A 57,671-nucleotide genomic window follows, 5' to 3' on the forward strand; every position below is an offset into this window, starting at 1 on the left:
ACGTGATCGTGGTACGCCTGCCCCGGCCGAGCGACGGCAGGTTCGTCGTGCACTACGAGGCGACGGTGATCCCGAGGCTCCGGCTCAGCAGGACACCCGCCACCTCAAGCGTTGATCATGAAGTTAGCGCGCCCGTGGGCGTCGAAAACCGTCGCTAACTTCATGATCAACGAGGCCTGCCGGGTGGGGTACTAGGGTTTGGGGGATGAGTGGGGTGGGGGAGTTGGGGCGGGCGGTCGAGCTGTTGGTCGGGCAGGTGGCGCATTGGATGGCGCCGAGGTGGGCGGCTGCGGCCACTGCGGGCAACGTGTCCCGGGCCGACCTGATGCATCGGCTGGTCCAGCAGGTCGCGAACCTGGCCGCGGATGCCGAGGGCGAGCCGCGACGCACCGTACCCCGGCTCGACAACGATCTTGCCCTGCCCGACCAGCTCCGGGTGGTCGCCGCCGACCTGCTCGCCGCCGACCCGCCGGAGCCGGTGCTGGCCGAAGCCACAGCCGAGGTCACCGCCACCCGCCGCGCTCTCTGACCGGTAGCCGAGGTCCTCGCCACCCACACCGGGCTCTGTGACGGGCAGCCGAGGCGCTGTGGTGTCGACCGGTCCCTGCCAGGCGGGAAGTCGACCGGTCCCTGCCAGGCGGGAAGTCGATCGATCTCTGCCAGGCGGGAAGCTGACGCGCCCCGCCCGGCAGCGAGCCGGACGGACCTAGCTGAGGCGTTCGAGGACCAGGGCCATGCCCTGCCCGCCACCGACGCACATGGTCTCCAGCCCGATGCTCTTGTCGTGCCACCGCAACGAGTTGATCAGCGTGCCGGTGATCCGGGCGCCGGTCATCCCGAACGGGTGTCCGACGGCGATCGCGCCGCCCATCACGTTGAGCTTCTCCAGCGGGATGTCCAACTCCCGGTAGGACGGGATCACCTGGGCGGCGAACGCCTCGTTGATCTCCACCAGGTCGACGTCGTCGATGCTCATCCCGGCCCGCTTCAGCGCCTGCCGGGACGCCTCGACCGGGCCCAGCCCCATGATCTCGGGCGATAGCCCGGTGACCCCGGTGGAGACGATCCGGGCCAGCGGGGTGATGCCGAGGTCACGGGCGCGCTGTTCGCTCATCACGACCACCGCCGCCGCGCCGTCGTTGAGCGGGCAGCAGTTGCCCGCGGTGATCCGGCCGTCGGGGCGGAACACCGGCTTGAGCCCGGCCACGCCGTCCAGCGTCACCCCGGCACGGGGACCGTCGTCGGCGCTCACCACCTCACCGGAGGGCAGGGTCACCGGGGTGATCTCCCGGGCCCAGAAGCCGGCCGCGATGGCCTGCTCGGCGAGGTTCTGGCTGCGTACGCCGAACTCGTCCATATCCGCGCGGGTGACGTCGTACACCTGGGCCAGATTTTCCGCGGTCTGACCCATCGTCAGGTAGATGTCCGGCAGTTCCCCGTCGAGCCGGGGGTCGGTCCAGCGCTCGGCCCCGGCCTGGGTACGCGCCGCCGACCGCGCCTGGGCCTCGGCGAACCGAGGGTTCTGCCAGCCGCCGCCGACCAGTGCCTGAGCTTCGGAGGGGAGTCCGTCGGAACTGCCACGGGCGAAACGCGAGACGCACTCGACCCCGGCGGAGACGAAGACGTCCCCCTCACCGGCGGCGATGGCGTGGAAGGCCATCCGGGTGGTCTGCAGCGACGAGGCGCAGTAGCGGGTCACCGTGGCGGCGGGCAGGGTGTCCAGGCCGAGCAGGGTGGCCACCACCCGGCCCATGTTGAAGCCCTGTTCACCGCCCGGCAGGCCACAGCCGAGGTAGAGGTCGTCGATCTGGGTGGGGTCGAGTTCGGGTACCTGGTCCAGCGCGGCCCGGACGATGGTGGCGGCGAGGTCGTCCGGCCGCAGGTCGCGCAGGGAGCCCTTGCCGGCTCGGCCGATCGGGGAGCGGGCGGTGGCGACGATGACGGCGGTGCGAGACGGATCGGTCGACATATCTCTAACTTAACCGGCCGGTAACTTATCGCGGAAGTGACCGAGGCTGTGATGATTCCGGCCCGAACCGGGACGGGTCAGTGCTGCCGGGTGACCGTTGCCGCCTCGGCCACGGCGGGCAGCAGGGCGTGGGCCCATACCCGGTACCCGTCCGCCGAGGGGTGGTAGCCGTCGTGGCACAGGGTGCCGGCGTCGGCCCGGAACACCGGACCCGTCTCGGCGGCCAGGTCGACCGCGACGCCGCCGGCCGCGAGCACCGCCCGCGCCTGGGCCCTGGCCGTACGTCGACCGAGCAGGCCGGTGACCTGGCGCAGCGGCTGTGCGATGGCGCGTACGGCACCGAGGTCGGGGCAGGTGCCGACGACGACCTCCACCCCCGCGTTGCGCAGTCGGCGTACGGCGGCACCCAGGTAGGCGGCCGTCTCGCCCGGTCGACGCAGGGCGGTCACGTCGTTGGCACCGATCAGGATCACCGCCACGTCCGGGCGCTCCCCGAGCAGTGCCCGCGCCACCTGGGTGGCCAGGTCCGTGGCCCGGGAGCCGGACACCCCGACGCTGGACAGGTGCACCAGCCGGTGGCCCTCGCCGGCCAGGTTTCCGCTGGTGGGGCCCGTACCGTCGGCCAACAGCCGGGCGAGCTGACCACCGACGGTGTCCTCGACCCGGTTCACCCCGACGCCGAGCGCCGACGAGTCGCCGAGCAGGACCAGTCGTAGTACGGGCGCGCCGGTCCGACCGACCACGGAACGCAGCGCCAGGCCCAGTTCCGGCTGGGCGTAGTGCCGGTTGCGGGCCAGTAACACCTCGCCGGCGAGCAGGGCCGCGCCGCCGACGGTGCCGGCGATCAGGGTCAGCGCGGCACTCCGGCCGATCTGGCCGGCGGTACCGCTCCGTTGGCGCCCGGTCCCGCTCGCTGTCATGCTCGTTCCTCCACTGTGGACGGCTCGGCTCCGGTTGGGGTCGCACCGGCCGAGCCTGCGACGGGTGCGGACGCGGCCGGCTCCTCGCCGCGCTGGTGGCCGAACCAGGCCCGACGCCGCCGCAACTGCGCCCAACGCCCCGCCGGTCCGCGTTCGCGTCCGCCGACCTCGGTCCCGCTGACCTCCGTACCGGCGTTGCGGGCCGCCTCGTGTGCGGCCGCCGGCAGCGAACGGACACCCTCGCCCTCGGCAAGAGCCGGCCGGCGCTCCTCGGCCGCGCCGAGCGCCACCAGGACCGTCGGCAGCAGCGCCGCCGCGGCGACCGCGTAGCCCTCGGCGGACGGGTGGAAGTGGTCCCAGGCGAACATCCGGGTCGGTTCGGCCGCGAATCGGGGACCGAGCAGGTCACCCAGGGACACGGTGGCGCCGCCGGCCTCGACCACGGCCACCGTCTGCGCCGCGGCGAGCTGCCGACTCCAGCGCCGGGCCAGCCACCTCAGCGGCGGCTTGATCGGCCGGATCGCGCCCAGGTCGGGGCAGGTGCCGACGACCACCTCGGCGCCCACGCCGCGCAGGTCGCGGACCGCGTCGACCAGATAACGTACGGCGATCGACAGTGGTGTACGCGCGGTCACGTCGTTTCCGCCGACCAGGATCACCGCCAGGTCCGGCTCCAGTTCGAGGGCCGCTTCGACCTGCGGTGCCAACCCGGCCGAACGGCTGCCGACCACGGCGAACCGGTGCAGTCGTACCGGCCGTCGCAGGCGGCGGGAGATACCGGTGGCGAGCAGGGCGCCGGGCGTCTCCCGGGGGCGGTGTACGCCGTACCCGGCCGCGGACGAATCGCCCAGGATGACCATGGTGAGGGGTTTGCCCGGGAACCTGGCCCCGTACACCCCGTCACCGCGCGGCGGCGGCGCCTGCGCGAGCGGGATGATCCGCCGGGCCTGCCGGGCCTGGCCGATCAGCACCGCCCAGGCGGCGGCCGTGCTCGCCGCCGTCACCCCGGCACCGAGGATCGTCAGCTTCGCGACCCGGCGCGCGGTGTGCCACGGCACCCGTTGCCGCGCCACCGAACCGGCCGTACTCATCAAGCGCCCCCCGCCTTCGCGGACATCCTGCGGCCTTCGAGGCTATCTCGGTGGGGCGTCCCGCGCTGTCGGCGTTTTGGCTCCTCCCGCGTCGGGATGCCGCCGGTGTCCCCTTTCTCGCGCTGCGGGGAACTTGCCCCCATGTGCATCATGGGCGGAAGGAGGGTGCGGACATGGCGAAGACACTGAAGCGGACCGCGGCGTTTGCGGCGCTGGCCCGGGCGTTGACATCCGGTACGCGGGGTGGCCCGTCGCTGGGAGCCCGGCTGGCGGCGCTGCCCCGGATGATCCGCGCGACGGCTCGCGGCGAGTACGACGGCGGCCTGCGGCTGGCCCTGATGGCGGCGGCGACCGCGTACGTGGTGTCGCCGATCGACCTGGCGCCCGAGCTGTTGCTGGCGGTTTTCGGGCTCGCCGACGACGCGCTCATGGTGACCTGGCTGGCCGGCAGCGTGCTCGCCGAGACCGAGCGTTTCCTGCTCTGGGAGGCGCGCCGGGACAGCGTGGTACCCGGCCACGTGGTGCCCTGAGTCCCCGGTCACGAGGTGCCCTGACGGCACGTAGGCTGATCTGCGCAGCCATCGGGGCTGACCTGGCACAGCCACGGACCACCACCCGGCCACGAGCCGGACGGGCCACGCGGAAAGGCACATCGAGGTGCGCTACTACGACAATGTCGTCGACCTGATCGGGCACACACCCCTGGTGCGGTTGAACCAGGTCACCGCCGGCATCACCGCGACGGTGCTCGCGAAGGTGGAGTACTTCAACCCCGGTGGCTCGGTGAAGGACCGGATCGCACTGCGGATGGTCGAGGAGGCGGAGCAGGCCGGTCTGCTCAAGCCTGGCGGCACCATCGTCGAGCCGACCAGCGGCAACACCGGGGTCGGGCTGGCCCTGGTCGCGCAGTTGCGGGGCTACAAGTGCGTGTTCGTCTGCCCGGACAAGGTCAGCGAGGACAAGCGCAACGTGCTGCGGGCGTACGGCGCCGAGGTGGTGGTCTGCCCGACCAGCGTGGCGCCCGAGGATCCGCGCTCCTACTACAACGTCTCCAACCGGCTCGCCCAGGAGATCCCGAACGCCTGGAAGCCCGACCAGTATTCCAACCCGGCGAACCCCCGGTCGCACTACGAGACGACCGGGCCGGAGCTGTGGGAGCAGACCGACGGGCGGATCACGCACTTCGTGGCCGGGGTCGGCACCGGCGGCACGATCTCCGGGATCGGCCGTTACCTCAAGGAGGTCTCCGGCGGCACGGTGAAGATCATCGGCGCTGACCCGGAGGGTTCGGTCTACTCCGGCGGCACCGGTCGGCCGTACCTGGTCGAGGGGGTGGGCGAGGACTTCTGGCCGACCACCTACGACCGTTCGGTCGCCGACGAGATCATCGAGGTGTCGGACAAGGCGTCGTTCGACCTCACCCGGCGGCTGGCCCGCGAGGAGGGCCTGCTGGTCGGCGGGTCGTGTGGGATGGCCGTGGTGGCGGCGCTGGAGGTGGCCCGCAAGGCCGGCCCGGACGACGTGGTGGTGGTGCTGCTGCCCGACGGCGGCCGTGGCTACCTGTCGAAGATCTTCAACGACGAGTGGATGGCCCGGTACGGCTTCCTGGAGACCGGCAACGCCGAGCCGACCGTCGCGGACGCGCTGTCCAGCAAGCCGGGCGGGGTGCCGGAGCTGATCCACGTGCATCCGACCGAGACGGTCCGGGACGCGATCGACTACATGCGCGAATACGCCGTCTCCCAGCTCCCGGTGCTCAAGGCCGAACCGCCGGTGGTCACCGGTGAGGTCGCCGGTTCGATCGCCGAGCGGGACCTGCTCGACGCGCTCTTCACCGGCCAGGCGCACCTGCACGACACGATCGAGCGGCACATGGGTCCGCCGCTGCCGATGATCGGCGGTGGGCAGCCGGTGAGCGAGGCGGTCGGCCTGCTGGAGAAGTCGGACGCCGCGCTCGTCCTGGTGGACGGCAAGCCTCGGGGCGTACTGACCCGACAGGACCTGCTCGCCCACCTCGGCGCCCGCTGAGAGCCGGCTGGCGGCCCCGCTGAGGGTCGGCTAGCGGGTCGGCTAGCGGCTCAGCTCCGCCGGGACGGCGATCACGTCGACGAACGCTCCCCGGCGGAGCAGGGTGACCGGCAGGCGGCTGCCGATCGCCGGCCCGAGCATCAGGCGCTGCAACCCCTGTCCGCTCTGCACCGGCCGGCCGCCGGCCGAGACGAGCACGTCACCGAGGTAGATCCCGGCACTGCCGGCGGGGCTGCCCGGCACCACCTCGACCACCCGCAGACCACGGCGTTGGCCGGTGCGTTCGGCCACCGCCGGAGGCAGCGGCACCGGCACCCCGGCGACGCCGAGCCAGGCACGGCGTACCCGACCGGTGGAGACCAGGTCGCCGATGATCTGGCGGGTGGTCGAGTTGATCGGTACGGCCAACCCGAGCCCGTAGCCGGCCACGGCGGTGTTCACCCCGATCACCCGGCCGGCCGAGTCGGCCAGCGCCCCGCCCGAGTTGCCGGGATTGAGGGCGGCATCGGTCTGGATCACGTCCTCGATCAGCCGGACCAGCCGGCCGTCGCGGGCGGGCAGGGAACGGCCCAGGCCGGAGACCACCCCGGCGGTCACCGATCCGGCCAGCCCCATCGGGTTGCCCACGGCCACCACGAGCTGGCCGATCCGGAGCTGGTCTGCGTCACCGAGTTCGGCCGGCGGGACGCTGGTCGACCGGACCCGGAGTACGGCCAGGTCGGAGAGGGGATCGGTGCCGACCACGTCGAACCGGGATTCGGCGCCGTCGGCGAAGGTGGCCGTACCGCCCTCTGCTCCGTCGACCACGTGGGCGCTGGTGAGTAGGAGGCCGTCGGCGGTGAAGGTGACCGCGGAGCCGGCCCCGTTGCCCCGCGCGGAGCGCACCGCCAGTGCGGCCACGCTCGGCAGGACCCGGGAGGCCACACCGCTGACCACCCGGGAGTACGCGTCCAGGGCATCGGCTTCGGTGGGAGGTGGCTGGATCTGTTCGCCGTCCATGTCGCGGACAACGCCCAGCGGTGCGCTTCGATGCCCGACCGGGCTCCGCTGACAGCGAACACCGAGCGCGGGCGGCGTACGGGCGGCCGGCGCCCGGTTAGGGCAGGTCCCGTACGTAGCGCAGTTGTGGCACGAGAGCCGAGCCGACGTGTTCGGTCCGCTCGACCCCGTCGGCGGTCCAACCGCCGCGCCGGTAGAACTCCTGGGCGTGCGTGTTGTCGGCCAGCACCCAGAGGGCGGCACGACGCCAGCCGCGCCCGTGCAGGGTGCCCAGGGCGTCGACCATCAACGCCCGGCCCAGGCCCCGGCCCTGCTGGTCCGGCTCCAGGTGGATGGCGCAGAGTTCGCCGTACCCGGTCGGGTCCAGTTCGTGCGGTCCGACGTAGCTGAAGCCGACCAGCCGGTCACCGGCGTCGACCACGGTCATCAGGTGGGTGTCCCGCTCCCACTTCCAGCGTTCGCTCCACCACTGGCCGAGCAGGTCGCCGGAGTCCGAGGCGAGCGCCTCGGCGGGCACGAAGTCCCGGTAGGCGGCCTGCCGGGAGCGCGCGTGCAGCCCACCGACCGCCATCAGGTCGTCGGCGGTGGCCGGGCGCAGGGTGACGGTCACCCGGCCGAGGATAGTCGGGGCACCCGTACCCGCCCGAGGTCCTCGGCCACCACCAGATCGCCGGTGAAGTGTTCACGTGCCTCGGCGGCGAACCGGGCCGGGTCGGGGTAGCGCTGGGAGAAGTGGGTCAGCACGAGTCGGCGTACGCCGGTCTCGGTGGCCACCCGCGCGGCCTGCGCTGCGGTCAGGTGCCCGGCCTCGGCGGCCAGCGCGGCGTCCTCGGTGAGGAAGGTCGACTCGATCACCAGCAGGTCGGCGCCGTCGGCGAGGTCGTACACGGCGTCGCAGAGCCCGGTGTCCATGACGAAGGCGAACCGCTGCCCCCGGCGCGGTTCGCTGACCGCGTCCAGGGGCACGCGACGCCCGCCGGCCTCGATCTCCCCGGCGCGGATCAGCTCGCCGATGGCCGGCCCGGAGATGCCGTACGCGGCCAGCCGTTCCGGCAGCATCCGGCGCCCGTCCGGCTCGACCAGCCGATAGCCGTACGCCTCGACCGGGTGGTCCAACCGGCGGGCGGTGATCGTCGCACCGCTGATCGGGATGGTCTGCCCGTCGGATTCGACGGGTTCCGGCCGGATGTCGGCGGTCTCGTGGAAGGCGCTGGCGTGCCGCAGCCGGTCGAAGTATTCGGTGCCGCCGGCCGGGAAGTGCACCGGTACCGGGTGCGGCACCCGGTCCAGGGAGAGGCGTTGGATCATCCCGGGCAGGCCGAGGCAGTGGTCGCCGTGGAAGTGGGTGATGCAGATCCGGGTCAGGTCGGTGGCCGACACCCCGGCCCGCAGCATCTGCCGCTGGCTGCCCTCGCCGGGGTCGAAGACGATCATCTCGGCGTCCCAGCGCAGCAGGTAACCGTTGTGGTTGCGCTGCCGGGTCGGTACCTGGCTGGCGGTGCCCAGGACGACCAGTTCACGGGTCACCGGGGCCTCCGGGGTCGAAAAGGTGCGCCGGATATGGAACGACCCCCGGGGCTTCCGCGCGGTGCGCGGGCCGGCTGGACAAAGCCGGCACCCCGGGGGTCGGGTGGCTGTCTCGTATTCGCCGCACCGCTGCCACACGGTCTCGACGATGTTGCACTGTCAAGGACAGCGGCTAGCGGACAGCCACCTCACGAGTCCCGTTGCTACACAAAGCTTGGACCACCTCCTCTCACGTGTACGGCCACGTTAACCACCTTCGGGCCGGTCCGCCAATGGTTTTAGATCACTGATCAGACGCTTGCGCGGGCCACGCTCGGACCGCCGACTCCCCACTCACTCGTCACCGGGGCCGCGGCCGAACCGTCGGACCTCCTGAGGCCAGCCGCATGCCTCCGCGATCTTGCCGGCCCACATTCGGGCCGTTTCCTCGTCGGCCACGTCCACCACGGTCAGCCCGCCCAGCCACTCCTTGGTTTCGACGTAGGGCCCGTCGGTGAATATCAATTTCCCGCTCGTGGCGTCGGCACTGAAGACGGGGCCGTCCTCCTCTAGGCCCCCGGCGAACACGTACGCCCCGGCTGCCTTGATCTCGTCCACGACCGCCTTCGCGAGTGGCCCGCGCCCGCGAAACCACTCCTCAGTGTGGTCACCCACCCACTGCTGGTTGAAGTAGATGAGGTACTCGGCCATGTCTGCTCCCTCGTCTCGGGCGGACCTTTGTCTGCCTTCATCCTCGCCACGAACGGCGCCGGGCGAATCCGACACCTCGGGCGAAAATTTCACGTCGATGTTGGCGGGGGAGCGGTGCGGGTCCGTCACGGCCGACCCCAACACCGAACAAGGCCACCGGGTCCAAACCCGGTGGCCTTGTCGGTTGACGCGATCGCGGTCAGTGAGCGTCGCTGGGCGTGCGGGCCACGCCGACCGGGCAGCTCATCCCGTTCGGGCCGTGGTTGCAGTAGCCGTTCGGGTTCTTGGTCGGCGCCAGGTACTGCTGGTGGTAGTCCTCGGCGTAGTAGTAGTCGCCCAACTCGCCGATCTCGGTGGTGATCTCGGGCAGGCCCGCCCTGGCCACCACCGGGGCGAACGCCTCGCGGGACGCCTGCGCCACCGCTAGCTGCTCGGGCGTGGTGCTGTAGATCGCCGAGCGGTACTGGGTGCCCACGTCGTTGCCCTGGCGCATGCCCTGGGTCGGGTCGTGGTTCTCCCAGAAGACCTTGAGCAGGTCCTCGTAGCTGATCTCGGTGGGGTCGTAGACCACCTGTACGGCCTCGGTGTGCCCGGTGAAGCCCGAGCAGACCTCCTCGTACGTGGGGTTCGGGGTCTGTCCGCCGGCGTAACCGACGGAGGTGGAGATCACACCCGGAAGCGTCCAGAACAGTCGCTCGGCGCCCCAGAAACAGCCCATGCCGAAGACGGCCGTCTGGCTGCCCTCGGGCCAGGGACCCTGCAACGGCGTCCCGAGTACGACGTGCCGGTCGGCCACCGAGATCGGGAAGTCACGTCCGGGCAGCACCTGGTCGGGGCTGGGCAGGCTGGCCTTCATTCGCCGTAGGAACACGGTAGGTCTCCTCTCATACCTCTGCCCTGTGTAACCACGCGCCCGTCAAGATCCTTACCCGGCTCGTCCCGTACCCGGGCTACCTGCGGGCGTACCCGGGGCTGCCCCGTGGGTGGGCGGCTCAGGTGGTCGGTGGTGGGTGGGGAGGCCGGTCAGGCGGGCGGGAGTGCGGCGGCGATCCGGGCGGCGTAGCCGGTCGCCGAGTCGGCGTCGTCGTAGGTGGTCCGGGGCCAGAAGAAGCCGCGCAGGCCGTCGCCCTTGGTCCGGGGGACCACGTGGGTGTGCAGGTGCGGGACGGACTGGGAGACCCGATTGTTCATGGCGACGAAGGTGCCGCCGGAGCCGAGTCCGGTCTCGACCGCGACGCCGATCCGCTGTACCAGACCGAAGTATCCAGAAAGCGAAGAAACAGGCAAATCGGCCAAAACCTCGTAATGTTCCCGAGGTACGACCAGTACATGGCCCCGGAAAACCGGTCTGGTGTCCAGAAACGCCACCCCGGCCGGCTCGTCGGCGACGGTGAAGGCCGGCACGGAACCCGCGACAATGCCACAGAACACGCAAGGCTTCACCCCGGCAGACTAACGTCACCCCAATGAATTACGGCTTCGAGACGCTCGCCATCCACGCCGGTCAGGAACCTGATCCACGTACCGGCGCGGTAGTACCACCCATATATGCGACCAGCACCTACGCCCAGGACGAGGTCGGGGCGCCGCGGCTCGGTTACGAGTACAGCCGGTCGGCCAACCCGACCCGTACGGCACTGCAGGAATGCCTCGCCGCGATCGAGGGCGGCCAGGTCGGGCTCGCCTTCGCCAGCGGCCTCGCGGCCGAGGACACCCTTCTGCGTACGGTCTGCCGCCCCGGCGACCACGTGGTGATCCCGGACGACGCGTACGGCGGCACGTACCGGCTCTTCGCCAAGGTGCTGCACCGCTGGGGGCTGAACTGGACCGCCGCGAAGCTCTCCGACCCGGACGCCGTACGGGCCGCGATCCGCCCCGGCCAGACCAAGGTCATCTGGGTGGAGACGCCGACCAACCCGCTGCTCAACATCGCCGACCTGCCGGCCCTGGCGGCGATCGCCCACGAGGCCCAGGCGCTGCTCGCGGTCGACAACACGTTCGCCTCGCCCTACCTGCAGCAGCCGCTGGCGCTCGGCGCCGACGTGGTGGTGCACTCCACCACCAAGTACCTCGGCGGCCACTCGGACGTGATCGGCGGGGCGCTGATCGCCGCCGACCGCGGCCTGGGCGAGGAGCTGACGTACCACCAGAACGCGATGGGTGGCGTACCCGGCCCCTTCGACGCGTGGCTCACCCTGCGCGGCATCAAGACCCTCGGCGTACGCATGGACCGGCACTGCGACAACGCCGAGCGGATCGTCGACTACCTCTCCGCGCACCGGGCCGTCGCCGAGGTCCGCTACCCCGGCCTGCCCGACCACCCCGGCCACGAGGTGGCGGCCAAGCAGATGCGTCGGTTCGGCGGCATGATCTCGTTCCGCGCGGCCGGCGGCGAGGCGCAGGCGGTCGACATCTGCAACCGGACGAAGCTTTTCGTGCTCGCCGAGTCCCTCGGCGGGGTGGAATCGCTGATCGAACACCCCGGCCGGATGACACACGCGAGTGCTGCCGGCTCGCCGCTTGAAGTTCCCGCCGATCTCGTGCGACTGTCTGTCGGCATCGAAACGGCTGACGACCTGCTCGCGGATTTGGAGCAGGCGCTCGGCTGACCTTTCGGGAGGGGTGGGGAGTGCAGGAGCTCATGCCGTCCTGGGTCGGCGCGACCGCGAAGCAGATCGCGCGAGCGGTCCGCCGTGGTGACGCGTCCGCCACCCAGGTGGTGGCGGACCACCTCGACCACATCGCCCGCAGCGACGCCGAGCTGGCCGCGTTCCGGGTGGTCCGGGGTGGCGAGGCGATCGTCGAGGCGGAAAAGGTCGACGAGCAGGACGACCTGGCCAACCTGCCGCTGGCCGGGGTGCCGATCGCGGTCAAGGAGAACACCGCGGTCGCCGGCCTGCCCACCTGGAACGGCTCCGCCGCGGCCCGTACCGCGGTCGCCGAGGACGACCACGAGGTGGTCCGGCGGCTGCGCGGTGCGGGCGCGGTGATCGTCGGCGTGACCCGGATGCCGGAACTGGGCCTCTGGGCGTTGACCGACGACGAGGGCTCGGTCACCCGTAACCCGTGGCAGCTCGACCGCACCCCGGGCGGCTCGTCCGGCGGTGCGGCGGCAGCGGTCGCCTCCGGCCTGGTGCCGATCGCGCACGGCAACGACGGGCTCGGCTCGTTGCGCATCCCCGCCGCCTGCTGCGGGCTGGTCGGGCTCAAGCCCGGCTCCGGTGTGGTGCCCTGCCAACTCGGCGCGGACGACTGGTTCGGGCTGACCGAACACGGCATCCTCGCCACCACCGTCGCCGACGCGGCCGTGGGCTTCTCCGTACTCGCCGGCCGGCGACCGGACAAACTGGTGCCGCCGCAGCGGCTGCGGGTGGCGGTCTCGCTGCGCTCGCCGGTGGCCGGCGTACGCGCCGACGCGCCCAACGCCGACGCGGTCGCCACCGGCGCAAGGCTGCTCGCCGCGGCCGGCCACGACACCGTCACCGTCGACCCGGTCTACCCGACCTCGCTCGGCCTGCGCGGCATCGCCACCTGGCTGGCCGCCGCCGCCCGCGACGTGGAGGGCGCCGGACTGGACCGGCGGACCCTGCAACCGCGCAGCCGGCGGCACACCGGGCTCGGGGCCTGGGCGTACCGGCGGGGTTACGTCCGGGAGTCCGACCGGGCCGGCTGGCGGGAGCGGTCGATCGGCTTCTTCACCGACAACTCGGTCGACCTGCTGCTCACCCCGGCGCTGGCGGCGACCCCGCCGCAGGCGGAAGGCTGGGCCGGCCGCTCCTGGCGGGCCAACATGGTGACCAACATCCGGTACGCCCCGTACGCCGCACCGTGGAACATGGCCGGCCTGCCGTCGCTGGTGGTCCCGGTCGGCCTGCGACCGGACGGGCTCCCGGTCGGCGTGCAACTCGTCGGCCCGCCCGGCTCGGAACTGCTGCTGCTCGGCGTCGCCGGCCAGTTCGAGATGGCCGCCCCGTGGCCCCGCCACGCCCCCACCTGGCCCCGAGTCCCGCATCCCACCGCCTAACCCCACCCGCCCAAGATCCGCGCTCAGGTAGAGAAAGAGTGCCCTGCCACCCGGGGGGGTGGGGGTGGGGGGATTGTGATGGCGGGCATCGTCGGGGCGCCCCGGAGGGTGGGTCCGGGGCGGGGTGCGACGATCTGGACATGACGGACCTGGTCGGCCTCGCCGACGTGCACGCCGCGCGGGAACTGCTCGCCGGCATCACCCGTACCACCCCGTTGGAGCCGTCCCGGCCGCTCAGCGCCGCGCTCGGCGGGACGGCCTGGCTCAAGTGCGAGCACCTTCAGCGGGCCGGGTCGTACAAGGTGCGCGGTGCGTACGTGCGGATCGCCCGGTTGTCGCAGGAGGAGCGGGCGCGCGGTGTGGTCGCGGCCAGCGCCGGCAACCACGCCCAGGGGGTGGCGCTCGCCGCCGGCCTGCTCGGCATCGACTCGACCGTCTTCATGCCCGTCGGCGCGCCGCTGCCCAAGGTGGCGGCGACCAAGGGGTACGGCGCCCAGATCGAACTGGTCGGCAACACCGTCGACGAGTCCCTGATCGCGGCCCGGGACTTCGCCGAACGCACCGGGGCGGTGTTCATCCACCCGTTCGACCACCCCGACGTGATCGCCGGCCAGGGCACCGTGGCGCTGGAGATCCTGGAACAGTGCCCGGACGTGAAGACGATCGTGGCCGGGGTGGGTGGCGGCGGACTGGTCTCCGGGATCGCGGTCGCGGTGAAGGCGCTTCGCCCCGACGTACGCGTGATCGGGGTGCAGGCGGCCGGCGCGGCGGCCTTCCCGCCCTCGTTGCTCGCCGGGCGGCCGGTCCGGCTGCCGGCGTTCGCGACCATCGCCGACGGCATCGCCGTGGGGCGCCCCGGCGATCTCACCTTCGCCCACGTGAGCAAGCTGGTCGACGAGGTGGTGACAGTCTCCGAGGAGGACATCTCCCGGGCCCTGCTGATGCTGCTGGAGCGGGGCAAGCAGGTGGTCGAGCCGGCCGGCGCGGCCGGGGTGGCGGCGCTGCTGGCCGGCGTGGTGAAGGTCGAGACACCGGTGGTCGCGGTGGTTTCCGGCGGCAACATCGACCCGCTGCTACTGCTGCGGGTGATCGAGCACGGGCTCGCCGCGGCCGGGCGTTACCTGCGCCTGACGGTGCGCTGCATCGACCGGCCGGGTCAGCTCGCGCTGCTGCTCAGCCAGATCGCCGAGCACCGGGGCAACGTGGTCGACGTGGTGCACCAGCGGCACAACCCGCACCTGCGGCTCGGTGAGGTAGAGGTCGCGCTCTCGGTGGAGACCAGGGGAGCGGAGCACTCCGACCGGTTGATCAGCGCGCTGCGGGCCAGTGGTTACCAGGTGGCCTTCGGCGAGGCGGCCGGCTAGGGACCGGCGGCCCCCGGGGCGGTGAGGTTCGACCGGGATCGGGGAGCCCGACCCCGGTCGAATCACGATCGGAAGATCGACCGGTCAGCCGGCGAACGGCTCGAAGCCGACCACGGTGACCTTGATGTCCGCACCGCTCGGCGCGGTGTATGTGACCGTCTGGCCCGCGCGGGTGCCGAGGATGGCCTTGCCGAGCGCGGATTCCGGGCTGTAGACCGTCAGGTCCGTGGTGGCCGCGATCTCCCGGGAGCCGAGCAGGAAGGTTTCCTTGTCCTCCTCGTCGTCGTCGAAGTGGATCGTGACGACGGTGCCCGGGGCGACCGAGTCGGCGGTCGGCGCCTCACCCACGGAGGCGGTACGCAGGAGTTCCTGGAGGTAGCGGATGCGCCCCTCCTGCTTGCCCTGCTCCTCGCGGGCGGCGTGGTATCCGCCGTTTTCCCGCAGATCGCCTTCTTCGCGCCGGGCGTTGATCTCCGCGGCGATCACCGGCCGGCCGGCGATCAACTCGTTGAGCTCGGCCTGCAGGCGGTCGTGCGCGTCCTGGGACAGCCAGGTGGCGGGCGCCTCGCGGTCGGTCGTGGACACAGACGATCTCCTTGGGTAAACGGACTGCTGCGGACAGGAACGAAGTACCAAGTTACCAGTGCGCTACACACCGGACGGGTGATGATTTATTGCCGAACTGAACTGAAGGGCCCCGATCGGCTCAGAGCCGGTGTCCAGGGGCCTCGCGGCGCGGCGGTTCGGGGCTGGTCCGGCCCCGGCTCAGTCGGCCGCCCGGCAGCGCAGTACCTCGCCGACCAGGGCCTTGGCGGTGGTGGCGAGCTGGTGCTCGACCACCGGCTGCCGCTCGCCGGGCGGGGCGTCGACCCGTACCTCTTCGCGGGCGACCTCGGCCCCGTCGCGGGAGCGGGCCCGTACGGCACAGATCGCCGAGCCACCCGCCGGCACGGTCACCCGGAAGACCAACCGCAACTGGCTGTCGGTAATGTCGGTGTAGGTGATCACCTGGGCGTCGTAGGTGGGGTCGCCGTACTGTCGGTAGAGCCGGGCGGAAGCCAGTCCGAGGACGGCCACCAGGGCCACCACCAGCAGTACGCGTAGCCACGGGCGGCGACGTCGGGGCGCGCGCCGGTGTCCGTACCGGCCAGCGGGGAAGACCGGCGCGTCGGAAGAACGAGTGGCGTTCGTCTCGGTCACCGGGCACATCTCCTGCGGGGCGTTGTCGGTGGCATCGGCCAGAATGGCAGAGTCCATCTTCGCAAACGGTTACCGAACGATACCGGCAGGTCAGCCGGTCGAGCCGCGGGGGCTCGGCGGCAGCACGGACGAGGAGCAATTCGTTGGCAGAGCAACTGCGTCTCATGGCCGTACACGCGCATCCCGACGACGAGTCGAGCAAGGGCGCGGCGACCATGGCGAAATACGTCGCCGAGGGCGTGAGCGTGCTCGTCGCGACCTGCACCGGCGGTGAGCGGGGCAGCGTCCTGAACCCCAAGCTGGACCGGCCGGACGTCTGGGCGAACATCGGCGAGATCCGCCGGGCGGAGATGGACGCGGCCCGGGGCATCCTCGGCGTCGAGCAGGCCTGGCTGGGCTTCGTCGACTCCGGGTTGCCCGAGGGGGACCCGCTGCCGCCGCTGCCGGAGGGGTGCTTCGCGCTGCAGGACGTCGCCGTCGCGACCGGTTCGCTGGTCCGCCTGATGCGGGAGTTCCGTCCGCACGTGGTGACCACCTACCCGGAGGACGGCGGTTACCCGCACCCCGACCACATCATGTGCCACAAGATCAGCGTGGCGGCGTTCGAGGCCGCCGGTGACCCCAGCCAGTTCCCCGAGCTGGGGCCGGCGTGGCAGCCGCTGAAGCTCTACTACGACATCGGCTTCTCCAAGGCGCGCTTCATGGCGCTGCACGAGGCGGTGCTGGCGGCCGGGCGGGAGTCGCCGTACGAGGAGTGGCTCAAGAACTGGGAGGACCGCCCGGACAAGGGGCCCCGGGTCACCACCCGGGTGGAATGCGCGGAGTTCTTCCCGGTACGCGACGACGCGCTGCGGGCGCACGCCACCCAGATCGACCCGGACGGTTTCTTCTTCCAGGTGCCGATGGAGATCCAGCAGCGGGCCTGGCCGACCGAAGACTTCGAGTTGGTCAAGTCGTTGGTGGAGAGTCCGGTGCCGGAATCCGACCTGTTCGCCGGAGTACGCGAGACCGCCCGTGCCCGCTGACCTCGCCGGGGCGTACTGTGGTGGCAGCTCGCCTATCGAAGGATCCCAGTCATGCTGACCGCTGTTGACGTGCTTGCCGCGAACAACTTCGGGGACACCCGAACCGGTGGCCTGGCCGGCCCGATGGGCCTGTTCCTGATCGTGGTGTTGGCCATCGCCACCGTTCTGTTGATCCGCAACATGAACGCGCGACTGCGCAGGCTGCCCGACCGGTTCCCCGACCAGCGCGGCGACGAACCGCTCGGCCGGGTCGATTCGTCCGTTCCGGGAGCCGTCGAACCGGACTTGGCAGAGGAATCTGATGGGAACGCTCCCAGGGCCTCCCACCTGCGCAGTAACGGTCACTCGACGACATGATCACGGCTAAACCGGCCAGGCGCCCCCTGTTGCGCCAAACCGGTTTGGCTTAGCCTTCCGCCGGGGACCAAAAGTCCCCGCACCGTGCGCGGGAGGGGGCGCCGATGAGAGTCAGACCCGACGCCCGAGGCGGTGCGCGGCCCGAGCAGGCGCCGCGTCGGTGGACGGCGGGCGGAGGCGGCCCGTGACATCCGGCCGGCCGGCCGCCGCACGGGTGGCGGCCCTGGTCGGCATCTCCGAAACTCCTCGGCGGATGCTCGTCCTCACCGCAGCCGTGCTCGCCGCCGCCCTCGCCGCCGCGGTGGTGGGTCTCGCCGTACCGGCGGACCTGCCGCCGGACGACCCGCTGAACTCCGTCACCCCGCTCGGCCGACTGGCGATCGTGGCCGGCGTCTTCGCGCTCGCACAGCTGGCCCGGCTCCGCTTCCGGGTCGCCTCCGGCACCGTCAACGTCACCTGGGGCGAGGCCGCGCTCGTCATCGGTCTCTACCTGGCGCCCGCCGGCTGGCTGCCGGTCAGCGCCCTGGTCGGGGCCGGACTCGGCTGGGGACTGCTGTCGATCTTCCCTGATCGGCGCTCGCCCGTCGAGGTCGTGCACATCGCCGCCTCCCTGACCGCCGCCGTCGCGCTGGCCACCGCCGTCACCACCGCCCTCGGCAAGCCGCTCGGTGCGCCGCTGACACCCGCGCTCACCGTCGCGCTCGTGCTCGGTTCGCTGACCTACCTGTTCGCCACCGGCTGGCTGGCTTCGCTCACCATGTCGCTGCGCCACCGGCTGCCGATGGGACCGCTGCTGCTGCGCGCGCTCCGCGGCAAGCTGCCGATGTTCGTCGGCAACGTGCTGGTCGGCCTGGCCGTCGTCACCATCCTCGAACACAGCCTCCGCTGGCTGCTGCTCCTGCCACCGCTGTGGTGGCTGTTGCAGCAGACGTACAGCCAGCGGCTGCGTACCGACGACGAGCGGCGTACCTGGCGGGCCTTTGCCGAGGCCACCGGCGCGCTGAACCAGCTCGACGAACGCGGCGTGGCGACCGCCGGGGTGCAGGGCGCACTCGCCGTGTTCGGCGCGGACCGGGTGGACCTCCACGTCGCCCGCAGCGGCGGCCGTTGGCGGCGCTACCGCGGCGGTGGCGGCGAGCCGGTCGCCGACCTGGACCTGGTGACACCACCGGAACCGGAGAGCGGCCCCCACCTGCTGTCCCGCACCCTGGAGGTGGGCGCCAAACCGGTCGGCGAACTCCGGGTACGGTTCCCCCGCTCGGTGCAGCCCGGCGAGCGCGACCGGGACGTGCTGTCCGCGTTCGCCGACGCCCTGGCCGCCGCGCTGCACGACGCCGCCACCCACCAGGAACTGCGGATCATGGCGGCCCAGTCGTCGTACGAGGCGGTGCACGACCCACTGACCAAACTGGTCAACCGTGCCGCGATGCTGAGCAAGGGCGACCTCGCGCTGCACCGGCTCGGACACGACCACCCGGTAGCGCTGCTCCTGCTCGACATCAACAACTTCAAAGAGGTCAACGACACCCTGGGACACGCCGCCGGGGACGAGTTGCTCCAGGTGACCGCCCGCCGGCTGCAGGAGCTGCGCCGCGACGGCGAGGTGCTCGGTCGGCTCGGTGGCGACGAGTTCGCCCTGCTCGTCACCTCGCTGCCGGCCACCCCACTGCCGACGCCCGCCGTACCGGCGCTGCAACTGCCGGTCGCCACCGAACTCAGCGTCTTCGGCGAATGGCCCGCCTCGCTGCCGTACCCGCTGCGCCGGGCCCGCGAGATCGTGGAGGAACTGGCCGCACCGACCGAGGTGGCCGGCGTACGGATGTCGGTCGAGGCGTCGGTCGGTGTGGTGGTGGCCGGGGCGGGCACCGCCGACATGACCGAACTGCTGCGCCGGGCGGACATCGCGATGTACCAGGCCAAGGCGGGCGGCGGCAGTGTCGCCAGCTACGACAGCAGCCAGGACGCGGCCAGCACCGACCAGCTCGCGCTCCTCGCCGAACTACGCGAGGCGCTCGCCGCCGACGACCAGCTCATGCTCGCCCTCCAGCCCGCGGTCGACCTCGCCACCGGCGCGCCGACCGGGGTGGAGGCGCTGATCCGCTGGCGGCACCCGCGTCGGGGCCGGCTCGGCCCGGTCGACTTCGTCCGGACCATCGAGGGCAGCGAACTGCTCGGCCCGTTCACCCGGTACGTGGTCGACAAGGCCCTCGCGGTGGCCGCCGACTGGGCCCGGCACGGACTCGACGTACCCATCTCGATCAACCTCTCCGCGCGCAGCCTGCTCGACCCCCGGCTCCCGTCGGAGGTGGCCGAGTCGCTGCGCCGGCACCAGGTTCCGGCGCACCGGCTGGTCCTGGAGATCACCGAGACGGTGGTGATGAGCGAGCTGGGCGTGATCGACGAGGTGCTCTCCGAACTGCGGGCGATGGGGATCCAGCTCGCCGTGGACGACTTCGGCACCGGCTTTTCCTCGCTCACCTTCCTGACCCGCATCCCGGTCGACGAGCTCAAGGTGGACCGGTCCTTCGTGATGGCGATGGCCGACTCGCCGGAGGCGGCGGCGATCGTCCGGTCCACCGTCGGGTTGGGCCGCGAACTGGGCCTGCGGGTGGTTGCCGAGGGTGTGGAGACCGCCGACCAGCGGGCCGCTCTGGCCGAGCTGGGCTGCACCGCGGCCCAGGGTTACCACTTCTTCCGGCCGATGGGCTCGGACAAGATCGTCACGGTGTTGCAGACCCAGCTCGACAACTCCCAACAGGCCCGGATCTTCCCCCTGCACGCCGACGGCGCGTCCTAGAGCCGGGGGACACCCGCCCGCCGCCGGCCGCCGCTGGATATGGTCGTCGGGTGAATCGACTGGCGAGCGCGACCAGCCCGTACCTGCTCCAGCACGCGGAGAACCCGGTCGACTGGTGGCCGTGGTCCGACGAGGCGTTCGCCGAGGCGAGGCGGCGCGACGTACCCGTGCTGATCTCGGTGGGGTACGCGGCCTGCCACTGGTGCCACGTGATGGCGCACGAGTCGTTCGAGGACCCAGCGGTCGGGAAGCTGCTCAACGACAACTTCGTGTCGATCAAAGTGGACCGGGAGGAACGGCCGGACGTAGACGCGGTCTACATGACCGCCACCCAGGCGATGACCGGGCAGGGCGGCTGGCCGATGACCGTACTCGCCGCGCCGGACGGCACGCCGTTCTTCTGCGGCACGTACTTCCCGAGGGTCAACTTCGTCCGGTTGCTGGAGTCGGTCACCACCGCGTGGCGGGACCAGCGCGAGGCGGTACTGCGGCAGGGCGCCGCGGTGGTCGAGGCGATCGGCGGCGCGCAGGCCGTCGGCGGTCCGACCGCCCCGCTCACCGCCGAACTGCTCGACGCCGCCGCGGAACAGCTCGGCCGGGAGTACGACTCCGTCAACGGCGGGTTCGGTGGCGCCCCGAAGTTCCCGCCGCACATGAACCTGCTGTTCCAGCTCCGGCACTACCAGCGCACCGGTTCCGAGCGCACCCTGGAGATCGTCCGGCACACCGCCGAGGCGATGGCCCGGGGCGGCATCTACGACCAGTTGGCCGGTGGTTTCGCCCGCTACTCGGTCGACGCGCACTGGACCGTGCCGCACTTCGAGAAGATGCTCTACGACAACGCCCTGCTGCTGCGGGTCTACACCCAGCTCTGGCGGCTCACCGGGGACCGGCTGGCCCAGCGGGTGGCGGGGGAGACCGCCGCGTTCCTGCTGAACGATCTCGGCACCCCCGCCGGCGGGCTGGCGTCCGCCCTGGACGCGGACACCGGGGGCGTCGAGGGCGCCACGTACGCCTGGACCCCGGCCCAGCTCGTCGAGGCGCTCGGCACCGACGACGGCCGCTTCGCCGCCGACCTGTTCACGGTCACCGAGGCGGGAACCTTCGAACACGGCACCAGCGTGCTGGAACTCGGCCGCGACGTCGACGACGTCGACCCCGAGGTGGCCGACCGCTGGCAGCGCGTACGCACCGAGCTGCGGGCCGTACGCGACCTGCGTCCCCAGCCGGCCCGGGACGACAAGGTGGTGGCCGCCTGGAACGGGCTGGCCGTCACCGCCCTGGTCGAGTACGCGACCCTGACCGGCGACCCGGTGACCGCCGCGGCGGCGGTGGACATCGCCGAGGTGCTGGCGGGGCGGCACATCGTCGACGGGCGGCTGCGCCGGGTGTCCCGGGACGGCAAGGTCGGTGAGCCGGCCGGGGTGCTGGAGGACTACGGCGCGGTGGCGGAGGCGTTCTGCGCGGTGCACCAGCTCACCGGCGAGGGCCGCTGGCTGACGCTGGCTGGGGAGCTGCTGGACGTGGCGCTCACCCGTTTCGCGACCGGGCAGGGCGGCTTCTACGACACCGCCGACGACGCGGAGCAGTTGATCGCCCGCCCGGCCGATCCGACCGACAACGCCACCCCTTCCGGCCTGTCGGCGGTGGTGGCGGGGCTGGTGGCGTACTCGGCGTTGACCGGTGAGCCGCGCTACCGGGAGGTGGCCGAGGCGGCGCTGGCCACGGTGGCACCGATCGTGGCCCGGCACGCCCGCTTCACCGGGTACGCCGCCACCAGTGGTGAGGCGCTGCTCTCCGGGCCGTACGAGGTGGCGGTCGTCACCGCCGACCCGGTCGGTGACCCGCTGGTGGCCGCCGCCCGTCGGCACGCACCGCCGGGGGCGGTGGTTGTCGCGGGGGCTCCGGACCAGGAGGGGGTGCCGCTGCTGGCGGACCGGCCGATGCTGGACGGCGGCTCCACCGCGTACGTCTGCCGGGGTTTTGTCTGCGATCGACCTGTTCGTACCGTCGAGGACCTTGTCGCCCAGCTTTCCCGGCGGTGACCGACGTGCGCCGCCGCACCTGGGCGCCGGGTGCGGCGGTCGCTGGCGGGACCGCCCGCTAGGCTTGCCGGCGTTATGGATTCCCGAACCGGTCTGCCCGTTGTCGGCATGGTGGGGGGCGGTCAGCTCGCCCGGATGACCCACCAGGCCGCGATCGCCCTCGGCCAGTCGCTGCGTGTGCTGGCGCTCACCCCGGAGGACGGTGCCGCGCTGGTCGCCGCCGACGTCCGGTACGGCGACCACACCGACCTCTCCGCGCTGCGGATCTTCGCCAAGGGCTGCGACGTGGTCACCTTCGACCACGAGCACGTGCCGAGCGAACACATCCGCGCGCTCGCCGCCGAGGACGTGAAGCTCTACCCGTCGGCCGACGCCCTGCTCTACGCGCAGGACAAGCACGCGATGCGGGAGCGGCTGAGCGCGCTCGGCGCGCCCGTACCGCGCTGGCGGCCGGTGACCGAGCCCGCCGACCTGACCGGGTTCGGTGACGAGGTCGGCTGGCCGGTGGTGCTGAAGGCGGCCCGGGGCGGCTACGACGGCCGTGGGGTCTGGGTGGTGGCGGACGCCACCGACGGGCCCGCCCTGGTGACGAAGCTGCTCGACGGCGGCACCCCGCTGATCATGGAAGAGCGGGTGGCGCTGCGTCGGGAGCTGGCCGTACAGGTGGCCCGGTCGCCGTTCGGGCAGGTCGCGGCGTACCCGGTGGTGGAGACCGTGCAGCGGGACGGTATCTGCGTCGAGGTGATCGCCCCGGCCCCGGACCTGCCGGAGCCGCTGGCCCTGGCCGCCCAGCAACTGGCCATCGACATCGCGACCACGCTCGACGTGGTCGGCCTGCTCGCGGTCGAACTCTTCGAGGTCGCCGGCCCGGACGGGGGTCCGGCGCTGGTGGTCAACGAGCTGGCCATGCGGCCGCACAACTCGGGGCACTGGACCATCGAGGGGGCCAGGACCTCGCAGTTCGAGCAGCACCTGCGGGCGGTGCTCGACTACCCGATGGGTGACACCGCGCTGACCGCACCGGTGGTGGTGATGGCCAACGTGCTCGGCGGGGTCGAGGGCGGCATCTCGATCGACGAGCGGCTGCACCACCTCTTCGCCACCGATCCCGGCGCCAAGGTGCACCTCTACGGCAAGCAGGTCCGTCCCGGCCGGAAGATCGGCCACGTCACGGTCCTCGGTGACGATCTCGAACAGGTACGCGCCCGCGCCGCGCGCGCCGCACAGTGGCTCCAGGAGGGGCGATGACGGCTGCGCGAGCAGCGACCCGGGTTGGCCTGATCATGGGCAGTGACTCGGACTGGCCCACCATGAAGGCCGCCGCCGAGGTCCTGGACGAGTTCGGGATCGGCTACGAGGTACGGATCGTCTCGGCGCACCGTACGCCGGTCAAGATGATCGAGTACGGCCAGCAGGCCGCCGGACGTGGCCTCAAGGTGATCATCGCGGGCGCGGGTGGCGCGGCCGCCCTGCCGGGCATGGTCGCCTCGGTGACCCCGCTGCCGGTGATCGGTGTGCCGGTGCCGCTCAAGCACCTGGACGGCGTCGACTCGCTCTACTCGATCGTGCAGATGCCAGCCGGTATCCCGGTCGCCACGGTCTCGATCGGCAACGCCCGCAACGCCGGGCTGCTCGCCGTACGCATCCTCGCCACCGGCGACGACGCGTTGCTGGCCAAGGTGAGTGCGTTCCAGGAGTCGCTGGAGGCACTGGTCGAGCAGAAGGAAAAGGCCCTCCAGGCCAGCCTCGCCGGCTGAGCGGGTCACCGCCAGCCGTACGCTCCTCTTCGCGTAGTCGCGACCTGGGCGGTTCGGTCAGCTCTCGCCCAGCACCTCGCGCAGCCGTACGACGAACGCGTCGGCCTCCTCGACGAAGCCGAGGTGGTCACCGGGGAAGATGGTCGGCTCGATGCCGAGCGCCGTGGCCAGCGCACGCGACGTACGGTCGCAGATCTGGTCGGTGGAGCCCTCGCCGATGCCGACCACGATCCCGACCCCCGACGAGCGCAGGGCGGCGAGATCGGGCCGCCAGTGGGTGGTCCCGCGCAACTCGTGCGCGAACCAGAAATACTCGTCGGCGGCCTGCTGCGGTTCGCGCTTGCCGCCGAAGACCGTCTCGAACATCTCCTCCGGCATGTCGATGTTCGCCTGGTCGAGGAACTTCGCCCAGGCCCCGCGGACGTCCCCGGCCAGGTGGGTGGCGATGATGTCCTCGGTCTGGGCGTGCAGTTGCTCGCGGTCCGGCAGCAGCTCGATCAGCGGCGCTTCGTGGGCGACCACGGTGCGCACCAACTCGGGGTACGCCTCGGCGAGGGCGAGCGCGGTCACGGCGCCGCCGCTGGAGCCGAGCACCGTGGCCGGGCCGGCGTTGAGGTGGGCGAGCAGCAGGGAGAGGTCGTCGGCGCGCAACTGCGGCGTCGACTCCTGCTCCGGGTCGTCCAGCACGCTGCGTTTGACCCCTCGCGGGTCGGTGGTGAGCACGGTGTGCTCGGCGGCCAGCAGGTCGGCCAGCGGCGCGAACGACGTGGCGTCCATCGGGGCGCCGACGAGCGCCACCAGTGGGCCCTCACCGCGTACCTCGTAGTAGAGCCGGGCGCCGGGGATTTCGAGGGTCCGGGCGGTGGTGGGAACGGTCGAGGTCGAGCTCATCGGGTCCTCCTGGTCACGGCGGCGTCCACATCTGAACGAACGACCTACCCGCCCGTCGGCAACGTGAACCAGGCGTAATTCAGGAGAGCACGGCAGCGGTAACCCGCCGAGCCTGGTCGGTCAACGCATGCCGCGCAGGGCACCCCGGAGGCGTTCCTGGGCCTGCGTACGCCGTTCGTTGCTCGCGCCGAGCACCAGCAGCACGATGCCGACCGGGATCAGCACCAGCCACGGCCCGAAGACCGTCAGCAGGTGCAGGGTGGCGACGACAGTCACCGCCGCACCGATGATCACCGGCGCCTGCTGCCGCCGCCACGAGCCGAAGATCAGTACCGCGACACCGCCGAGCAGCAACAGGATCTGGCGCAGGTCGCCGCCCTCGCTGCCCAGCACGATCACCAGTGTGGGCAGGAACGCGGCGACCAGGGCGGGCCCGTACGCGACCCAACTGCTCAGGTCGGGGCGCTGGCGCAACTCCAGGATGCCGACCAGCAGCGCGAGCGCCGCGAACGGCAGTGTGTACGCCTCCGGCAGGGCCACGTCGGCGACGCTCATCAGCAACCACCAGGCGCTGATCTCGCACGCCACCGCGGCCCAGAACAGGATCCGCCGGGCGATCACCCGCCGTCCCGGACGGGTGGCGGCCACCCCGAGTACGGCACCCCAGGCGGCGAGCAGGGCGGCGATGTGCCGGGGCGAGTCGAAGGCCAGTGCCCCGGCGATGAGCGCGGCTCCGTACCCGGTCCACTCGACCGTGGCGGCCTCGCGCAGCGACTCGGGTTGGCGCAGCCGGGGCAGGGTCGCGGCGAGCAGCAGCAGCGCCGCACCGACCGCGAGTACGCCGAACGCGGACCAGACCGGGTCCAGCCCGGCGACCAGCCCGACGGTGAAGACGAAGAGCTGGGCCATCACCGAGGCGAACAGCCAGCCGAGGATCCTGGCCGCCTGGGTCCGGCCGGCGAACGCGGCGATCGCACCGACGGCAACCGCGGCACCCAGCGTGAACAGGGTCAGTTCGCGGGTTGCCAGGGCACCGGCCAGCCCCGCACCGCCGGCCGCCAGCCCGATGGCGAAGACCAGGATCCGGGCGAGTCGCAGCGACCGGGCCCGTTCCACGTCCGGTGGCGGCGGGGTGAGCGCCAGCCCGAGCATCGCGATGGTGAAGACGGCGAGCGCGGCCATGGTGCTGTTCGGCCAGCCCAGCCCGATCGAGATCGGCGCGATCAGCACGGTGATCGCCGCTCCGGGCAGGACGACCGGGATGGCACGGGCGGGTCGGCCACCGGTGAAGCCGGTGGCGGCCAGTGCCGCCGCGACGGTCAGCAGCAGCGCGGCGAGTACGTGGGTGGGGTCGACCGCGCTGCCGGTCGGGTTCGCGATCGTCTCCGGCGCCCCGTCCCAGATCCCGTAGAGCACCTGGTACGGCTCCACCAGCGCGGCGACCAGCACCGGTCCCAGGGTCGCCACGGCAACCAGGGTCGGCAGTACGGCGGCGGCCATCGCCCCCACCGCCGGGCTGATCGCCCAGCGCCCGCGCGGTTGGTCCGGCATCCGGCGTACGGTGCCGCCGAGCATCACCGACCAGCGCCGGATCGGCCGGATCCCGGAACCGGGCGGCGGGGTCGCCGACCGGGCCAGTTCGGCGAGTACGCCGAGCAGCGCGGCCGCGGCGGCGTAGACGCCGGTGGGCAGGTCGGTCGGGATGGAGGCGCAGGCGGTGATGGTCGCCCCGCCGACCACACCGAGGGTCGCGTACGGCAGGTAGCGCGGCACCCACCGGCGGGCGAGGGTGAGCAGGGCGACGCCCAGGCTCGACGCGGCCAGGGCGCTGGTCAGCACGATCTCGGCCGGGGAGCCGAGGGCGGCGGCCAGGGCGGCGAACGCTCCGGGCAGGGCGAGCAGCGCGCCACCGGTCGCGGCGCCGCCGATCTGGCCGAGGTGCGGCGGCATGTCGTCGACGGGTTCGGCGCGTCGGTCGGGATGACGGTCGGTTTCGTCGTACCCGAGGTCGTCGTCGTCCGGGTCGTCGGGGTCCGTACGGGCGGTGTCGGGCGCGGTGGAGTAGTTGCCGACGACCCGGGCGAGCACCGCCACCACGAGCCCGACCAGGGCGATCACCCCGAGGGCGGCTGCCGTGGTCCAGGGCCGGACCAGGCTGGCTCCGACCGCGTGCAGGGCCACCACGGCGGCGACGGTGGCCCGGGTCAGACCGGCGCGGGGGTCGGCGGCAGCGGCGGCGGCCATCCCGTACGCGATCGCCACGGCCCCACCGACGACGATCGGGGACCACCAGGGCAGGCCGAGGGCGGCCGGGGTGCCGATGGTGGCGAGCCCGACGCAGACACCGGCGATGTCGTACTTCCACGGTCGGGGCAGCGCGGCGGCGGCCGCGGCCGCGAGCAGGACCAGCGCGATCGGGGCCTGCCAGGCGCTGCCGCCGGTGCTGCCCATCGGCCACGCGTCGAGGTCGGCGGCCCAGATCCGGCCCGGGGTCGCCAGCACCCGCAGCCCACCGCTGAGCGCGGTGTAGCCGGCGATGAGGGCGATCACGCCACCGCTGAGCGCGACGCCGAGGATCGGGCCGCGGCGCCAGTCCTCCGGCAGCGCGCGTACGCCGACCGCGACGACCAGGACGAGCCCGGCGGCGGCGGCCAGTTCGGCGCCGGGGGCGAGGATGCCGGCGATCCGGGCGAGTGCGCCGACCAGGCCGGCGGTCGCGGCGGCGGCGGCGAAGTCGGAGCCGTCGAGCAGCCGGTCGGCGCGCCGCCCGGAGTCGATCGACGGGGCGAGGAAGAGCAGTACCGCGGCGACCATGAGCAGCGCGCCGACCCACGCGTCGGCGACCGTGGCGCCGGGTGCGCCGAACGCGGCGGCGGTGACGGCGAGCGCGCCGAAGCCGGTGCCGAGGGTCAGCGGCAGGCTGATGTGACGTTGCGAGACCTGGGCGATGGCGGCGTACCCGAGGGTCGCGCAGACGGCCAGGTAGCTGGCCGCGAGCACCGGCTCGGTGGCGTCGCGCAGGGACATCGCGGTCGGCGTCGGGTCGACCGGTACGGTCGCGGCGACAAACGCGGCGACCGCTCCGGGCAGGGCGAACGCGGCTCCACCCGCGGCCCATGCGGTGACCAGTTGGGCCGATTCGCCGAGTGAGATGGCGGGCAGGCGCGGCGCCAGGCTGATCAGCAGCCCGGCGACGGCCAGGGTGAACAGCACCGCCGCGGTGAGGCTGGGCCGGGCCGCCGCCGCTCCGGCCCCGGCCAGCCCGAGCACCGCCGCCGCGCAGGTATGGGCGAGCGCGGCCCGGCGGGTGTCGGCGGTGAGGCCGACGACACCGATGCCGATGGCGACGAGGACCGGTGGCCACGGTGCGGCCATCCAGGGCAGTCCGAGCGAGGCCGGGGCGGCCAGTGCGGTCAGCGCGGCGCCGGTGACCGCGAACTCGCGGCGTACCTCGGAGGGGAGCGCGAGCACCGCGGCGATGGTGAGCAGGAAGGCGGTCGCGGCGAGCTGCCAGGCGGCCGGGCCGACGGTGTCCGCGAGGGTCGCCGAGTAGTCGTCGAGGTCGGCTCGCCACACCGGCAGGGCGGCCTGGATCGGTGCCAGCGCCGCGCGCAGCGCGCCACCGGCGACGACCACACCGATGACCACCAGTGCGACCGCCGAGGCGAGTTGGGGCCCGCGTCGGGCCGCCGCCGGCACGGCGCGTACACCGAGGCCGGTGAGGGCGACGACGAGGGCGATGAGGAGCAGTGCCCGGCCGGGTAGCGCGACGGCGGCGATCCGGCCGGCCGCGCCGATCACCGCGAGGGTCAGGATGCCGGCGGCGAGCGCGGGCAGCGGCGCCCGGCCGATCATCAGCGCACCGGCCAGGCCGATCGCGGCGGCCAGCACCAGCACCACACCGGCGCGGAAGGCGCCCGGCACGGTCTCGGTGCCGACCAGGGCGACCACCGCGTAGAGCAGGGCGCCGCCGACGGCCAGGCCGTGCAGCGCCCAGGTCAGTTCGCGCAGCCACGGTGTGCTCGGCACGGCGGTGGCGGTCCAGGAGGCGGCGGTACGGGCGGGGCGCGGCGGGTCCGGTTGCTGCGGCTCGCGGGGCGTACGGCCGGTCCGCCCGTCCCGCTGCGAGCCGGGCACGATGAGTACGGCGTCCGCCTCTTCCGGTGCGGACTCCGGCCGGTCCAGCCCACCGTCGCCGTCGTCGTCGGTACGCCGCTGCGGGTCGCCGGTGCCCGGGGCGTCGTCGACGGGCGCGGGACCGGTCCGGGAGGCACCGGGCCGCCGCTGTGCCGGGGGCGGCGGCGCCACCAGGCGGCCGTCGCGGGTGAACACCCGGGCCAGGATCAGGTCGATCGCGGCAACCGCGGCGAGTACCAGGGCCCACCCGGTCGCCCCGTTGATCCACTCGTACGCGAGCAGGGGCAGTACGGGCTGTCCGGCGATCACGGTCGCGTACCGGCCGACGTGCAGGCCGGTCATGCTGCCGTACAGCCAGCCGACGCCGGCAGTGACCAGGCAGGTCAGGCCGGCGAAGACGCTGCCGGACAGGCCACTGGTCCAGACCGCGTCGATGGCCCAGACGGCGTACCCGTTGAGCGGCACCAGGAGCAGGCCGACGGCGGCGATCGTCTCGGCCGTGGCGGTGAGCCCGCGCCGGGCCACCACCGGCGGTGCGATCAGCATCAGCGCGGTCGCGGTGAGCAGGATCGCCACCCGGCTGAAGTCGTTCTGGGAGCTGATCGCGACCGCGGCGAAGGCGACCGCGGCGACGCCGAGCAGCAGCGCGCCGAGGCCGAGCAGGATGTTCTGCACCTCACGCGAGGAGGCTTCCGGCTGGTTGGCCGGCGGCGGCGTGGCGCCGGGGCGGCCTGTGGGACGGCGGATCCCGGCCGGTGCGGTACGTGGTGGTGGTGGCGGCGGGGGCGGTGGCGGTGGGGCTTCGCCGCCGCTCGGGGCGGAGCGGGGCACCCGGGGCGGTGGTGGCAGACCCGGTTCGGCGGTCGGGGGGCGTCGCCCGGCGCGGCGGCGCAGCACCCGCCGGGGCTTGGTCGCCTGTTTGAGTCGTTCGTCGTTGGCGTGGGTGAGGATGTCCCGCTGGAACAGCGCGGCCTGCATCTTGGCGGCGAGTTGGCGCTGCTCGCTGGCGATGGCCGCGTCCCGCATCTTGATCTCGGCGATGGATCGTTCGATCCGGGCCAGGTCGTCGGCCCACTGGCCCTGCTCGGCCCCGCAGTGCGGGCAGCGGGGTGCGGCTTCGATCTCCCGGCCGCACGAAGAGCACCGGTACGTACTCATGCAACCTCCCGAGCCGGGGCCAGCAATGTGGACTCAACTGGAAGCATGCCGAAAGCAGGCAACCGTTGAACAGACCCTCGCCGGTGGGAGATCGGAAAAAGCCGGTCACGGATCCGGGATGGATCCGTGACCGGCCGGGTAATTCACGTCCGGGAGTGCTGCCGGGTCAGGGGCGACCCATGCCTCGGTATTCCCAGCCGGCCTGGGTCCACAGTCCGGAGTCGAGGCAGTTGCGGCCGTCGACCACCCGGCGACCGGCGGCGAGTTCACCGAGGGCGACCGGGTCGGCGTTGCGGAAGTCGGCCCACTCGGTGAGCACGCAGACCAGGTCGGCGCCGGTGACGGCGTCGTTCATGCTGGCCTCGTAGTTCAGGTCGGGCTGCGCCCGGCGGGCGTTCTCCATCCCCTCGGGGTCGAAGATCCGCACGTCGGCGCCGGCCTTGGCGAGCAGTGCCGCGACCGCCAGCGACGGCGCGTCGCGGACGTCGTCGGAGTTGGGCTTGAAGGTGGCGCCGAGGACCGCGATCCGGGTGCCGGACAGGTCGGGACCGGCCGGGCCGTAGCGGCGGCCGAGCAGTTCGGCGGACAGCTGCAACACCCGGGTACGCCGCCGCAGGTTGATCAGGTCGACCTCGTGCAGGAACCGGAGCGCCTCGCCGGCACCCAGCTCCTGGGCGCGGGCCTGGAACGCCCGGATGTCCTTGGGCAGGCAGCCGCCGCCGAAGCCGACGCCGGCCTGGAGGAACCGGTTGCCGATGCGCGGGTCGTAGCCGATCGCGCGGGCGAGCTGGGTGACGTCGCCACCGGCGACCTCGCAGACCTCGGCCATCGCGTTGATGAACGAGATCTTGGTGGCGAGGAAGGCGTTGGCCGCGACCTTGACCAGTTCGGCGGTGGCGAAGTCGGTGACCACCAGCGGAACCTCGCGGTCCTCGGTGGCGGCCAGGTCGAAGACGCCCTTGTGGGCGGCGTAGAGCATGCCGTTTGCCCACTCGCTCTTGACCCCGACGACGATCCGGTTGGGGCGGAGCACGTCCTCGACGGCGAAGCCCTCCTGGAGGAACTCGGGGCTCCAGGCGACCTCGACACCAAGGTCGGCCGGGATGTGCTTGCCGACCAGCTGCTCGATCCACTCGGCGGTGCCGACCGGGACGGTCGACTTGCCGACGATCAGCGCCTTGCGGGTCAGGTGCTGGGCGAGTCCGGTGACGGAGGTCTCGACGTACGACAGGTCGGCGCCCATGCCGTCGGCCCGTTGCGGGGTGCCGACGCAGATGAAGTGGACGTCGCCGAAGTCCGCGGTCTCCTGGTAGGAGGTGCTGAACCGGAGCCGGCCGGCGGCCAGGTTGCGCCGCAGCAGCTCGTCCAGGCCGGGCTCGTGGAACGGCACCTCGCCGCCCGAGAGCTTGGCGATCTTTTCCGCGTCGACGTCGAACCCGATCACGTCATAGCCGAGTTCGGCGAAGCAGATGGCGTACGTCGCACCCAGGTAGCCGGTGCCGAGGAAGGTCAGCCGCGGCCGCGCCGCGCCGGATGGAGGGCTCACCGCGACGATTGCCGGCTTGGGTTGTGTGCTCGGGTACGGGATTGTCACGCCTTTTCTCTCCGCTCGCACTGGGCGGCGCTTCCTTGCGTCGCGGTGGGCAGGGCGGCGTCACCACGACGCCAATTGGGACAAATCAGTTGGTACTACTTTTTCCGTGCGCTACTGCGAGGGCTCGGCTGGAACGCCGACTGCGCAGGCAACGACAGAGGCAGAGCTTACGCGGCCGGGTCCGGCCATCTCCCGTTCGGTCGGCATCTTCACAATCCCGCGCGACGTGGGTCCGGATGTGCGTACGTCGCGTGGTGCCGCCGTTCGCCCGATCCCACCTCGCCCAAATTGATCTTGCCCCCTCTATGTAAGGCACCTAGGCTCCGATCCACCTGACGCCCGCTTCGCAGAAGGGGACAAAAGTACTACATGAGAATATCCCGCGCTAACTACCTGCCGGCCCGTCGCCGGCTGGCCGCCGGGGCAGCGATCGCCCTGGCGACCTCGCTGCTACCCCTGCTCAACGTTACCGCCGCACACGCGACCACCCCGTCGCCGGCGTGTGTCCCCGACCCCACCGCCCACCTCGACTCGGTACCCAGCCCGGAGGCCGCCCTCGGCTTCCCGCTCGGCACCGGGCAGGAGCGGGTGGTCACCACCGACGAGATCCGTTCCTACCTCGGAGCCGTCGACGCGGCCTCCGACCGGGTCGTCTCCGGCACCATGGCGACCAGCGTGACCGGGCAGGCGCTGCCGTACGCGATCGTGTCGAACTCGGCTAACGTCAAGCCCGCCGCGCTGGACGCGATCGCCGAGCGGATCAAGGACCTGCGTGACCCGCGCCGGACCAGCCCGGCAACGGCCGCCGGTACCGCCCTGCGCGGCCCGGCGATCGTCTGGGTCACCGGCAACGTGCACGGTGGCGAGAAGAGCGGTGCCGACGCCGCCCTGAAGACCCTGTACGAGTTGGCCGCCGGGCTCTCCTGCGACGTGGAGAAGCGCAACCAGGAACTGGTCACGGTGATCGTGCCGACCCAGAACCCGGACGGGCGCGACGCCAACCGGCGGCAGAACGAGTTCGGGTTCGACCTGAACCGCGACTGGTTCTCCCGTACCCAGCCGGAGACCGACGCGAAGCTGGAGATGCTGCGGGAGTACCCGCCGCAGGTCTACATCGACGCGCACGAGATGGGCGGCCGGGAGTACTTCTTCCCGCCGAACGCCGACCCGATCCACCACGAGATCTCCAGCGAGGTCGTCGACTGGATCAACCGGATCGGCGAGGCCAACAAGGCGGGCTTCGGTTACAACGGTGCCTGCACCGCCACGGTCACCACCGAGTGCTACTTCAACTACGACACCTATGACCTGTTCTTCATGGGGTACGGCGACACCGTCCCGGCGACCGGCTTCGGTGCCGCCGGGATGACGTTCGAGAAGGGCAGCAGCTCGGCCGTACAGGACCGGGTGCAGCAGCAGTTCAACACGCAGTGGGCGACGCTCGGCTGGGCCGCGGCGAACAAGCGCGAGGTGCTGAACAGCTACTACAAGATCTGGCAGGACGCGCTGGCCGAGGGGGTGGCCGGCACGCTCTCCCCGAACGAGGTCGTCCAGCCCACCAACGAGGTCCAGTTCCCGGTGCCGGACGTCAACATCAAGTCGTACTTCCTGCTTCCGGACCGGCAGCTCGCCGACGTCCGGGCGCTGGTCGAGCGGCTGCGCAAGATGGACGTCGAGGTCTACGAGCTCAAGGAGCCGGTGACCGTACCGACGGCCAGGGTCTTCGGTGGGCGTACGGCGACCGACGTGGTCGTACCCGCGGGCGCGTACTGGATCAAGATGGACCAGCCGCAGAAGCACTGGATCCAGGCGACCCTGGGCGAGGACCCGTACACGCCGTTCCCGTACTTCTACGACGTGTCTTCGTGGAGCAACCCGCTGCTGATGGGGATCAACACGATCTACACCGGCGACGTGGTCAACCCCCGGGCCAACCGGGTCAAGGAGAACCGCGGCGGCACCACCTCGATCGTGCCGGACGGTGGCTCGTACCAGTGGAAGCTCGACTCGGCCGCGGCGGCCAAGTTCACCTTCGCACTGCTCGACAAGGGCGTACCGCTGGTCCGTGACCTGAGCACCAACCTGGTCGGCATGCGGTCCGCCCGGCTCACGCCGAAGCTGGACCAACTCGCCGCGTCGTACGGCGTGACCCTGCACCCGAACCGCCAGCCGGCCACGGGCGTCAAGCTCACCCAGCCCGACGTCGGCCTGTACGCCGGCACCGGGATCAGCACCACCTCCGGCTCGTACGGCGAGGCCCGGTTCGTGCTCGGCGACCAGTGGGGTCTCGACCTCACCACGGTGACCACCGCCGACATCAACGACAACACGACCCGGTTCACCGACCGCAGCACCCTGCTGGTGCCGGACGGCAGCAACGCCACCGGCGGGCTCACCGCCACCGGCCAGGCCAACCTGCGGGCCTGGATCTCGGCCGGCGGCACCTACATCGGGCTGCGCAACGAGGGCACCCGGATGGCCCGTGCGGCGGGGCTCACCTCGACCACCGAGGTGACCAAGCCGGCGGGTTACACCATGGTCGGCTCGCACCTGCGGGTGGACGTGGACCACGACAGCCCGGTGGCGCTGGGCCGGCCGGCGGAGGACTTCGAGTTCAACAACGGCGACTCGGTCCTGCGGCCGAGCACGACCGGTGTGAACGTCCTCACGTACCCGTCGGACGACCGGTTCTGGCACAACGGCTACACGGTCGGCGAGGACCTGCTCAAGGGCACGGTCGCGCTGGTCGACGAGCCGACCGGGGACGGGCACGCGGTGCTCTTCGCGTTCAACCCGCTGTTCCGGGCGTACAACGAGAGCGGCCTGCACCTGGTCGCGAACGCGCTGCTCTACCCGTCCGGCGACGCGCCCAAGACGCTGCGCCGGATGACCGACGCGGTGTCGCCGGAGCGGGCCGCGGCTGCCGCCGCACCCGCGCCGGAGAACCTGGGTGGCCAGTGGCGGCCGATCACCATCGAGGTGGCCGCCGCCGACCAGGCCAAGACCGAGGCCGTGATCGCGAAGTACACCGGTGACGCCCGCGCGTCGGTCGCCAACGGTTCGACCTACCTGGTCATCCCGAACCCGGACGGCCTTCAGGCCGACGAGCACCCGTACCTGGGTGACCTGGTCCGGGAGCTGCGTACGGCCGGAATCCCGGTGCGTTCGCTGGTCGGCTGACCGGGTCGGGTGAGCCGGTCGGCTGATCTTCCGGCCGACCGGCGAGACCCCGGCCGAACACTGGTGGACCCCGGTTGACCGGGGTCCACCGGGGGGCGGGGCTAGTGAACTTTGTTACCGTTCAGTAGCCCTGCCCCACCCGGGCGCGGTACAACTGGGTCGACGAAGTGTGTTCCCCAGGGGAGGGCCGCGATGAGCAGCGAAGCGTTCGACGTCTACCAACTGCCCGAGGAGCACGGGGCGATCCGGGAAGCGGTCCGGGCCGTCTGTGACGCCAAGGTCGCGCCGCACGCCGCCGAGGCCGACGAAACCGGCGAGTTCCCCAAGGCGTCGTACGAGGCACTGCGTGCCGCCGACTTCCACGCCCCGCACATCCCCACCGAGTACGGCGGCGCCGGTGCGGACGCGCTGGCCACCGCGATCGTGATCGAGGAAGTTGCCCGCGCCTGCGCCTCCTCCTCCCTGATCCCCGCCGTGAACAAGCTGGGCACCATGCCGCTGCTGCTGGCCGGCTCGGCGGAGCTGAAGCAGCGCTACCTGCCGCCGGTCGCCCGCGGCGAGGCGATGTTCTCGTACTGCCTCTCCGAGCCGGAGGCGGGCAGCGACGCCGCCTCGATGACCACCCGCGCGGTGCTCGACGGCGACCACTACGTGCTCAACGGCGTGAAGCGGTGGATCACCAACGCCGGCATCTCGGAGTACTACACCGTCTTCGCGGTGACCGACCCGACCGCCCGCTCGCGCGGCATCTCCGCCTTCGTGGTGGAGAAGTCCGACGCCGGGGTCAGCTTCGGCGCCCCGGAGAAGAAGCTCGGCATCAAGGGCTCGCCGACCCGCGAGGTCTACCTCGACAACGTACGGATTCCCGTCGACCGGCTGATCGGCGAGCCCGGCACCGGCTTCGCCACCGCGATGCGTACCCTGGACCACACCCGCGTCACCATCGCCGCGCAGGCGCTCGGCATCGCCCAGGGCGCGCTCGACTACGCCCTCGGGTACGTCAAGGAGCGCAAGCAGTTCGGCAAGCCGGTGGCGGACTTCCAGGGCATCCAGTTCATGCTCGCCGACATGGGCATGAAGCTGGCCGCGGCCCGCGAGCTGACGTACGCGGCGGCCGGGAAATCGGAGCGCGGTGACGCCGACCTGACCTACTTCGGTGCGGCGGCCAAGTGCTTCGCCTCGGACGCGGCCATGGCGATCACCACCGACGCGGTCCAGTTGCTCGGCGGCTACGGCTACACCCGCGACTACCCGCTGGAGCGGATGATGCGGGACGCCAAGATCACCCAGATCTACGAGGGCACGAACCAGGTGCAGCGGATCGTCATGGCGAGGCAGCTGCTGAACGGCGTCGCCTAGGTCATCTGCCGGGCTCGGGCCGAGGGGTCCTCTTCGCCAGGTCGGCGAAGAGGGCGACGGTCCGTTCCCGGTCCTCCGGCAGCCCGACCGGGAAGATGATCAACTCGGTCGCGCCGGCCTCGGCGAAGCGGGCCACGGTCCGTTCGACGACCGTTTCGTCACCGACGACCAGGGTGTCCTCCGGTCCGCCGAAGCCCTGCCGGTCGAGCAGGGCCCGGAACGTGGGCAGGGTGGCGGCCTGGCGGAAGGTCTCGGCGACGCTCGCCCGGGTCGCCGCCACGTCCGAGGTCACGGCCGCGAGCAGTCCGACGGCGATGCGCGGTACGACGCGTCCGGCGGCCGAGGTCGTGACGGTCGGGACGACCACCTCGTCGAGAAAGCGGGGCGTCACCCACATCGTCAGCGCGCCGTCGGTCAGCTCGCCCGCGAGGGCCAGCATCCGGGGACCGTTCGCGGCGAGCAGCAGGGGCGGCGGGGTGGTGCCGGGCGCTGCCACACCGCCGGCCGCGCTGACCCCGGCGCCGTCGACCTGCACCTCCTCCCCTCGAAGCACCGGTACGAGGACGTCCAGCACCTCCCGCGTGTGCCGTAGGGGAGGGTGCCAGTCCAGCCCGTACCGGCCCCGTACGACCGGTGCGTGGCTGGGGCCGACGCCGACGGTCAACCGTCCTGCGGTGGCGGCCTGTGTCGTCAGGGCCTGCGCGGCCAGGGCGAGCGGATGGCGTGGGTACATCCCCACGACCGACGTCGCCACCTCGATGCCGGGCGCACGGTCGCCCAGCGCGGCGAACACCGTGAGCGGATCCCAACCGCCGTGCTCGCCGAGCCAGAAACGCGAGAACCCGCGCGCCGCCGCGTCTTCGATCTCGTTCAGTAGGTCCGGGAGGGGGCCGGTGCCGTAGCTGGACAAACCAATTTGCATACGGCCAGCTCACCGCGTCCGGCTGCGTTGAACAATGGTCAAGTAGCCTCTCCAGCGATAAGCGATCGTGATCGGAGTGCCCGTGGAACTGCGGCAGTTGCGCTACTTCGTGACCGTCGCCGAGGAGCTGCACTTCGGCCGGGCCGCCGCCCGGCTCGCGGTGGCGCAGCCGGCGGTGAGCCAGCAGGTCGCGCGGCTGGAGCGGGAATTGGGGGTACGGCTGTTCCGGCGTACCTCGCGTCGGGTCACGCTCACCTCGGACGGGAGCCGTCTGCTGGTGGAGGCACGGGCCGCGCTGGCGGCTGTCGACCGGGTTCGGGGCGTCGCCGACGAGCTTTCCCGGGGCCGGACGGGTGTGTTGCGGCTCGGTACGAGCCCGGGACTCGGAGAACGGCTGCCCCGTGGGCTCGCAACGCTCCGTGCGCTCGCGCCGGACGTGGAACTCGTCCTCGTCGGCGGCCCCGGCCAGGCACATGCCGCCGCGGTCGGCGCCGGTGAGCTGGGTGCCGCCATCGTCCGCGGCGACGTCGAGGCACCGCAGGTACGCGCGTCACCGCTCGGGCACGACTCCTACTCCGCTGTTCTCCCCGCCGACCACCCCGCCGCGCAGGGCCGGACGGTACGGATCGAGGCGCTGGCCGATCTGCGGCTGCGGCTGCCCTCGCGGACCGAGGATCCGTCGCTGCACGACGCCGTACTCGCCCGGTGTGCCGAGGCCGACGTGCTGGTCCGCCGAGGCCGCGACCTCACCTCGGTGGAGGACACCGTATTCGAGATCGGTGCGGGCTCGGGTGCCTGGACGGTGTTGCCCGACACCCTGCTCGACGTGTCGTCGTGCGCGCGCAGCGTCGGAGCCCGTACGGTCGCCGTCCGGCCCTTCGACCCGCCGCTGCGTCTACCCGTACGCCTGCTTCTGCCCGCCCGACAGCCCGACCCGTGTGGTCAGGCCCTCGTCGACGCCTTCCGGTGAGCGGTCAGTCCGTCGCTGCCGGATCCGGCCCGGTCTCGGGGGATGTCCGGGGCGGGGCCAGCCCGGCGCGGATGATCGGGTAGACACGAAGCATCAGGTCGCTCTCGCTGCGAAAGCGTCGCATCGCCTGTAAGCCGACGATCAGCGTCTTGACGTCGCTGGCCTCCAGGTCGGGCCGGACGGTCCCGGCGCGCTGGGCCTGGTCGAGGATTTCGGCCACCATGCCCATGAACTCGTGCTCGGCGTCCGGCAGCGCCGCCACCAGGTCGAAGGCGTTGCCGGCCAACGCGTCGGAGAACCCCAGGTCGCTCGCGCCCTGCTCGGCCATCTGCCACAGGAACGCGTACAGCCCTTCTCCGGGGTCGGCCGCCGTCTGGGCCCGGGCCCGCTCGACGGCCTGCCGCAGCCGGTCGGCCACGATCGCCTGTAGCAGCGATTCCTTCGTCGGGAAGTGCCGGTACACGGTGCCCGCCCCGACACCCGCCCGGCGGGCGATCTCGTCGATCGGGACGCCGGCACCTTCCGTGGCGAAGGTGTCGTATGCGACCTGCAGCACCCGTGCCCGGTTCCGTGCCGCGTCGGCGCGTAGTGGTCGAGATCTCTCCGTCAAGCCGCCAGCCTCCCTGTTAAGCGGGGCGTGCGTTCCGCTACGGTGGGAACCGGAACGCACGCCCCGATTATATCTGGAGGAACCATGGCCAGGTCGCGATGGACCGCCGACGACGTACCGGGTCAGCAGGGCCGGGTCGCCGTGATCACCGGCGCCAACACCGGTGTCGGCTTCGAAACCGCCCGGGTACTCGCCGCGCGTGGCGCGTCCGTGGTGCTCGCCGTACGCGACGTGGAGAAGGGCAAGACGGCCGCCACCCGGCTCACCACCGATGTCCCGGGCGCCGACGTCACCGTGCTGCGGCTCGACCTGACCTCGCTGGCCTCGGTCCGCGCCGCCGCCGAGCAACTGCGGGACAGCCATCCGGGCATCGACCTGTTGATCAACAACGCGGGCGTGATGTACACCCCGCAACTCGCCACGGACGACGGTTTCGAGCTGCAGTTCGGGACCAATCACCTGGGCCACTTCGCGCTCACCGGGCTGTTGCTCGACGCGATGCTGCGGGTACCCGGCTCCCGCGTGGTCACCGTCAGCAGCGCCGGGCACAAGCAGGGCGGACCCATCGACCTCGCGGACCTCAACTGGGCCGGGAGGCCGTACCGCAGGGTCGACGCGTACGCGCACTCCAAGCTGGCCAACCTGATGTTCACCTACGAACTCCAGCGCCGGCTGTCCGTACGGGCCCCGACGATCGCCGTGGCGGCCCATCCCGGCGGGTCGGATACCGGCGGGTCCAGGAAATCGGTGTCCCGACAGCCCGTCCTCTTCCGGGCGGCGTTCTCCCTGGTACGCCCGTTGCTGCTGCAGTCGGCCGAGATGGGAGCGCTACCCACGCTGCGCGCGGCGACCGACCCCGCCGTGCAGGGCGGCCAGTACTACGGCCCGGAGGGGTTCATGGAGAGCAAGGGGCACCCGAAGGTGGTGAAGTCGAGCGCCGCGTCGTACGACGTCGCCGGCCAACGTCGACTGTGGGCCATTTCGGAGGAGCTGACGGGGGTGAGTTTCCCGGTTTGACCCACAGGTACCCAACACCATGAATGATGACGAAATCGGGCGAAGATCGGAGAAGAGGGTGAAAACGAACCGAGGTGGCGCGACCTACTGGACGCTGACCACACTGGGCGTCCTCGGCGGCGTTCTCGGCGCGCTGGGTGTGGTCAGCCCGAATCGGCAGTTGCGTATGTCGGGATTCGAAACCCCGGCCGAACATGGGCCGGGCGACCACACCACCGCCGTCATGGGGAGCAGTTCGTTCGCCGCGATCGGTGAGGGCGCGGCGTACCTGTTCGGCGCCGGCAAGGGATGGCCGGGCTTTCCCGCGTACGTGATGGCGCGGCGACTGCTGATGGCAGGCGGGTTGGCCGGGTTGGCCGTCACCGGCCGGGCACCCCGGTCCTTTGTCGGCGCGGCGGCCTGGGAAGCGGTGGGCGCCGCCGCCATCGGAGCGGCGTCGTGGGTCGACCGCAGGGCAACGCGGTAGCGGGGGCGCCCAGGTGGACGCCCCCGCTACCGTTCGTGCCGTTCGACCCGGATCAGCTCGCGGGTGGGAAGGCGATCTGCACCGTGCCGGTGCGCGGGATCGTCACCGCCGTCGCGCTGTCGAAATCCGTACCGCCGTACCAGCGGTCGCGGTTCTCGGCGTACTGGATCTTGACCTTCTGTCCGCCGAGAACCAGGGTCTGCGCCCCGGTCGCGAAGCTCTCGCTGTCGATGATCGCGATCGGATCGCGGGTGACCGCGTTGCGGATGATCGCCCGGCCCCAGCCCGGATCGTCCGGGACGGTGACGACCAGCGTCGCGCCCTGCTTGAGGGTGTAGTCGAAGTCGGTCGGCTGGTTCTGTCCTGCCAGCACCGTCTGGGCGTTGAGCCGGTTACCGACGCCGCCGCTCCACTGGAACGGGTAGTCGGCCGCCTTGAACTGCAACGGCCACTGGTACGGGCCCAGCCAGTCGATGCTGTACGAGCCGTCGGCGGCGACCTCCGAGTAACGGGTGTCCGTGCCGACGCCCGTGTCGGGGCCGACGATGCCCACGAAACCGTTGCGAACCGGTGCACCGTTGTGGCTGCTCACCGTGCCGGTGATGGTGCCACGGGGGTCGAGCTTGATCTTCGGTGCGGACTTGGTCTCGCCGGTCGCCACGGTGATCCGACGGGCCGCGTCCTGCTCGCCGGTTCCGCCGTCCGGGCCGACCCACTGCGCGCCGTACGGGCTGCCGGTGCTGGGCAGCACGAACAGGTTGTAGGAATCCGGGTCGGCCACCGAGAGCGTCACCGCGCCGGTCGAGTCGGTACGCTCGCAGCCGTCCTGGAACACGAACGTCTTGACCTTCTGGGCGGAGACGCAGACGTTCGGCACCCCGGCGCCGGTCGCCCGGTCGGTCACCCTGGTGCTGATCTTCGCGTACGGCCGGAGCGTGATCTGGACGTCGGTCTGCTGTCCGGCGGTTACCGTCACGCTCGCGGCGTCGTGCTCGTACACGTACCCGTCGGCGCTCGCCGAGAGCCGGTGGGTCCCCACCGGGACGTCGGTCAGGACGACCGCGCCGCCCGTCGAGTTGACGATCTGGTCGCCGATGGAACTCCAGAAACTGTCGATCGCCGCCCCGGTCAGGCTGTCCTTGGCGGTGACCCGGACGGTCCCGGTGGCGAGCCGGCTGTCGTCGACCGTGGTGGTCTGGTTCGCGGTGACCGTGATCGGATCGGCCGTCTCCGGGCTCAGCTTGCCGTACGCGAACTGGTTGAGGTTGCTCCGCCAGTCGTAGAACTGCACCTGGTAGGTGCCCGGCAGGACGTCGTCGATCCGGTAGCTGCCGTCGGCGGCGGTCTCGGTGCTGATGTTCCCGTCGTTGACCGAGAGGCTGACCTGGACGCCGCCCATGCCCTGACCGGCCTGGTCGGTGAAGCGGCCCGCGACCGAGCCGGTCGGCAGCAGTTGCTCGTCGACGACGGTCGTCACGCCGCTGGTCAGGTCGAACAGCTGGGCGGCGTCCCGCGAAACCGCCTGGTGCGCCCACTGGTTGGCGCCCGAGGGCAGCTCGAACGCGACGCGGTAGCTGCCGGGCAGGAGGTCGGCGATCGTGTACGTCCCGGACTCGTTCGTCCGGCCGTACCCGGAGCTGCCGTCGCCCTCGGCCCGCACGAAGTAGCCGGCGGCCGGACTGCCGTCCGGCTTGGTCAACTGACCGGTGACCGTGCCGGTGCCCAGCTTGACGTCGTTGACCGTCACCGTCTGGCCCACGGCGACGGTGAACAGCGTCGCCGTCTCGCGATCCGGCTGGCCGTACGCGTACTGGCGCTGGCCGCTGCCGAAGTAGAAGGCGACCGCGTACGTGCCCGGCCACACCGCCACGGAATAGTTGCCGTCGAAGTCGGCGGGAGCGCCGGACGCGGTGCTGCCGCCGACCGCGTCCGTGACGTCGATCCAGACTCCGCCGACACCGTTGCCGGCGCTGTCGGTGAAACGGCCGCTGATGGTGCCGGTGGGCAGCAGGGTGTCGTCGACGACCGTACGGCCCCCGTCCGTGACCGAGTACAGAGTGCCGGTGTCGTAACTCGTCTTGCTCGGCGCGTACTGGATGGGGTGACCGGGTGCACTGATCATGATCCGGTACGCCGACACCGCCGCCGGCACGTTCCGGACCTCGTACTCGCCGGTCTCACTGGTGGTGGTCGAGTCGTTGAACGTACCGTCGTCGGACGAGACGTAGATCGAGGTGTACGGCACCGGGGTGCCGTTGTCGGTGATGGTGCCGGCGATGGTGCCGGTCGCGTTGGCCGCGTGCGCGGGCGCCACAGCCGTCAGGGTGGTGACGAGCGCTGCCACGACCACCGACCCGAGCCCGCGCAGAGTTGATCCGCTCATGCTTCCTCGTGGGTGCTAGGAGGGGGGTTGGAGGGCTCCATGGACCTAGTCTTGGAATCCCCGTGACCCGGCACGGTAGTCGATCACTGCCACTGTGGACATCCGGGTTTGGCGTACGTGAAGGTGGCGTGGAGGTTCGCGTTCCATCCGGGAAGACCTCACCCGGCCCGGCTAATGGCGTGCGTGGTGACTCGGTGGCCGGTGTGCGAGAGGCTTCTCCCCGGAGACGGGGCACCGGCAGCGACTGTCGGCAAGCCGGTGGGCGATGAGAGAAGTGGTAGGGGTCGATGGAGACAACCGAATATGACGTGATCGTGCTCGGCGCGGGCGCGGTCGGCGAGAACGTGGCCGACCGTGCCGTACGGGGTGGGCTGCGCGCCGTACTCGTCGAGCACGAACTCGTCGGGGGCGAGTGCTCGTACTGGGCGTGCATGCCGTCCAAGGCGTTGCTGCGCCCTGCGCAGGCGCTTCGCGCGGCCCGACAGGTTGCCGGTGCCGCGCAGGCCGTGACCGGTGAACTCGACGTGTCGGCCGTGCTCGCCCGACGCGACTCGTTCACCAGCAACTGGTCCGACGAGGGCCAGGTGGAGTGGGTCGAGGGCGCGGGCATCTCGCTGGTACGCGGGCACGGGCGGATCACCGGCCCGAAGACGGTCACGGTCACCGATCCGGACGGTCGGGAGACCCTGCTCACCGCGCGCCACGCCGTGGTGGTCAGCACCGGTTCGGACCCGATGGTTCCCGACATCGAGGGACTGGCCGCCGCCGACCCCTGGACCAGCCGGGAGGCGACGAGCGCGAAGACGGTTCCGGCGAGCCTCGCGATCATCGGTGGTGGTGTCGTCGGCGTCGAGATGGCGACCGCCTACGCCGGCTTCGGTACGCAGGTCACGCTGATCTCCCGCAGCGGTCTGCTGGAGGGCATGGAGCCGTTCGCGGGTGAGGCCGTCACGAAGGCGCTACGCGACCAGGGCGTCACCGTGCTGCTCGACACCACGACGGCGCGGGTCAGCCGCGGCGAGGACGGGGTGACCGTCGAAACCGGGGACGGGACCACGGTCACCGCTCGGGAGCTGCTGGTCGCGACGGGCCGTAAGCCGCGTACCGGTGACATCGGCCTGGACACCATCGGCCTCACCCCCGGCGACTGGATCGAGACCGACGACACGATGCTGGTGCCCGGCTTCGACTGGCTCTACGCCGTCGGCGACGTCAACCGCCGTGCGCTTCTCACCCATCAGGGCAAGTACCAGGCACGGGCCGCGGGCGACGTCATCTCGGCCCGGGCGGACGGGCGGCCGGTCTCGGACGGGCCGTGGGGTGTCCACGTCGCGACCGCCGACCACGCGGCGGTGCCGCAGGTGACCTTCAGCGACCCGGAGGTGGCCTCGGTCGGCCTGACCGCCGACGCCGCGCGCCGGGCGGGTTACGACATCCGCGTGGTCGACTACGACATGGGCCGCGTCGCGGGCGCGAGTGTGTACGCCGACGGCTATGCGGGCACCGCCCGAATGGTGGTCGACGTGAAACGCGAGGTGGTGCTCGGCGTGACGTTCGTCGGTCCCGACGTCAGCGAGTTGCTGCAGGCGGCGACGATAGCGGTCGTCGGTGAGGTGCCGCTCGGGCGGCTCTGGCACGCGGTGCCCGCCTACCCGACGGTCAACGAGATCTGGCTGCGACTGCTCGAAACCTATGGACGCCCGTCCGCGACGGAGTGAGGGCGACGGTCAGTGGGCCGGGACCGTGGGGCCCGGGTCGGCGTCCGTCGCCGGGTCCCGGTCCACCCCCGCGACGGTACGGGCGACGAGCAGGACGACCAGGGCGGCGACGGTGATTCCGGCGCCGGCCCAGATGGGTGAGGTGTAACCGAGGCCGGCGGAGATGGTCAGCCCGCCGATCCAGGCGCCGAACGCGTTGCCGAGGTTGAAGGCGGCGATGTTCGCGCTGGACGCGAGCGTCGGCGCCTGTGCGGCGTAGCTCATCACCCTGGTCTGCAGTCCGGGCACGGTGGCGAACCCGAACGCGCCCATCAGCAGCAGCGCCGCGTACGTGGCGGGCTGGCTGCGTGCGGTGAGTGCGAACAGGACCAGCACCACGGTCAGGCCGGCGAGCACGGTGATCAGGGTGCGGTCGACGGACCGGTCGGCGAACCTGCCGCCGACGATGTTGCCGACGAAGAGTCCGCCACCGAAGAGGATGAGCAGCCACGGCACCGCCGAGGTGGGGAAGCCGCTCACGCCGGTGAGGGTGTAGGCGATGTACGTGAACGCGCCGAACATCCCGCCGAAGCCGAGGACCGTCACCAGCAGCGAGAGCCAGACCTGGCGGGAGCGGAAGGCGCGCAGTTCGTACGCGAGACCGCCGGGCCCCGCCGACCCGTGCGGTACGCGTACCAGGGCGGCGATGCCGGCGAAGGCGACGATGCCGACGAGCGTGATCGCCCAGAAGGTGGAGCGCCAGCCGAGTTGCTGGCCGAGCAGGGTCCCCAGCGGCACACCGAGTACGTTCGCGGCGGTCAGCCCGGTGAACATGATCGCGATGGCGCCGGCCTTCCGGTTCGGCGGGACCATCTCGGCGGCGACAACCGAGCCGATGCCGAAGAAAGCGCCGTGGCAGAGGGCGGCGACGATCCGTCCGGTGAGCATGAGCCCGTAGTCGGGTGCGACCGCCGACAGCAGGTTGCCGGCGACGAAGAGGGTCAGCAGGGCGAGCAGGACGGCCTTTCGGGGCAACCGGGTGGTGGCCGCGGTGAGGGCCAGCGCGCCGACGACGACACCGAGCGCGTACCCGGTGATCAGCCAGCCCGCGGCGGCCTCGGAGACGTCGAAGGTCGCGGCGACCTCGGGCAGCAGGCCCGCGATCACGAACTCGGTGAGCCCGATGCCGAAGCCACCGAGCGCCAGGGCGATGAGTCCGAGCGGCATGAATGTCTCCGTCTGTACGTCGGCAGGTACAGCGCGTACGCTGGTAGTTGCACGCGCTAGGTTTTATAGTTGTACACGCCATTAGGGCGCGTACGCAACTATCTTCGTCCCGGGAGGTTCGGATGGGGATCGGCGACGACGCCGTCGAGGTGCGCGCTCAGGGGTGGCGGACCCTCGCCGCCCTGCACGGCCTCATCGAGACGACGCTGGAGCGGGCGCTCACCCGCGCGGTCGAACTCTCCGTGGTCGAGTACACCGTGCTGGACGCCCTGGCCCGCCAGGACGGCTGGCACATGCGCATGCAGCAGCTCGCCCGAGCCGCCGCGCTCAGTCCCAGTGCGACCACCCGCCTGGTCAACCGGCTGGAGGAGCGGGGTCTGCTCACCCGGATCCTCTGCGCCGACGACCGCCGGGGGATCTACACCGAACTGACCCCGTCCGGCCGCGACTTCCTGGACCGGGCTCGCCCCGTACACGACGCGGCCCTCGAACAGGCGCTGCGTGACGCCGAGGACGTACCCGAGCTTCGGGATCTCGCCGAGGCGCTGCAACAGGGCGTACCCGCACCGGGTCGGTAGCGGCTGGCGGCGTACCGGTCGGTCCCGCCCGGCTGGCGGCGGCCCGGCCGGGGGCCTCCCCGCGGATACCAGCCCACAAGCGGCACCGGCCGCGACTTTGCCGCAACGAGGATTTACCGGACGGGTGGCGGGTAGTTCCGGTCATGGCGGGTGCGCAGGACCGGCTGACCGGATCGACGGCCGGTCGGGGTTTCGCGTGGCTCGGCGGCCTGGTCAGCCGGGTCGGAGACCGTTCCGGTGCGACGTTGCGCGAGCGGGCCCACGACGTACGGGGAAATCTCCTGCTCGCCCTCCAGGTAGGGGTCGCCGCGGGTGCGGCCTGGGCGATCATGCACGACGGTTTCGATGCCGCGGCACCGATTTTCGCCCCGGTCGCGGCGGTCGGCACGCTCGCCGCCTCGCTCGGGCACCGGACCCGCCGGACCGTCGAGCTGGTCATCGGAGTCGCGGTCGGTATCGGGGTGGGCGACCTGCTGATCAGCGGCATCGGCAGCGGACCCGTTCAACTCGGCCTGATCGTCACGCTGGCGATCCTGGTCACCATCAGCCTCGGCGGCGGTGTCGCGGCGCTGACCCAGGCCGCGGCCACCGCCGTACTGCTGGTGGCGTTCGATCCGAAGATGACCGACCCGGCGTTTCCCCGGATCATGGAGGCGCTGGTCGGCGGCGGCGTCGGACTGGTGGTGGCGTCGCTCGTACTGCCGCTCAATCCCGGTCGTGCGGTCGACCGGGCGGCCCGACCGGTGCTGGAGTCCCTGGCCGACGACCTGTCCATGACCGGCTCCGCGATGGCGGACCGGGACGTGGACCGGGCCAGGGAGGCGCTGGAACGGCTGCGCCGCATCGTCGGGCGGATGGAGGGCTGGGACGAGGCGGTGGACAGCGGCCGGGAGGCGACCATCCTGTCACCGGCGTACTGGAACCGGCGGCGGGCGATCAGCAGGTACGCCGCGAGCCTGGAGTACGTCAACCAGGCGGTGCACAACTCCGGCACCCTGGTACGGCGAGCCGTCACCGCGATCGAGGACGGGGAACCGATGCCCGCGTCGTTGGCGTCGGCGGTGGGTCGACTGGGTGACGCGGTCCGCCTGCTCTACGAGGAACTCGGCGCCCGGGCGACTCCCGACCAGACCCGTGCCTGCGTACTGGCGGCCGTGACCGAGGCGGGTCGGGCCTATACCGAGGGGGTCGGCTTCTCCGGCAGCGTGGTGGTCGCCCAGGTCCGCACCACCGCGAGTGATCTTCTCCGGGCCACCGGGCTGGAGCGGACCGAGGCCATCCATCTGGTCCGGCGGGCGGTGAAGGCGTGGCAGCGCCCCGAAGAGCCCGAGCCGCCGTCGGAGCCCCGGCGGCAGTCGGCGCACTGACACTGTGTGCACCCAGCGGCTGGCCGAGCCGGGTGCGCCGGGCCGCGAACGTGAGCAGCAGACCCCGAACACGCGAAAGCGTGGCTGTCCGGCGGGGGACAGCCACGCTCTTGCGTGACGCGGGGGAATGGGGTCGGGGGAGTTGTTACTTGGGCGGGGTTTCGGTCTTGCCGGCGCTGCGTGGCGGGGCCGACCAGGGGCTCTCGCTGTCGGTGCGGCGGGGCAGCGGCGTCGGCGCCACGGGAGCCGGCGTCGGTGTCGGCGCGGGTGGATCGGGGTAGCCCAGGGTCGGCGGTGCGGTGTCCCGTTCCACCAGGTCCGGCTGCAACGCCGACCAGTCGCGGGTGAACGTCTCGGTGCTGTCGGCCTCGTCGACGGTCGTCGTCGTGGCCGATTCCGGTACGGCTGCCGGTGCCGGCCAGCGCCGCCAGCGCTGACCGCTGAACACCGCCATCAGCAGCAGCGCGCCGAGGAAGAAGAGGGTGCCGTTCTCCACGGGGTGGAGCAGCGGCAGCGGATCACCGAAGACCTTCCAGTTCGTCGGCACCGTGTCGCGTACCCGGAAGGGGTCGACGAACAGCCCGACGTACGGGGTGATCAGGGCCAGCCCGGCGATCAGCGGGCCGAGCGGTGACACGCGCAGCGTGCCGATCAGACCGAGCAGGATCCCGGCGACCGCGAGGTAGACCGAGGGCTCGATCAGGTTGGCCGTGTTGTACTTGCCGATTTCCAGCCAACGGGTGACTGTGCGGGTCGACCCGTCCTGACCGAGAGTAATCAGGACCCAGGTCAACGGTGCCGCCACCACTCCGGCGAGCAAGCTCCAGAGATGTCGCATCCGCGCACCGTACCGGTTCCGGTCGGGGCGAGCCGAGTACGCCCGGCTGCCGGGAAAAGACGACCCGGTCCCGTGATGACGGGGTCGCGCTGCGTGTCCGGTTCTGCCCTTGTCTGATGGTGATCATCCAACCGTGCCCTGACATGGGCACCTCGGCCAAGTTCCGGAACCGGCGAGGCATTGACTCCTCTCGTCATGAGCGCGAAAGTGTCGAATAAGAGAGCGCTCTCACACATGTTCGACACCTTCGCGTAACCAGAACGAATCACTGGTCCGGTTGCGCCTGCGCCAAGGAGGAACGATGGATGGGGCCGTGTTGCTGCCCGACGTCCAGCGCCGCCGGATGAACCGGTGGCGTCCGATCGTCGTGCTGAGCGCTCTCGTCGCGCTGCTCAGCGCGTACGTGGCAATTTCCGCCGACCGGGCCGGGGCGGCCGACCCACCGCTGTCCCAGGGCCGCCCGGCGACCGCGTCCTCGGTCGAGTCGGCGGCCATGCCGGCCTCCGCGGCCGTCGACGGCAACGCCGGCACCCGCTGGTCCAGCGCGTTCAGCGATGCGCAGTGGCTCCAGGTCGACCTCGGCGCCAGCGTGGCGATCAACCGGGTGGACCTGGTCTGGGAGGGCGCCTTCGCCCGCGCCTTCCAGCTCCAGGTGTCGACCAACGGCACCACCTGGACCTCGGTCTACTCGACCACCACCGGCGCCGGTGGCACCCAGTCGCTGACCGTCTCCGGCACCGGTCGCTACGTCCGGATGCTGGCCACCCAGCGCGGCACCGCGTACGGCTACTCGCTCTGGGAGTTCCAGGTCTTCGGTCCGGCTGCGCCGCCCACCGGCTGCGGCACCACCAACGCGGCACTGAACCGGCCGACCACCGCATCCTCGGCCGAGGCCGCCGGCACCCCGGCCAGCGCCGCGACCGACGGCAGCACCGCCACCCGCTGGGGCAGCCTGTTCACCGACCCGCAGTGGCTCCAGGTCGACCTCGGCTCGACCCAGTCCGTCTGCGGCGTCACCCTGAACTGGGAGGCGGCCTACGCGACCGCGTACCAGGTCCAGGTCTCGGCCGGCGCGACCGGACCGTGGACCACGATCTACTCCACCACCACCAGCACCGGCGGGGTACAGGCCATCACCGCCGCCGGCAGCGGGCGCTACATCCGGGTGTACGGCACCGCCCGCGCGACCGCGTACGGCTACTCGCTGTGGGAGTTCCAGGTGCGTACCGGCACCTCGCCGACGACCCCGCCGACGAACCCGCCGACCACGCCACCCACCACGCCGCCGACGACTCCGCCGACGACCCCACCCGTGACCACCCCGCCGCCCGGCGGGACCCGGCTGCTGTCGTACGGCAAGCCGGCGGTCGCGTCGACCGACCAGAACGACGTGAACTGTTACGGCTGCACGCCGGACAAGGCGTTCGACAACGACCCGGCCAGCCGCTGGGCGACCAGTTCCACCACGGGCTGGGTCGACCCCGGCTGGATCTACGTCGACCTCGGCGCCACCGCGACCATCTCGCAGGTGGTGCTCCAGTGGGACCCGGCCTTCGGTCGGGCGTACCAGATCCAGGTCTCGCCGAATGCGACCACCTGGACCACGATCTACTCCACCACCACCGGAGCCGGCTTCAAGGAGACGCTCAACGTCTCCGGCTCCGGCCGCTACGTGCGGATGTACGGCACCGCCCGGGGCACCGCGTACGGCTACTCGCTCTGGGAGTTCAAGGTCTTCGGCACCGGTGGTGCCCCGATCACGCCCCCGGCCCAGCCGGCCGACCCGACGTTCCCGGCCACCCGGCTGATCTGGAGCGACGAGTTCAACGGTGCCGCCGGCAGCAAGCCGGACCCGGCGAAGTGGACCATCGACCCCGGCACCGGGCAGAACAACGAGATCCAGTACTACACGAACAACAACAACGCGAACATGGACGGCAACGGTTCGCTGGTTATCGAGGCACGGCGGGAGACCGCTGGTGGGCGTGACTACACGTCGCACCGGATGAACACCGGCGGCAAGTTCACCACCCAGTACGGGCGGGTCGAGGCGCGGGTCAAGGTGCCGAAGGGCAACGGGCTCTGGCCGGCGTTCTGGATGATGGGCGCCGACTTCCTCACCGGCCGCCCCTGGCCGTACAACGGCGAGATCGACATCATGGAGGTCCTCGGCCGCAACACCTTCGAGGGCTACTCCACCCTGCACGCGCCGCAGTACAACGGCGGTGGCGGCTACGGCCAGAAGTACACCACTCCCGGTAACGCCGACCTGTCCCTGGACTACCACGTCTGGTCGGCGGAGTGGGACAGCCGTGGCATCACCTTCAAGCTCGACGGCACGACGGTCTTCTACGCCAGCAAGGAGACGGTGGAAACGACCCGCGGACCGTGGGTCTTCGACCACCCGTTCTACATCATCCTCAACCTGGCCGTGGGCGGCGACTTCCCCGGACCGGTGGACGGCACCACGCCGTTCCCGTCCCGGATGCTCGTCGACTACGTACGGGTCTACCAGTAACTCCCGGTAGCGATCATCCGGCGGGTGGCTGGCCAGCGGAGACGCAGGTCATCCACCCGCCGGTGCGCGTACGGGGCGGGTGCGGGGGGCCGTACCGTTCGGGGCATGACCGAGCAGACCCCGGCCCCGCTGTCGGGCAAGCCGACCTCGTACTCGCGGGTGACGCTGAGCCGCATCATGACCGCGGTCGACGTCAACCTGTACGGCACCGTGCACGGCGGGGTGCTGATGAAGTTCGTCGACGACGTGGCCGGTGCCTCGGGCGCCCGGCACAGCGGCGGTACGGCGGTCACCGCCGCGATCGACGAGATCGTCTTCTCCGAGCCGGTCCGGGTCGGTGATCTGGTGCACGCGCACGCGCAGGTCAACTGGACCGGCAGCACCTCGATGGAGGTCGGGGTGAAGGTGGTCGCCGAGCGCTGGGACAGCGCCGAGGACCAGCCGTTGCGGGTGGTCACCGCGTACCTGGTGTTCGTCGCCGTGGACGTGGCCGGCAATCCGCGCGAGGTGCGGCCGGTGCTGCCGGAGACGCTGGACGACGAGCGGCGGTGGCGGGAGGCGGAGATCCGCCGCGCGCACCGGCTGGCCAAGCGGAACGCGATCCAGGCCAACCGGGCGGCGGCCGAGTAAGGGGCCGGTACCCCGCGGTACCCGTCGGCGGCGAACGGGCAGGGTTCGGCCCTGGCCGAATAGAGCGGGGCCGGAGATCGGGCGGGCAGCCGAAGAAGTTGTTGCCACGTAAGCTTTGCGGCACCGCTTCGTCGGCACCCCTTACCCCCTCGGCCCCGCCCCCCCTGGAGCCCGCCACATGCGCCCCCGCATGATCATGGTGTTTGCCGCCGCGATGATCCTTCTCGGTGGCGGCCTGCTGGTGCCCGCCGCGTACGGCGAGTTCACCGCGACCGATCCGGCGGCGCCGGACCCGGTCGCCACCACAGCGGCGGCGGCGCGGGCGGCCCTCACCCCGCCGCCACCGCCGACCCTGGCCCCGGCGCCGGTCTCGGTGCCGGCGGACGGTTTCGTCGCCTGGGCGCTGCTCGACCGCAAGAGTGCGCAGATCAGCGGCTCGTCCAACAGCGCCAAGTCGACCAACTCGACCGAGTCGATGATCAAGGTGTGGATCGTCTCGGACTTCCTGCGCCGGACGGCGGAAGCGGGCAAGACCCCCTCGGCGGAGCGCCTGAAGCAGGGCAGCGCCGCGCTGCGGTACAGCGACGACGACGCGGCCGGAGCGCTCTATTCCGCCAGTGGCGGCACGGCCGTGACCAAACGGATGATCAGCATGTGCAAGCTCACCAACACCCGGCTCGGCACCGTGCCCGGCTACGTCGGCTGGTGGAGCTTCACCGAGATGACCGCGCAGGACGCGGTACGGCTGGGCGAGTGCGTCCGGAACGGCACCGCCGCCGGTCCAAAGTGGACGGACTGGGTGCTGGACGAGATGCGCAACGTCTGGGGCAGCGCGGCAAAGAAGGACCAGCAACGGACCAGGGGTGGAGGTCGCTGGGGCATCGTCGACGGCCTGCCGAAGGAACTCGTCCAGGCCGACCCGGTCAGCATCAAGAACGGCTGGACCTCGCTCGTCTACGACGGGAACTGGCACGTCAACTGCCTCGCCATCAGTAACAACTGGGTGCTGGCGGTCCAGCAGCGCTATCCCGACAAGCGCGGTCTGGAATATGGTGCGCGGGTCTGCGCGAACATCGCCGCCCAACTGGTCACCCCGGGGGTCGGCGCCGCGCTGAAGATCCCCCGACCCCTGACCGGGAGCTGACACGTTGGAAAGCAGCACCACCACCGCCCGCTCCCACCGTTCGAGCCGGCGGTCGCCCTGGTGGCTGGCGGCCGTCGCGGGTGCACTGGTCCTCCTGGTGCTGGTCGGGATCCGGATCCTGCCGGGCGGGTCGACGGACACCGAGGCGGTCGCCCGGTGGGACGAGCCGGCCGGGCCGATCGGTGCCGGCGGCGCCCCGTCGGCGGGTGGCACAGCGACGCCGACCGGCTCGGCATCCGCGCTGCCGTCCGCGACGCCGTCCGCCTCCCCGACGAGGTCACCCGGTAGGTCGCCGTCCGGTTCACCCACCGGCAAGGCTGCCCCGCCGCTGTCGCCGCTCGGTGTACGACCGACGACGGTCAAGCTCGACCTGCGGGGTTGGTGGGCCTGGAGCATCGTCAACCGGCGTACGGGCGCGGTCTCCGGTTCCGCCAACATGGGCGAGACGAGCACCACCGCGTCGTTGATCAAGGCTTGGCTCACCGCCGACTACCTGCGTCGGGCGGCGGCCGACGGGGTGACCCCGACCGAGGCGAAGCTCGCCGACCTAACCAAGATCATCCGTGACAGCGACAACACCCGTACCGAGACGCTCTTCACCGAGCTGGGTCGGATCGAGTCGATCAACCGGCTGCTCGGCACCTGCAAGCTCACCGACAGCAGCCCGGCCGCGGACGGCGGCTGGAGCCGTACCGCGCTGTCAGCCCGGGACACCGCCCGGCTCGGCGTCTGCATCGCCGACGGCCGCGCGGCCGGCGACAAGTGGACCACCTGGCTGCTCAACGAGATGCGCCTGGTACGCGGCGTCGGCGACTTCGGCATCCGGCACGCCTTCCCGGCGGCACAACGCAAGACGATCGCGATCAAGAACGGCTGGGTCGAACGGACCAAGGAGCAGGAGTACCACGTCAACTGCCTGGCCATCTCGGGCGACTGGACGATGGGCGTGATGACCCGCTACCCGGTCGCCCTCGGCTGGGACTACGGCATGGACAACTGCCAGAAGATCGCCGAACAGCTCCGGGCACCGGCCTGACCGGTCAACCCTCCCGGAGACTGACATCGGGCGTGGCCGACATGCCGTGGTGGGCGCGTACCGCGTCGGAGACGACGATGCCGAGCAGGACCACGCACGTGGTGGCCGTGACCAGCACCGGCGGCAGGAACACCATCGCCGGTGCGACCAGCACCAGGACCAGCAGCCAGCCCAGCCGGGCTCGCGAGACGGTACGGAAGACCTCGTACTCGAAGGCGGTCCGGCCGATCAGGAACAGGGCCGGACCGCCGAAGATGACACAGATCAGACCGGCCGGGGTGGAGCCGTCCGGCCGGTCGATGACCAGGTCGAAGCCGGCCGCGCTGGCTACCACACCGAGCACCATGAGCAGGTGCGTGTAGGGCGCCCAGCGGGTGATCCGGCCCGGCCGCACGTCCAGGGCCATCTGCAGGAACGCGCCGGCCCGGAACACGTAGATCTGCCAGAACAGCAGGGTCGTGACAAAGGCCAGCACGAAGGCGGCGACCCGCAGCGCGGTGAACTCGCTGGCACCGATCCGCAGCGTCGGGACCAGCAGCAGGTCGCCGAGCGCGAGGATGAGGAACTGCTGGTAACGCTCGCCGAGATGGCCGCTGGCCTTCTCGTACTGCTCGAGCGGGACCCGGCCGACCATGGGCGTGGGATACCGCAGCGCCGCCGAGACGTAGTCGATCGTGATCGCGAGCGCCCAGAGGCCGAACCGGTCCCATCCCTCGACGAAGATGCCAGCGATCCACAGCACCCCGGAGATCACGAACCAGAACAGGAAGCGTGCCGCCCGGGTCCGCGCGGTGGTGCTGCGCAGCACGCTCACCAGCACGACCCCGCGACCGACGTGCATGGCCACGTACGCGGTCGCGAAGAGCCAGCCCAGGTTCGAGAAGGCGTGCGGCATGCTGGCCGCGAGCAGGATGCTGCCGAGCAGCTTCCCGGCGATCATCGCCTGGATCGGCAGCCGTTCCGGGTTGTAGAAGTCGGTCAGCAGCGCGGTGATCGACCAGGTCCACCAGATCGCCATCACGAGTACGAGCAACCGCACGGCCCCGGTCGGGGTCACCTCTTCGGCCAGCCGCATCGACGTCAGGGTGAGCGCGGCGACGTACGCCACGTCGAAGAGCAATTCGAGCAGGGTGGCCCGTTCCGGCGCGTCGGAGCTGCGGATCAGCCCGGTCCTGCCCTCGTCCGTCATCGATCATCCGCCCCGGTCCGCGCTGCGCCCATGCCGGGCCGAACGGTTCAGGTTGGCGAAGGAGTCGGCCACATCTGCCCAAGTTAAGCAAGCGGCGGGACCGGGCGGGCACGTACCGGGAAATCGCCCGATCGGCGTGCCGCTGGACCATAAACGGCGGCCGTGACCCGAACCAGCGGGCCACGGCCGTCATGCCGTACGGGTGGAACGGGTCAGGGTTGCTGGACCAGGCGGAACGACTGGGCGGCGGAGCCGTTGCAGGCGTACTGCACGAGCTGGACGCTGTTGGCGGTCGAGGCGCCGGGCACGTCCAGGCACTTGCCGCTGAGACGGTTCACCAGTCGGTAGGTGCCGCCGGTCTCGGCGACCGGTTGCCACTGCTGGTTGTTGCCGCCGCTGTACGTCCAGAGCTGGATCGGCGCGTTGTCGGCGGTGGACACGTTCGTCACGTCGATCGACCGGGCGCTGTTGCCACGGTTGTTGACGCGTACGAAGCCGCCGCTGGTCGGCTGGAACTGGAACTGCTGTGCGTTGCTGTTGTTGCAGGTGTACTGCTGGATCGCGGTCCCGTTGGCGGTGCCGGCGGCGCGGCTGTCGACGCACTTGCCGTTGCCCGCGTTCACCACCGTGTACCAGGCGGTCGGTGAGATCGGAGTGGTCGGCGGGGGAGTGGTGCCGCCGCCACCGCCGAGCCAGAGCAGCCCGTCGATCAGGAACCGGTTCTGCACCTCGCTGGCGAAGGTGGACGAGAGCGGGGTGTTGTTCTCGTAGTTCATCGCGTTGTGGCCGAAGTTCGCGTACAGCATCTTGTAGTTGACGTTTCGCCAGATGATCGGGTAGTAACCGCTGCGCCAGGTCTGGTTCGGGTCGGTGCCGAGCGGGAAGCTGCTCTGGTCGACCGAGGCGAGAATGTCGATGTTCGGGTTGTTGCGCAGATCGTTGTTCCAGCTGTACCACTCGCTCACCGACGAGGTGAAGGTCTGCGGCAACCGTACGGTCGACGGGTGTGTCTGGTCCTCGACCCGCAGTACGGCGGTGGTCGGTCCCCAGGTGTTGTTGCGGAACGCTCCGGTGCCGAGGAATTGGTTGTGGTACCAGTCCCAGCCGCCCGGATTCGTGTTGAAAGCGGACACGTGGAAGCCGAGCCAGGCCCCGCCGTTCTGCATGTACTGCTGGAATGCCGGGCGTTGTGCGGCCGGAGGCAGGTCGTCCAGGAAGAGCACCACCTGGTACTGGGCCAGGTTCGCCGTGTTGAGCCGGCTCCAGTCGGTCGTCGCGGTGTAGGTGAAGTTGTTCTGCGCCGCGATCTGCGGGAACCATTGGTTGGCTTCCCGGACGAAACTGATGTGCGCCGCGTCCCAGGTGCCGTTGTAGAAGGCAATGACGTTGAATGCGGGTGCGGCGGCAGCCGCCTTTGCATTTCCGATTGCCGGGCTGGACGATACGCAGATCAGCGCCAGGAAAAGCGCGAGGAGTTGGACCAGTCTTCTTCTGGCGACTGGCGTACGGGTACCGATATCCATGATGGGTCCTCTCGGACCGCGCGTGGCTGGTCGGGTTGACCAGGGCGATGCCACGGGCGATCGACCATACGCTATGGCTCGCTCGGATCACGTGTCAATATCCGACTTAAGAGAAGCAATCGGTCATCCGATACCTGGGCAATTGCGCATTGTGACCGGCGTTCCGGTGGGCCGTGGGTGGCCCACATCAACCGGGCCGAAGCATGTGGGTCGGGCACGTCTCGGTCGGACCGGGGCGTGCGCAGAATGGGCCCCTGGGGTACGGCAGGATGGCGGCTGGGTCACACCACGGTGTTGTGGCAGGCCTGGGGAGGGGAGGACCATGGGTGACGTGCTCTGGGAGCCGCCGGTCGACGTCCGCGAGACCACGCGGATCGGTGACTACCTGCGCTGGTTGCGGGAGCACCGCGGCCTCGACTTCGCCGACTACCCGGCACTGTGGCAGTGGTCGGTCACCGACCTCGACGCCTTCTGGCGCTCGATCTGGGACTACTTCGAGGTCATCGCGCACACCCCGCCCACCACGACGCTGAGCGGCGACCGGATGCCGGGCGTCGAGTGGTTCCCCGGCGCGACGCTCAACTACGCCGAACACGTACTGCGGATGCCGGGCCTGGCCGACGACTCCCCTGTGGTCATCGCGCACAGCCAGACCCGCGCGCCGGTCACCCTCACCGCCGCGCAACTGCGCGAGGACGTACGCCGGGCGCGCGCCGGACTGCGCCGGCTCGGCGTGAGCCGGGGGGACCGGGTCGCCGCGTACGCGCCGAACATCCCCGAGACGTTCGTGCTGATGCTCGCCACCACCAGCCTCGGCGCGATCTTCTCCTCCTGTGCGCCGGAGTTCGGCACCCGCAGCGTCACCGACCGCTGGCAGCAGATCGAGCCGAAGGTCCTGGTCGCCGTCGACGGCTACCGCTACGGGGACAAGCCGGTCGACCGGCGCGCCGAGGTGGCCGCTATCCGGGACGCGCTGCCGTCGCTCGTACACACGGTGGTCCTGGGCTATCTGGATCCGGACGTCGCGCCGCCGGACGGCACCCTGACCTGGGCGGACCTGGCGGCCGACACCGACGAGCCGCTGGCCTTCGACCCGGTGCCGTTCGACCACCCGCTCTACGTGCTCTACTCCTCCGGCACGACCGGGCTGCCCAAGCCGATCGTGCACGGCCACGGCGGCATCCTGCTCGAACACCTCAAGATGCTCGCCCTGCACCACGACCTCGGCCCGGCCGACCGGTTCTTCTGGTTCACCACCACCGGCTGGATGATGTGGAACTTCCTGGTCTCCGGGCCGGCGGTCGGCGCGGCGATCGTGCTCTACGACGGCAACCCCGCCGTGCGGGCCGAGCCCGGCCGCCCCGCCGAGCCCGACCTCGGCGCCCTCTGGCGACTCGCCGAGGAGACCGGCACCACCTACTTCGGCACCTCGGCGCCGTTCCTG

At 71.4% G+C, this 57,671-nt stretch carries 46 protein-coding genes (1 of these 46 running past the window's edge); 25 read left to right on the forward strand and 21 right to left on the reverse strand.

What is annotated here, in order from left to right; translation table 11 throughout:
* Nucleotides 1–205: 205 nt before the first annotated feature.
* A complete protein-coding gene (locus AB0J90_RS04730; RefSeq protein WP_363592196.1) occupies nt 206–529 on the forward strand; it encodes a hypothetical protein in 324 nt (107 codons plus the stop codon).
* Between the two features lie 177 nt (nt 530–706).
* On the opposite strand, the gene AB0J90_RS04735 is transcribed toward AB0J90_RS04730, so the two are convergent.
* The 3 genes from AB0J90_RS04735 to AB0J90_RS04745 form a co-directional block, all read right to left on the reverse strand.
* Nucleotides 707–1,969 (reverse strand): acetyl-CoA C-acetyltransferase, encoded by a 1,263-nt coding sequence (locus tag AB0J90_RS04735; protein ID WP_363592198.1) that lies wholly within the window; start codon nt 1,967–1,969, stop codon nt 707–709.
* Nucleotides 1,970–2,046: 77 nt separating this feature from the next.
* Nucleotides 2,047–2,889 carry an SGNH/GDSL hydrolase family protein gene (locus AB0J90_RS04740; RefSeq protein ID WP_363592200.1) on the reverse strand — a complete coding sequence of 281 codons (843 nt, stop codon included), beginning with the start codon at nt 2,887–2,889 and terminating at the stop codon, nt 2,047–2,049.
* Nucleotides 2,886–3,980: an SGNH/GDSL hydrolase family protein gene (locus AB0J90_RS04745; protein WP_363592202.1), complete on the reverse strand. Its 1,095-nt coding sequence runs from the start codon at nt 3,978–3,980 to the stop codon at nt 2,886–2,888. The genes AB0J90_RS04740 and AB0J90_RS04745 overlap by 4 nt, the downstream gene beginning before the upstream one ends.
* A gap of 173 nt (nt 3,981–4,153) precedes the next feature.
* Here AB0J90_RS04745 and AB0J90_RS04750 point away from each other — a divergent pair, with 173 nt between their 5' ends.
* Nucleotides 4,154–4,510, forward strand: coding sequence for a YkvA family protein (locus AB0J90_RS04750; RefSeq protein ID WP_363592204.1), 357 nt, complete (start codon nt 4,154–4,156; stop codon nt 4,508–4,510).
* Nucleotides 4,511–4,637: 127 nt separating this feature from the next.
* Nucleotides 4,638–6,008 (forward strand): cystathionine beta-synthase, encoded by a 1,371-nt coding sequence (locus AB0J90_RS04755; RefSeq protein WP_363592206.1) that lies wholly within the window; start codon nt 4,638–4,640, stop codon nt 6,006–6,008.
* 42 nt (nt 6,009–6,050) lie between these two features.
* On the opposite strand, the gene AB0J90_RS04760 is transcribed toward AB0J90_RS04755, so the two are convergent.
* The 6 genes from AB0J90_RS04760 to AB0J90_RS04785 form a co-directional block, all read right to left on the reverse strand.
* On the reverse strand, nt 6,051–7,007 hold the full coding sequence (locus tag AB0J90_RS04760) for a trypsin-like peptidase domain-containing protein (RefSeq protein WP_363592208.1): 957 nt from the start codon (nt 7,005–7,007) through the stop codon (nt 6,051–6,053).
* A 97-nt stretch (nt 7,008–7,104) separates the two neighbouring features.
* On the reverse strand, nt 7,105–7,617 hold the full coding sequence (locus AB0J90_RS04765) for a GNAT family N-acetyltransferase (protein ID WP_363592210.1): 513 nt from the start codon (nt 7,615–7,617) through the stop codon (nt 7,105–7,107).
* Nucleotides 7,614–8,534, reverse strand: coding sequence for a ribonuclease Z (locus AB0J90_RS04770; RefSeq protein WP_363592211.1), 921 nt, complete (start codon nt 8,532–8,534; stop codon nt 7,614–7,616). Before AB0J90_RS04770 ends, AB0J90_RS04765 begins: the two co-directional genes overlap by 4 nt.
* A gap of 333 nt (nt 8,535–8,867) precedes the next feature.
* Nucleotides 8,868–9,224, reverse strand: coding sequence for a YciI family protein (locus AB0J90_RS04775; RefSeq protein WP_363592213.1), 357 nt, complete (start codon nt 9,222–9,224; stop codon nt 8,868–8,870).
* A 199-nt stretch (nt 9,225–9,423) separates the two neighbouring features.
* Nucleotides 9,424–10,095, reverse strand: a complete 672-nt coding sequence (gene msrA, locus AB0J90_RS04780; RefSeq protein WP_363592215.1) for a peptide-methionine (S)-S-oxide reductase MsrA — start codon at nt 10,093–10,095, stop codon at nt 9,424–9,426.
* Nucleotides 10,096–10,247: 152 nt separating this feature from the next.
* The gene (locus AB0J90_RS04785; protein ID WP_363592217.1) at nt 10,248–10,667 is read right to left on the reverse strand and encodes an HIT family protein; all 420 of its coding nucleotides are present in this window, start codon (nt 10,665–10,667) and stop codon (nt 10,248–10,250) included.
* A gap of 23 nt (nt 10,668–10,690) precedes the next feature.
* On the opposite strand from AB0J90_RS04785, the gene AB0J90_RS04790 reads away from it, so the two are divergent.
* The 3 genes from AB0J90_RS04790 (at nt 10,691) to ilvA (ending at nt 14,612) form a co-directional block, all read left to right on the forward strand.
* Nucleotides 10,691–11,833: a cystathionine gamma-synthase gene (locus tag AB0J90_RS04790; protein WP_363592219.1), complete on the forward strand. Its 1,143-nt coding sequence runs from the start codon at nt 10,691–10,693 to the stop codon at nt 11,831–11,833.
* Between the two features lie 32 nt (nt 11,834–11,865).
* Nucleotides 11,866–13,248 (forward strand): amidase family protein, encoded by a 1,383-nt coding sequence (locus tag AB0J90_RS04795; protein ID WP_363592931.1) that lies wholly within the window; start codon nt 11,866–11,868, stop codon nt 13,246–13,248.
* 140 nt (nt 13,249–13,388) lie between these two features.
* The gene (gene ilvA, locus AB0J90_RS04800; RefSeq protein ID WP_363592221.1) at nt 13,389–14,612 is read left to right on the forward strand and encodes a threonine ammonia-lyase; all 1,224 of its coding nucleotides are present in this window, start codon (nt 13,389–13,391) and stop codon (nt 14,610–14,612) included.
* An 84-nt stretch (nt 14,613–14,696) separates the two neighbouring features.
* Here ilvA and greA read toward each other — a convergent pair whose 3' ends face one another.
* A complete protein-coding gene (gene greA / locus AB0J90_RS04805) occupies nt 14,697–15,197 on the reverse strand; it encodes a transcription elongation factor GreA (RefSeq protein WP_363592223.1) in 501 nt (166 codons plus the stop codon).
* Between the two features lie 180 nt (nt 15,198–15,377).
* A complete protein-coding gene (locus tag AB0J90_RS04810; protein WP_363592933.1) occupies nt 15,378–15,812 on the reverse strand; it encodes a DUF4307 domain-containing protein in 435 nt (144 codons plus the stop codon).
* Nucleotides 15,813–15,955: 143 nt separating this feature from the next.
* On the opposite strand from AB0J90_RS04810, the gene mca reads away from it, so the two are divergent.
* The 6 genes from mca (at nt 15,956) to purE (ending at nt 23,793) form a co-directional block, all read left to right on the forward strand.
* Nucleotides 15,956–16,837, forward strand: a complete 882-nt coding sequence (mca, locus tag AB0J90_RS04815) for a mycothiol conjugate amidase Mca (RefSeq protein WP_363592225.1) — start codon at nt 15,956–15,958, stop codon at nt 16,835–16,837.
* 51 nt (nt 16,838–16,888) lie between these two features.
* Nucleotides 16,889–17,194 (forward strand): hypothetical protein, encoded by a 306-nt coding sequence (locus AB0J90_RS04820; protein ID WP_363592227.1) that lies wholly within the window; start codon nt 16,889–16,891, stop codon nt 17,192–17,194.
* Nucleotides 17,195–17,447: 253 nt separating this feature from the next.
* The gene (locus AB0J90_RS04825; RefSeq protein WP_363592935.1) at nt 17,448–19,991 is read left to right on the forward strand and encodes a bifunctional diguanylate cyclase/phosphodiesterase; all 2,544 of its coding nucleotides are present in this window, start codon (nt 17,448–17,450) and stop codon (nt 19,989–19,991) included.
* 50 nt (nt 19,992–20,041) lie between these two features.
* A complete protein-coding gene (locus AB0J90_RS04830) occupies nt 20,042–22,036 on the forward strand; it encodes a thioredoxin domain-containing protein (RefSeq protein ID WP_363592229.1) in 1,995 nt (664 codons plus the stop codon).
* Nucleotides 22,037–22,111: 75 nt separating this feature from the next.
* Entirely contained in the window at nt 22,112–23,284 is a 1,173-nt protein-coding gene (locus tag AB0J90_RS04835; RefSeq protein WP_363592231.1) for a 5-(carboxyamino)imidazole ribonucleotide synthase, read from the forward strand.
* Nucleotides 23,281–23,793, forward strand: a complete 513-nt coding sequence (gene purE / locus AB0J90_RS04840) for a 5-(carboxyamino)imidazole ribonucleotide mutase (RefSeq protein ID WP_363592233.1) — start codon at nt 23,281–23,283, stop codon at nt 23,791–23,793. Before AB0J90_RS04835 ends, purE begins: the two co-directional genes overlap by 4 nt.
* Nucleotides 23,794–23,850: 57 nt before the next feature.
* On the opposite strand, the gene AB0J90_RS04845 is transcribed toward purE, so the two are convergent.
* The 3 genes from AB0J90_RS04845 to AB0J90_RS04855 form a co-directional block, all read right to left on the reverse strand.
* A complete protein-coding gene (locus AB0J90_RS04845; protein ID WP_363592235.1) occupies nt 23,851–24,684 on the reverse strand; it encodes an alpha/beta hydrolase in 834 nt (277 codons plus the stop codon).
* Nucleotides 24,685–24,804: 120 nt separating this feature from the next.
* The gene (locus tag AB0J90_RS04850; RefSeq protein WP_363592237.1) at nt 24,805–29,979 is read right to left on the reverse strand and encodes a permease; all 5,175 of its coding nucleotides are present in this window, start codon (nt 29,977–29,979) and stop codon (nt 24,805–24,807) included.
* 166 nt (nt 29,980–30,145) lie between these two features.
* Nucleotides 30,146–31,573 (reverse strand): UDP-glucose/GDP-mannose dehydrogenase family protein, encoded by a 1,428-nt coding sequence (locus tag AB0J90_RS04855; protein WP_326560917.1) that lies wholly within the window; start codon nt 31,571–31,573, stop codon nt 30,146–30,148.
* A gap of 369 nt (nt 31,574–31,942) precedes the next feature.
* Here AB0J90_RS04855 and AB0J90_RS04860 point away from each other — a divergent pair, with 369 nt between their 5' ends.
* Together AB0J90_RS04860 and AB0J90_RS04865 are read left to right on the forward strand one after the other, a co-directional pair.
* A complete protein-coding gene (locus AB0J90_RS04860; protein ID WP_363592239.1) occupies nt 31,943–34,753 on the forward strand; it encodes a M14 family zinc carboxypeptidase in 2,811 nt (936 codons plus the stop codon).
* Between the two features lie 192 nt (nt 34,754–34,945).
* Nucleotides 34,946–36,112, forward strand: a complete 1,167-nt coding sequence (locus AB0J90_RS04865) for an acyl-CoA dehydrogenase family protein (RefSeq protein ID WP_363592241.1) — start codon at nt 34,946–34,948, stop codon at nt 36,110–36,112.
* A 1-nt stretch (nt 36,113) separates the two neighbouring features.
* Here the strand turns inward: AB0J90_RS04865 and AB0J90_RS04870 are convergent, their stop codons facing one another.
* Complete coding sequence (locus AB0J90_RS04870; RefSeq protein ID WP_363592243.1) at nt 36,114–37,034, reverse strand: TIGR03564 family F420-dependent LLM class oxidoreductase; 921 nt, start codon at nt 37,032–37,034, stop codon at nt 36,114–36,116.
* A 67-nt stretch (nt 37,035–37,101) separates the two neighbouring features.
* On the opposite strand from AB0J90_RS04870, the gene AB0J90_RS04875 reads away from it, so the two are divergent.
* On the forward strand, nt 37,102–38,004 hold the full coding sequence (locus AB0J90_RS04875) for a LysR family transcriptional regulator (protein ID WP_363592245.1): 903 nt from the start codon (nt 37,102–37,104) through the stop codon (nt 38,002–38,004).
* A 4-nt stretch (nt 38,005–38,008) separates the two neighbouring features.
* Here AB0J90_RS04875 and AB0J90_RS04880 read toward each other — a convergent pair whose 3' ends face one another.
* Entirely contained in the window at nt 38,009–38,560 is a 552-nt protein-coding gene (locus tag AB0J90_RS04880; RefSeq protein WP_363592247.1) for a TetR/AcrR family transcriptional regulator, read from the reverse strand.
* A 138-nt stretch (nt 38,561–38,698) separates the two neighbouring features.
* Here AB0J90_RS04880 and AB0J90_RS04885 point away from each other — a divergent pair, with 138 nt between their 5' ends.
* Together AB0J90_RS04885 and AB0J90_RS04890 are read left to right on the forward strand one after the other, a co-directional pair.
* Nucleotides 38,699–39,631 (forward strand): SDR family NAD(P)-dependent oxidoreductase, encoded by a 933-nt coding sequence (locus AB0J90_RS04885; protein WP_363592249.1) that lies wholly within the window; start codon nt 38,699–38,701, stop codon nt 39,629–39,631.
* A 58-nt stretch (nt 39,632–39,689) separates the two neighbouring features.
* On the forward strand, nt 39,690–40,097 hold the full coding sequence (locus AB0J90_RS04890; RefSeq protein WP_363592251.1) for a hypothetical protein: 408 nt from the start codon (nt 39,690–39,692) through the stop codon (nt 40,095–40,097).
* A 52-nt stretch (nt 40,098–40,149) separates the two neighbouring features.
* Here AB0J90_RS04890 and AB0J90_RS04895 read toward each other — a convergent pair whose 3' ends face one another.
* Entirely contained in the window at nt 40,150–42,480 is a 2,331-nt protein-coding gene (locus tag AB0J90_RS04895; RefSeq protein ID WP_363592253.1) for a carboxypeptidase regulatory-like domain-containing protein, read from the reverse strand.
* A 287-nt stretch (nt 42,481–42,767) separates the two neighbouring features.
* Here AB0J90_RS04895 and AB0J90_RS04900 point away from each other — a divergent pair, with 287 nt between their 5' ends.
* Nucleotides 42,768–44,198: an NAD(P)/FAD-dependent oxidoreductase gene (locus AB0J90_RS04900; RefSeq protein WP_363592255.1), complete on the forward strand. Its 1,431-nt coding sequence runs from the start codon at nt 42,768–42,770 to the stop codon at nt 44,196–44,198.
* A 9-nt stretch (nt 44,199–44,207) separates the two neighbouring features.
* Here AB0J90_RS04900 and AB0J90_RS04905 read toward each other — a convergent pair whose 3' ends face one another.
* Nucleotides 44,208–45,404, reverse strand: a complete 1,197-nt coding sequence (locus tag AB0J90_RS04905) for an MFS transporter (protein ID WP_363592257.1) — start codon at nt 45,402–45,404, stop codon at nt 44,208–44,210.
* A gap of 122 nt (nt 45,405–45,526) precedes the next feature.
* Here AB0J90_RS04905 and AB0J90_RS04910 point away from each other — a divergent pair, with 122 nt between their 5' ends.
* Both AB0J90_RS04910 and AB0J90_RS04915 read left to right on the forward strand, forming a co-directional pair.
* Nucleotides 45,527–45,982 carry a MarR family transcriptional regulator gene (locus tag AB0J90_RS04910; protein WP_363592259.1) on the forward strand — a complete coding sequence of 152 codons (456 nt, stop codon included), beginning with the start codon at nt 45,527–45,529 and terminating at the stop codon, nt 45,980–45,982.
* A 143-nt stretch (nt 45,983–46,125) separates the two neighbouring features.
* Nucleotides 46,126–47,349 (forward strand): FUSC family protein, encoded by a 1,224-nt coding sequence (locus tag AB0J90_RS04915; protein WP_363592261.1) that lies wholly within the window; start codon nt 46,126–46,128, stop codon nt 47,347–47,349.
* A gap of 145 nt (nt 47,350–47,494) precedes the next feature.
* Here AB0J90_RS04915 and AB0J90_RS04920 read toward each other — a convergent pair whose 3' ends face one another.
* Nucleotides 47,495–48,187, reverse strand: a complete 693-nt coding sequence (locus AB0J90_RS04920) for a hypothetical protein (protein ID WP_363592263.1) — start codon at nt 48,185–48,187, stop codon at nt 47,495–47,497.
* Nucleotides 48,188–48,488: 301 nt separating this feature from the next.
* Here AB0J90_RS04920 and AB0J90_RS04925 point away from each other — a divergent pair, with 301 nt between their 5' ends.
* The 4 genes from AB0J90_RS04925 (at nt 48,489) to AB0J90_RS04940 (ending at nt 53,515) form a co-directional block, all read left to right on the forward strand.
* Entirely contained in the window at nt 48,489–50,705 is a 2,217-nt protein-coding gene (locus tag AB0J90_RS04925; protein WP_363592265.1) for a discoidin domain-containing protein, read from the forward strand.
* A gap of 105 nt (nt 50,706–50,810) precedes the next feature.
* Nucleotides 50,811–51,335: an acyl-CoA thioesterase gene (locus AB0J90_RS04930; protein ID WP_326560897.1), complete on the forward strand. Its 525-nt coding sequence runs from the start codon at nt 50,811–50,813 to the stop codon at nt 51,333–51,335.
* A 178-nt stretch (nt 51,336–51,513) separates the two neighbouring features.
* Nucleotides 51,514–52,479: a hypothetical protein gene (locus AB0J90_RS04935; RefSeq protein WP_363592267.1), complete on the forward strand. Its 966-nt coding sequence runs from the start codon at nt 51,514–51,516 to the stop codon at nt 52,477–52,479.
* 4 nt (nt 52,480–52,483) lie between these two features.
* Nucleotides 52,484–53,515, forward strand: a complete 1,032-nt coding sequence (locus tag AB0J90_RS04940; protein WP_363592269.1) for a hypothetical protein — start codon at nt 52,484–52,486, stop codon at nt 53,513–53,515.
* A gap of 4 nt (nt 53,516–53,519) precedes the next feature.
* Here the strand turns inward: AB0J90_RS04940 and AB0J90_RS04945 are convergent, their stop codons facing one another.
* Both AB0J90_RS04945 and AB0J90_RS04950 read right to left on the reverse strand, forming a co-directional pair.
* Nucleotides 53,520–54,704 carry a low temperature requirement protein A gene (locus AB0J90_RS04945; RefSeq protein ID WP_363592271.1) on the reverse strand — a complete coding sequence of 395 codons (1,185 nt, stop codon included), beginning with the start codon at nt 54,702–54,704 and terminating at the stop codon, nt 53,520–53,522.
* A gap of 212 nt (nt 54,705–54,916) precedes the next feature.
* Nucleotides 54,917–56,227, reverse strand: coding sequence for a ThuA domain-containing protein (locus tag AB0J90_RS04950; RefSeq protein WP_363592273.1), 1,311 nt, complete (start codon nt 56,225–56,227; stop codon nt 54,917–54,919).
* Between the two features lie 322 nt (nt 56,228–56,549).
* Here AB0J90_RS04950 and AB0J90_RS04955 point away from each other — a divergent pair, with 322 nt between their 5' ends.
* Nucleotides 56,550–57,671: the 5' portion of an acetoacetate--CoA ligase gene (locus AB0J90_RS04955; RefSeq protein WP_363592275.1), read on the forward strand. 906 nt of this gene lie beyond the right edge of the window; 1,122 of the gene's 2,028 nt are visible here — the first part of the coding sequence; it begins with the start codon at nt 56,550–56,552; the stop codon falls past the right edge of the window.

It is taken from the genome of Micromonospora sp. NPDC049523, assembly GCF_040676775.1.
In the GTDB taxonomy this organism is placed as follows: Bacteria; Actinomycetota; Actinomycetes; order Mycobacteriales; family Micromonosporaceae; genus Micromonospora_G.

What these genes read in the sequence shown, in the direction of transcription:
- AB0J90_RS04730 (WP_363592196.1), top strand. Translation starts at nt 206, where the DNA reads ATGAGTGGGGTGGGGGAGTTGGGGCGGGCGGTCGAGCTGTTGGTCGGG.
- AB0J90_RS04735 (WP_363592198.1), bottom strand. Translation starts at nt 1,969, where the DNA reads ATGTCGACCGATCCGTCTCGCACCGCCGTCATCGTCGCCACCGCCCGC.
- AB0J90_RS04740 (WP_363592200.1), bottom strand. Translation starts at nt 2,889, where the DNA reads ATGACAGCGAGCGGGACCGGGCGCCAACGGAGCGGTACCGCCGGCCAG.
- AB0J90_RS04745 (WP_363592202.1), bottom strand. Translation starts at nt 3,980, where the DNA reads ATGAGTACGGCCGGTTCGGTGGCGCGGCAACGGGTGCCGTGGCACACC.
- AB0J90_RS04750 (WP_363592204.1), top strand. Translation starts at nt 4,154, where the DNA reads ATGGCGAAGACACTGAAGCGGACCGCGGCGTTTGCGGCGCTGGCCCGG.
- AB0J90_RS04760 (WP_363592208.1), bottom strand. Translation starts at nt 7,007, where the DNA reads ATGGACGGCGAACAGATCCAGCCACCTCCCACCGAAGCCGATGCCCTG.
- AB0J90_RS04775 (WP_363592213.1), bottom strand. Translation starts at nt 9,224, where the DNA reads ATGGCCGAGTACCTCATCTACTTCAACCAGCAGTGGGTGGGTGACCAC.
- AB0J90_RS04790 (WP_363592219.1), top strand. Translation starts at nt 10,691, where the DNA reads ATGAATTACGGCTTCGAGACGCTCGCCATCCACGCCGGTCAGGAACCT.
- AB0J90_RS04795 (WP_363592931.1), top strand. Translation starts at nt 11,866, where the DNA reads ATGCCGTCCTGGGTCGGCGCGACCGCGAAGCAGATCGCGCGAGCGGTC.
- ilvA (WP_363592221.1), top strand. Translation starts at nt 13,389, where the DNA reads ATGACGGACCTGGTCGGCCTCGCCGACGTGCACGCCGCGCGGGAACTG.
- AB0J90_RS04820 (WP_363592227.1), top strand. Translation starts at nt 16,889, where the DNA reads ATGCTGACCGCTGTTGACGTGCTTGCCGCGAACAACTTCGGGGACACC.
- AB0J90_RS04825 (WP_363592935.1), top strand. Translation starts at nt 17,448, where the DNA reads ATGCTCGTCCTCACCGCAGCCGTGCTCGCCGCCGCCCTCGCCGCCGCG.
- AB0J90_RS04835 (WP_363592231.1), top strand. Translation starts at nt 22,112, where the DNA reads ATGGATTCCCGAACCGGTCTGCCCGTTGTCGGCATGGTGGGGGGCGGT.
- purE (WP_363592233.1), top strand. Translation starts at nt 23,281, where the DNA reads ATGACGGCTGCGCGAGCAGCGACCCGGGTTGGCCTGATCATGGGCAGT.
- AB0J90_RS04845 (WP_363592235.1), bottom strand. Translation starts at nt 24,684, where the DNA reads ATGAGCTCGACCTCGACCGTTCCCACCACCGCCCGGACCCTCGAAATC.
- AB0J90_RS04850 (WP_363592237.1), bottom strand. Translation starts at nt 29,979, where the DNA reads ATGAGTACGTACCGGTGCTCTTCGTGCGGCCGGGAGATCGAAGCCGCA.
- AB0J90_RS04860 (WP_363592239.1), top strand. Translation starts at nt 31,943, where the DNA reads ATGAGAATATCCCGCGCTAACTACCTGCCGGCCCGTCGCCGGCTGGCC.
- AB0J90_RS04865 (WP_363592241.1), top strand. Translation starts at nt 34,946, where the DNA reads ATGAGCAGCGAAGCGTTCGACGTCTACCAACTGCCCGAGGAGCACGGG.
- AB0J90_RS04870 (WP_363592243.1), bottom strand. Translation starts at nt 37,034, where the DNA reads ATGCAAATTGGTTTGTCCAGCTACGGCACCGGCCCCCTCCCGGACCTA.
- AB0J90_RS04885 (WP_363592249.1), top strand. Translation starts at nt 38,699, where the DNA reads ATGGCCAGGTCGCGATGGACCGCCGACGACGTACCGGGTCAGCAGGGC.
- AB0J90_RS04895 (WP_363592253.1), bottom strand. Translation starts at nt 42,480, where the DNA reads ATGAGCGGATCAACTCTGCGCGGGCTCGGGTCGGTGGTCGTGGCAGCG.
- AB0J90_RS04900 (WP_363592255.1), top strand. Translation starts at nt 42,768, where the DNA reads ATGGAGACAACCGAATATGACGTGATCGTGCTCGGCGCGGGCGCGGTC.
- AB0J90_RS04905 (WP_363592257.1), bottom strand. Translation starts at nt 45,404, where the DNA reads ATGCCGCTCGGACTCATCGCCCTGGCGCTCGGTGGCTTCGGCATCGGG.
- AB0J90_RS04910 (WP_363592259.1), top strand. Translation starts at nt 45,527, where the DNA reads ATGGGGATCGGCGACGACGCCGTCGAGGTGCGCGCTCAGGGGTGGCGG.
- AB0J90_RS04915 (WP_363592261.1), top strand. Translation starts at nt 46,126, where the DNA reads ATGGCGGGTGCGCAGGACCGGCTGACCGGATCGACGGCCGGTCGGGGT.
- AB0J90_RS04920 (WP_363592263.1), bottom strand. Translation starts at nt 48,187, where the DNA reads ATGCGACATCTCTGGAGCTTGCTCGCCGGAGTGGTGGCGGCACCGTTG.
- AB0J90_RS04925 (WP_363592265.1), top strand. Translation starts at nt 48,489, where the DNA reads ATGGATGGGGCCGTGTTGCTGCCCGACGTCCAGCGCCGCCGGATGAAC.
- AB0J90_RS04930 (WP_326560897.1), top strand. Translation starts at nt 50,811, where the DNA reads ATGACCGAGCAGACCCCGGCCCCGCTGTCGGGCAAGCCGACCTCGTAC.
- AB0J90_RS04935 (WP_363592267.1), top strand. Translation starts at nt 51,514, where the DNA reads ATGCGCCCCCGCATGATCATGGTGTTTGCCGCCGCGATGATCCTTCTC.
- AB0J90_RS04945 (WP_363592271.1), bottom strand. Translation starts at nt 54,704, where the DNA reads ATGACGGACGAGGGCAGGACCGGGCTGATCCGCAGCTCCGACGCGCCG.
- AB0J90_RS04950 (WP_363592273.1), bottom strand. Translation starts at nt 56,227, where the DNA reads ATGGATATCGGTACCCGTACGCCAGTCGCCAGAAGAAGACTGGTCCAA.